This is a genomic window from Paraburkholderia sp. D1E, assembly GCF_052682275.1.
Genome location: NZ_JBQYMB010000001.1, coordinates 288,358 through 344,163 on the forward strand (window position 1 = coordinate 288,358; position 55,806 = coordinate 344,163).

Annotated in this window: 54 protein-coding genes and 7 pseudogenes (2 of these 61 cut by a window edge); 29 read left to right on the forward strand and 32 right to left on the reverse strand. The window is 59.3% G+C overall.

Features of this window, described 5'->3' with window-relative positions; translation table 11 throughout:
* A protein-coding gene (locus tag ACUN0E_RS01380) for a helix-turn-helix domain-containing protein (protein ID WP_445565374.1) crosses the window boundary here: on the forward strand, window positions 1-602 show its 3' portion. Its footprint begins 496 nt before the window's first position; only the last 602 of its 1,098 coding nucleotides appear in the window; its start codon lies off the left edge, out of view; the stop codon is at window positions 600-602.
* Between the two features lie 85 nt (window positions 603-687).
* Here the strand turns inward: ACUN0E_RS01380 and ACUN0E_RS01385 are convergent, their stop codons facing one another.
* The 6 genes from ACUN0E_RS01385 to ACUN0E_RS01410 form a co-directional block, all read right to left on the reverse strand.
* Window positions 688-1,791, reverse strand: coding sequence for a porin (locus ACUN0E_RS01385; protein ID WP_445565375.1), 1,104 nt, complete (start codon window positions 1,789-1,791; stop codon window positions 688-690).
* Between the two features lie 266 nt (window positions 1,792-2,057).
* Window positions 2,058-2,549 carry a hypothetical protein gene (locus tag ACUN0E_RS01390; RefSeq protein WP_445565376.1) on the reverse strand — a complete coding sequence of 164 codons (492 nt, stop codon included), beginning with the start codon at window positions 2,547-2,549 and terminating at the stop codon, window positions 2,058-2,060.
* Between the two features lie 14 nt (window positions 2,550-2,563).
* Entirely contained in the window at window positions 2,564-4,078 is a 1,515-nt protein-coding gene (gene tnpC, locus ACUN0E_RS01395) for an IS66 family transposase (RefSeq protein WP_445565377.1), read from the reverse strand.
* A 59-nt stretch (window positions 4,079-4,137) separates the two neighbouring features.
* Window positions 4,138-4,485: an IS66 family insertion sequence element accessory protein TnpB gene (tnpB, locus tag ACUN0E_RS01400; RefSeq protein WP_445565378.1), complete on the reverse strand. Its 348-nt coding sequence runs from the start codon at window positions 4,483-4,485 to the stop codon at window positions 4,138-4,140.
* Window positions 4,479-4,901, reverse strand: coding sequence for an IS66 family insertion sequence element accessory protein TnpA (gene tnpA, locus ACUN0E_RS01405; protein ID WP_445565379.1), 423 nt, complete (start codon window positions 4,899-4,901; stop codon window positions 4,479-4,481). The genes tnpB (ACUN0E_RS01400) and tnpA (ACUN0E_RS01405) overlap by 7 nt, the downstream gene beginning before the upstream one ends.
* 170 nt (window positions 4,902-5,071) lie before the next feature.
* Entirely contained in the window at window positions 5,072-5,788 is a 717-nt protein-coding gene (locus ACUN0E_RS01410; RefSeq protein ID WP_445565380.1) for a hypothetical protein, read from the reverse strand.
* Window positions 5,789-7,066: 1,278 nt separating this feature from the next.
* On the opposite strand from ACUN0E_RS01410, the pseudogene ACUN0E_RS01415 reads away from it, so the two are divergent.
* Window positions 7,067-7,189: pseudogene (locus ACUN0E_RS01415) on the forward strand (helix-turn-helix domain-containing protein); the annotation flags it as partial.
* 4 nt (window positions 7,190-7,193) lie between these two features.
* On the opposite strand, the pseudogene ACUN0E_RS01420 reads toward ACUN0E_RS01415, so the two are convergent.
* Together ACUN0E_RS01420 and ACUN0E_RS01425 are read right to left on the reverse strand one after the other, a co-directional pair.
* Window positions 7,194-7,554, reverse strand: a pseudogene (locus ACUN0E_RS01420) (transposase); the annotation flags it as partial.
* Between the two features lie 245 nt (window positions 7,555-7,799).
* Window positions 7,800-8,717: a LysR family transcriptional regulator gene (locus ACUN0E_RS01425; RefSeq protein ID WP_408238228.1), complete on the reverse strand. Its 918-nt coding sequence runs from the start codon at window positions 8,715-8,717 to the stop codon at window positions 7,800-7,802.
* Window positions 8,718-8,895: 178 nt separating this feature from the next.
* On the opposite strand from ACUN0E_RS01425, the gene tnpA (ACUN0E_RS01430) reads away from it, so the two are divergent.
* From tnpA (ACUN0E_RS01430) to ACUN0E_RS01485, 12 genes are all read left to right on the forward strand, one after another.
* Entirely contained in the window at window positions 8,896-9,318 is a 423-nt protein-coding gene (tnpA, locus tag ACUN0E_RS01430; protein WP_445565381.1) for an IS66 family insertion sequence element accessory protein TnpA, read from the forward strand.
* Window positions 9,312-9,659: an IS66 family insertion sequence element accessory protein TnpB gene (tnpB, locus tag ACUN0E_RS01435; protein ID WP_445565378.1), complete on the forward strand. Its 348-nt coding sequence runs from the start codon at window positions 9,312-9,314 to the stop codon at window positions 9,657-9,659. Before tnpA (ACUN0E_RS01430) ends, tnpB (ACUN0E_RS01435) begins: the two co-directional genes overlap by 7 nt.
* Before the next feature lie 59 nt (window positions 9,660-9,718).
* Window positions 9,719-11,233, forward strand: coding sequence for an IS66 family transposase (gene tnpC, locus ACUN0E_RS01440; protein WP_445565377.1), 1,515 nt, complete (start codon window positions 9,719-9,721; stop codon window positions 11,231-11,233).
* A gap of 14 nt (window positions 11,234-11,247) precedes the next feature.
* Window positions 11,248-11,739, forward strand: coding sequence for a hypothetical protein (locus ACUN0E_RS01445; RefSeq protein ID WP_445565376.1), 492 nt, complete (start codon window positions 11,248-11,250; stop codon window positions 11,737-11,739).
* A 92-nt stretch (window positions 11,740-11,831) separates the two neighbouring features.
* A complete protein-coding gene (locus ACUN0E_RS01450; protein WP_445565382.1) occupies window positions 11,832-12,680 on the forward strand; it encodes a transporter substrate-binding domain-containing protein in 849 nt (282 codons plus the stop codon).
* 7 nt (window positions 12,681-12,687) lie between these two features.
* Window positions 12,688-13,335, forward strand: coding sequence for an amino acid ABC transporter permease (locus tag ACUN0E_RS01455; protein ID WP_445565383.1), 648 nt, complete (start codon window positions 12,688-12,690; stop codon window positions 13,333-13,335).
* Window positions 13,332-13,988, forward strand: a complete 657-nt coding sequence (locus tag ACUN0E_RS01460) for an amino acid ABC transporter permease (RefSeq protein ID WP_408238219.1) — start codon at window positions 13,332-13,334, stop codon at window positions 13,986-13,988. The genes ACUN0E_RS01455 and ACUN0E_RS01460 overlap by 4 nt, the downstream gene beginning before the upstream one ends.
* Window positions 13,989-13,990: 2 nt before the next feature.
* Window positions 13,991-14,791, forward strand: a complete 801-nt coding sequence (locus tag ACUN0E_RS01465) for an amino acid ABC transporter ATP-binding protein (RefSeq protein WP_445565384.1) — start codon at window positions 13,991-13,993, stop codon at window positions 14,789-14,791.
* Window positions 14,792-14,880: 89 nt separating this feature from the next.
* Complete coding sequence (locus ACUN0E_RS01470) at window positions 14,881-15,711, forward strand: urea amidolyase associated protein UAAP1 (protein WP_445565385.1); 831 nt, start codon at window positions 14,881-14,883, stop codon at window positions 15,709-15,711.
* 14 nt (window positions 15,712-15,725) lie between these two features.
* Entirely contained in the window at window positions 15,726-16,349 is a 624-nt protein-coding gene (locus tag ACUN0E_RS01475; RefSeq protein WP_445565386.1) for an urea amidolyase associated protein UAAP2, read from the forward strand.
* 199 nt (window positions 16,350-16,548) lie between these two features.
* Window positions 16,549-17,847 (forward strand): amidase, encoded by a 1,299-nt coding sequence (locus tag ACUN0E_RS01480; RefSeq protein ID WP_408340458.1) that lies wholly within the window; start codon window positions 16,549-16,551, stop codon window positions 17,845-17,847.
* Between the two features lie 4 nt (window positions 17,848-17,851).
* Window positions 17,852-18,856: a D-2-hydroxyacid dehydrogenase gene (locus ACUN0E_RS01485; protein ID WP_445565387.1), complete on the forward strand. Its 1,005-nt coding sequence runs from the start codon at window positions 17,852-17,854 to the stop codon at window positions 18,854-18,856.
* 148 nt (window positions 18,857-19,004) lie between these two features.
* On the opposite strand, the gene ACUN0E_RS01490 is transcribed toward ACUN0E_RS01485, so the two are convergent.
* From ACUN0E_RS01490 to ACUN0E_RS01505, 4 genes and pseudogenes are all read right to left on the reverse strand, one after another.
* The gene (locus tag ACUN0E_RS01490) at window positions 19,005-19,739 is read right to left on the reverse strand and encodes an IS6 family transposase (RefSeq protein WP_445565388.1); all 735 of its coding nucleotides are present in this window, start codon (window positions 19,737-19,739) and stop codon (window positions 19,005-19,007) included.
* Between the two features lie 202 nt (window positions 19,740-19,941).
* A pseudogene (locus ACUN0E_RS01495) lies at window positions 19,942-20,673 on the reverse strand (IS6 family transposase).
* Between the two features lie 4 nt (window positions 20,674-20,677).
* The gene (locus ACUN0E_RS01500; RefSeq protein WP_445565389.1) at window positions 20,678-21,043 is read right to left on the reverse strand and encodes a hypothetical protein; all 366 of its coding nucleotides are present in this window, start codon (window positions 21,041-21,043) and stop codon (window positions 20,678-20,680) included.
* A 37-nt stretch (window positions 21,044-21,080) separates the two neighbouring features.
* Window positions 21,081-21,383 (reverse strand): putative quinol monooxygenase, encoded by a 303-nt coding sequence (locus tag ACUN0E_RS01505; protein ID WP_408238231.1) that lies wholly within the window; start codon window positions 21,381-21,383, stop codon window positions 21,081-21,083.
* Window positions 21,384-21,494: 111 nt separating this feature from the next.
* Here ACUN0E_RS01505 and ACUN0E_RS01510 point away from each other — a divergent pair, with 111 nt between their 5' ends.
* Entirely contained in the window at window positions 21,495-22,457 is a 963-nt protein-coding gene (locus tag ACUN0E_RS01510; protein WP_445565390.1) for a GlxA family transcriptional regulator, read from the forward strand.
* 96 nt (window positions 22,458-22,553) lie between these two features.
* On the opposite strand, the pseudogene ACUN0E_RS01515 reads toward ACUN0E_RS01510, so the two are convergent.
* A pseudogene (locus ACUN0E_RS01515) lies at window positions 22,554-23,287 on the reverse strand (IS6 family transposase).
* 446 nt (window positions 23,288-23,733) lie between these two features.
* On the opposite strand from ACUN0E_RS01515, the gene ACUN0E_RS01520 reads away from it, so the two are divergent.
* A complete protein-coding gene (locus ACUN0E_RS01520) occupies window positions 23,734-24,783 on the forward strand; it encodes a winged helix-turn-helix domain-containing protein (protein ID WP_445565391.1) in 1,050 nt (349 codons plus the stop codon).
* Between the two features lie 5 nt (window positions 24,784-24,788).
* Here ACUN0E_RS01520 and ACUN0E_RS01525 read toward each other — a convergent pair whose 3' ends face one another.
* Both ACUN0E_RS01525 and ACUN0E_RS01530 read right to left on the reverse strand, forming a co-directional pair.
* Window positions 24,789-25,073 carry a hypothetical protein gene (locus tag ACUN0E_RS01525; protein ID WP_445565392.1) on the reverse strand — a complete coding sequence of 95 codons (285 nt, stop codon included), beginning with the start codon at window positions 25,071-25,073 and terminating at the stop codon, window positions 24,789-24,791.
* 462 nt (window positions 25,074-25,535) lie between these two features.
* Window positions 25,536-25,775, reverse strand: coding sequence for a hypothetical protein (locus ACUN0E_RS01530; protein ID WP_445565393.1), 240 nt, complete (start codon window positions 25,773-25,775; stop codon window positions 25,536-25,538).
* Between the two features lie 552 nt (window positions 25,776-26,327).
* On the opposite strand from ACUN0E_RS01530, the pseudogene ACUN0E_RS01535 reads away from it, so the two are divergent.
* Window positions 26,328-26,531, forward strand: a pseudogene (locus tag ACUN0E_RS01535) (transposase domain-containing protein); the annotation flags it as partial.
* Between the two features lie 167 nt (window positions 26,532-26,698).
* On the opposite strand, the pseudogene ACUN0E_RS01540 reads toward ACUN0E_RS01535, so the two are convergent.
* Window positions 26,699-26,944, reverse strand: a pseudogene (locus ACUN0E_RS01540) (PAS domain-containing protein); the annotation flags it as partial.
* Between the two features lie 364 nt (window positions 26,945-27,308).
* Between ACUN0E_RS01540 and ACUN0E_RS01545 the strand changes: the two are divergent.
* Entirely contained in the window at window positions 27,309-27,494 is a 186-nt protein-coding gene (locus ACUN0E_RS01545) for a hypothetical protein (protein ID WP_445565394.1), read from the forward strand.
* On the opposite strand, the gene ACUN0E_RS01550 is transcribed toward ACUN0E_RS01545, so the two are convergent.
* The 4 genes from ACUN0E_RS01550 to ACUN0E_RS01565 form a co-directional block, all read right to left on the reverse strand.
* Window positions 27,487-29,088 carry a CheR family methyltransferase gene (locus ACUN0E_RS01550; protein ID WP_445565395.1) on the reverse strand — a complete coding sequence of 534 codons (1,602 nt, stop codon included), beginning with the start codon at window positions 29,086-29,088 and terminating at the stop codon, window positions 27,487-27,489. The two genes, ACUN0E_RS01545 and ACUN0E_RS01550, sit on opposite strands and share 8 nt — an antisense overlap.
* Before the next feature lie 249 nt (window positions 29,089-29,337).
* The gene (locus tag ACUN0E_RS01555) at window positions 29,338-29,697 is read right to left on the reverse strand and encodes a DUF3022 domain-containing protein (protein WP_445565396.1); all 360 of its coding nucleotides are present in this window, start codon (window positions 29,695-29,697) and stop codon (window positions 29,338-29,340) included.
* 266 nt (window positions 29,698-29,963) lie between these two features.
* Entirely contained in the window at window positions 29,964-30,239 is a 276-nt protein-coding gene (locus ACUN0E_RS01560; protein ID WP_445565397.1) for a hypothetical protein, read from the reverse strand.
* Window positions 30,240-30,246: 7 nt separating this feature from the next.
* Window positions 30,247-31,149 carry an SDR family oxidoreductase gene (locus ACUN0E_RS01565; RefSeq protein ID WP_445565398.1) on the reverse strand — a complete coding sequence of 301 codons (903 nt, stop codon included), beginning with the start codon at window positions 31,147-31,149 and terminating at the stop codon, window positions 30,247-30,249.
* A 351-nt stretch (window positions 31,150-31,500) separates the two neighbouring features.
* Between ACUN0E_RS01565 and ACUN0E_RS01570 the strand changes: the two genes are divergently transcribed.
* The 3 genes from ACUN0E_RS01570 (at window position 31,501) to ACUN0E_RS01580 (ending at window position 32,348) form a co-directional block, all read left to right on the forward strand.
* Window positions 31,501-31,653, forward strand: a complete 153-nt coding sequence (locus ACUN0E_RS01570) for a DUF6496 domain-containing protein (protein WP_445565399.1) — start codon at window positions 31,501-31,503, stop codon at window positions 31,651-31,653.
* Window positions 31,654-31,699: 46 nt separating this feature from the next.
* Complete coding sequence (locus ACUN0E_RS01575; RefSeq protein ID WP_445570347.1) at window positions 31,700-32,107, forward strand: GFA family protein; 408 nt, start codon at window positions 31,700-31,702, stop codon at window positions 32,105-32,107.
* A gap of 115 nt (window positions 32,108-32,222) precedes the next feature.
* Window positions 32,223-32,348, forward strand: coding sequence for a hypothetical protein (locus ACUN0E_RS01580; protein ID WP_445565400.1), 126 nt, complete (start codon window positions 32,223-32,225; stop codon window positions 32,346-32,348).
* 214 nt (window positions 32,349-32,562) lie between these two features.
* Here ACUN0E_RS01580 and ACUN0E_RS01585 read toward each other — a convergent pair whose 3' ends face one another.
* Genes ACUN0E_RS01585 through ACUN0E_RS01605 form a run of 5 tightly spaced genes read right to left on the reverse strand, consistent with a single transcriptional unit; the run spans window position 32,563 to window position 38,841 of the window.
* Window positions 32,563-34,206, reverse strand: a complete 1,644-nt coding sequence (locus ACUN0E_RS01585) for a GMC family oxidoreductase (RefSeq protein WP_445565401.1) — start codon at window positions 34,204-34,206, stop codon at window positions 32,563-32,565.
* Window positions 34,196-34,861, reverse strand: coding sequence for a gluconate 2-dehydrogenase subunit 3 family protein (locus ACUN0E_RS01590; RefSeq protein WP_445565402.1), 666 nt, complete (start codon window positions 34,859-34,861; stop codon window positions 34,196-34,198). The genes ACUN0E_RS01585 and ACUN0E_RS01590 overlap by 11 nt, the downstream gene beginning before the upstream one ends.
* Window positions 34,858-35,862, reverse strand: a complete 1,005-nt coding sequence (locus ACUN0E_RS01595; protein ID WP_445565403.1) for a hypothetical protein — start codon at window positions 35,860-35,862, stop codon at window positions 34,858-34,860. The genes ACUN0E_RS01590 and ACUN0E_RS01595 overlap by 4 nt, the downstream gene beginning before the upstream one ends.
* A 17-nt stretch (window positions 35,863-35,879) precedes the next feature.
* The gene (locus ACUN0E_RS01600; protein ID WP_445565404.1) at window positions 35,880-37,001 is read right to left on the reverse strand and encodes an enolase C-terminal domain-like protein; all 1,122 of its coding nucleotides are present in this window, start codon (window positions 36,999-37,001) and stop codon (window positions 35,880-35,882) included.
* Between the two features lie 7 nt (window positions 37,002-37,008).
* A complete protein-coding gene (locus tag ACUN0E_RS01605; protein WP_445565405.1) occupies window positions 37,009-38,841 on the reverse strand; it encodes a thiamine pyrophosphate-requiring protein in 1,833 nt (610 codons plus the stop codon).
* A 230-nt stretch (window positions 38,842-39,071) separates the two neighbouring features.
* Here ACUN0E_RS01605 and coxB point away from each other — a divergent pair, with 230 nt between their 5' ends.
* From coxB to ACUN0E_RS01630, 5 genes are read left to right on the forward strand one after another with little or no spacing between them, the layout of a single operon-like run.
* A complete protein-coding gene (gene coxB / locus ACUN0E_RS01610; RefSeq protein WP_445565406.1) occupies window positions 39,072-40,112 on the forward strand; it encodes a cytochrome c oxidase subunit II in 1,041 nt (346 codons plus the stop codon).
* A 30-nt stretch (window positions 40,113-40,142) separates the two neighbouring features.
* Window positions 40,143-42,182 carry a cytochrome c oxidase subunit I gene (ctaD, locus tag ACUN0E_RS01615; RefSeq protein WP_445565407.1) on the forward strand — a complete coding sequence of 680 codons (2,040 nt, stop codon included), beginning with the start codon at window positions 40,143-40,145 and terminating at the stop codon, window positions 42,180-42,182.
* A 1-nt stretch (window position 42,183) separates the two neighbouring features.
* Complete coding sequence (locus tag ACUN0E_RS01620) at window positions 42,184-42,825, forward strand: cytochrome c oxidase subunit 3 (protein ID WP_445565408.1); 642 nt, start codon at window positions 42,184-42,186, stop codon at window positions 42,823-42,825.
* The gene (locus ACUN0E_RS01625; protein ID WP_445565409.1) at window positions 42,822-43,274 is read left to right on the forward strand and encodes a hypothetical protein; all 453 of its coding nucleotides are present in this window, start codon (window positions 42,822-42,824) and stop codon (window positions 43,272-43,274) included. The genes ACUN0E_RS01620 and ACUN0E_RS01625 overlap by 4 nt, the downstream gene beginning before the upstream one ends.
* A 2-nt stretch (window positions 43,275-43,276) precedes the next feature.
* The gene (locus tag ACUN0E_RS01630) at window positions 43,277-44,707 is read left to right on the forward strand and encodes a c-type cytochrome (protein WP_445565410.1); all 1,431 of its coding nucleotides are present in this window, start codon (window positions 43,277-43,279) and stop codon (window positions 44,705-44,707) included.
* Window positions 44,708-44,834: 127 nt separating this feature from the next.
* On the opposite strand, the gene petA is transcribed toward ACUN0E_RS01630, so the two are convergent.
* The 5 genes from petA to tnpA (ACUN0E_RS01655) form a co-directional block, all read right to left on the reverse strand.
* On the reverse strand, window positions 44,835-45,455 hold the full coding sequence (gene petA / locus ACUN0E_RS01635; protein ID WP_445565411.1) for a ubiquinol-cytochrome c reductase iron-sulfur subunit: 621 nt from the start codon (window positions 45,453-45,455) through the stop codon (window positions 44,835-44,837).
* 460 nt (window positions 45,456-45,915) lie between these two features.
* Complete coding sequence (locus tag ACUN0E_RS01640) at window positions 45,916-46,407, reverse strand: hypothetical protein (RefSeq protein ID WP_445565412.1); 492 nt, start codon at window positions 46,405-46,407, stop codon at window positions 45,916-45,918.
* A gap of 14 nt (window positions 46,408-46,421) precedes the next feature.
* Entirely contained in the window at window positions 46,422-47,936 is a 1,515-nt protein-coding gene (gene tnpC / locus ACUN0E_RS01645) for an IS66 family transposase (RefSeq protein ID WP_445565413.1), read from the reverse strand.
* Window positions 47,937-47,995: 59 nt separating this feature from the next.
* On the reverse strand, window positions 47,996-48,343 hold the full coding sequence (gene tnpB, locus ACUN0E_RS01650) for an IS66 family insertion sequence element accessory protein TnpB (protein ID WP_445565378.1): 348 nt from the start codon (window positions 48,341-48,343) through the stop codon (window positions 47,996-47,998).
* Entirely contained in the window at window positions 48,337-48,759 is a 423-nt protein-coding gene (gene tnpA / locus ACUN0E_RS01655; protein WP_445565379.1) for an IS66 family insertion sequence element accessory protein TnpA, read from the reverse strand. The genes tnpB (ACUN0E_RS01650) and tnpA (ACUN0E_RS01655) overlap by 7 nt, the downstream gene beginning before the upstream one ends.
* Window positions 48,760-48,785: 26 nt before the next feature.
* Between tnpA (ACUN0E_RS01655) and ACUN0E_RS01660 the strand changes: the two genes are divergently transcribed.
* Window positions 48,786-50,144 carry an MFS transporter gene (locus ACUN0E_RS01660; protein ID WP_445570348.1) on the forward strand — a complete coding sequence of 453 codons (1,359 nt, stop codon included), beginning with the start codon at window positions 48,786-48,788 and terminating at the stop codon, window positions 50,142-50,144.
* 354 nt (window positions 50,145-50,498) lie between these two features.
* On the opposite strand, the pseudogene ACUN0E_RS01665 reads toward ACUN0E_RS01660, so the two are convergent.
* A pseudogene (locus tag ACUN0E_RS01665) lies at window positions 50,499-51,628 on the reverse strand (response regulator); the annotation flags it as partial.
* Window positions 51,629-51,861: 233 nt separating this feature from the next.
* Window positions 51,862-53,496, reverse strand: coding sequence for a PqiB family protein (locus tag ACUN0E_RS01670; RefSeq protein WP_445565414.1), 1,635 nt, complete (start codon window positions 53,494-53,496; stop codon window positions 51,862-51,864).
* Between the two features lie 321 nt (window positions 53,497-53,817).
* On the opposite strand from ACUN0E_RS01670, the gene ACUN0E_RS01675 reads away from it, so the two are divergent.
* Both ACUN0E_RS01675 and ACUN0E_RS01680 read left to right on the forward strand, forming a co-directional pair.
* The gene (locus ACUN0E_RS01675) at window positions 53,818-54,816 is read left to right on the forward strand and encodes an SDR family oxidoreductase (protein WP_445565415.1); all 999 of its coding nucleotides are present in this window, start codon (window positions 53,818-53,820) and stop codon (window positions 54,814-54,816) included.
* 100 nt (window positions 54,817-54,916) lie between these two features.
* Window positions 54,917-55,806, forward strand: the 5' end (the start) of a protein-coding gene (locus ACUN0E_RS01680) for a glycoside hydrolase family 15 protein (RefSeq protein ID WP_445565416.1). The gene runs 901 nt beyond the window's last position; the window shows 890 of its 1,791 coding nt (coding positions 1-890); it begins with the start codon at window positions 54,917-54,919; the stop codon falls past the right edge of the window.

Here is a 55,806-nt window from a genome sequence, read left to right on the forward strand (position 1 = left end):
GAGTCGACATAGATCGACTGGAGCGCATGTGTGCGGCTTGGCTGGGGTATCCACTTGAACGACCTATAGCGTTCGATCTTCAACCGCTACCGCACTCTTTGGAAGTGGTCTGGCAAGACGCCGTGCGACTGGTTTGCACGCTCGCGTCATCAGGCATGACATTGCCGAAATGCGCAGTCGAATCACTTGACGAGTTTCTATTGTCGACGATCCTGCATGCACAACGGCACAGTTATTCTGGGGAACTTGCGCGTCCGGTTGCTGCTGGCACACCTCGAATTGTCGCGTCGGCGAAGCAGATGTTTTCCGACCGCGCTGAAGAGGGCACTACAGTGGCGAAGGTGGCCAGGGAACTTGGCGTCAGCGTACGGACTCTTCAGGCGGGGTTTCAGAAATCGGATCAGACAACGCCTTCGGCATTTTTGCGCAAGGTTCGCCTTGAAGCAGCACATCGTATGCTCACCGCCGCTACCGCCGCGACGTCAGTGACGGATGTCGCGTTGCACCTCGGATTTACGCATGCGGGTCGCTTCAGTGCAGACTACAGAGCTGCGTTCGGCGAAGCTCCGATCGCTACTATGCGCCGCTGTCGCCAACGCTAAACTGATCCCGGGTGTGCATTGGCTCACACCGGGATCACGCCTGTTGGATTGAGACTTCTGCCGAATATCAACCGACGCTATTTGGTCAGAAAACGGTGAACATGCCGACTCTTCCGATCACCTGGTTGCCCGTGCTAGCTGCCTGAGGGATGCCGTTGATCCAGGCATCCGTTGATGTCGCGTCGCCATTTGCGTGCTCATAGATGCCCTCCACGTAGATCAACGTGCGTTTGGACAGGTGGTATTGAACTGCACCCATCACCTGCTGTGCTCGGGTGTTCTGCAGAGCGCTATTCCCTTTCATGTAGGTATAGTCAAGACCGACGCTCCATGGGCCAGAAACCGTCCAGTTGATGCCCGGCTTGATCACGTTCACCGTGGCATTTGACGCCGTGTTCTTCGTGTTTGTATAAAGAAGCATTGCGAGCACTGGGCCGAAATGATAGTTCACCCCCGCGCCTATGTTCCGGATGGCGCCGTGCCCATTGTCCAGTTGCACGTACTTGGCACTCGTATAGGCGAATCCAATACCGAGGGGACCGCTAGCATAGCTCCCGCCAACGCTGACCGTGGAATTGGCGGAGAAGTCGCCGGGTGTTCCGCCAAATCCGTAAAGAGCTCCAAACGAGAATCCATACACCGTCGGGCTTTTGTACTTCACGGAGTTCATTGCCGGGTTGCTACCTGCCATCCGGTCGAAGTCAAACGCACCGGTCGGATTATTTGGGATGCCCAACCCAGTGAATGGACCGCCGCGGAAGTCATAGATTCCGCCCATTAAAAATGCGTTGTCGAAGAGTCCCGCCGTGAGGGTCTCGAACATGAAATCGTATTGATTGCCGAAGGTCAGTTGGCCGTATCTGTCGTTGGATAGCCCGATATACGCGTCGCGCCCGAACATTTGCCCAGGCCCCGGAATCGTAGTGCCATTGGCCAGGTCGAACTGGGATGTCAAGACGAATAACGCTTTATTACCTCCGCCCAGATCCTCGTCACCCTTAAAAGTTAGTTGGTTCGGGGCGAGTATGCCGCTGTCAAACCGCGTTGCGGACCCGCCATGCTGATTATTGATGAAAGTGACGCCCGCATCGATATTTCCCTGAAGGACGACACTGCTTTGGGCATTTGCTTCTTGCTGGATACCGGATATCAACGCGCAGCAAGCTATTGCAGTAATCCGTTTTTTCATGACTTTTCTTCTCCTAGCCGTTCATCTCCAATCCGCATTTACCAGGTGGACCGAAGCACGCTCGTGGAGGTTTGGATCCCAACGCTTGAGTAGCGACATCGAGTGCTCTACGGTTTTCCTGCGATAGCAGCCGTGATCCCGCTCGTGAACGCGTACTCGGCCGTCGGTCCGAGAGGGGGCATCTTCTTTCGCTGCTACCACTGCCCACTGGCTGAGGTCGTTTGTATCGTATCCGTCAGCACAACCCGTTAGGGCAGTTTTCGCGGCTAAATGTCGACGATCTTTCGCAATAGAGAGTACGAAACGCGCCAGTGGCCATCGGTGTCATTGACGGCGACCGATGCGGTCTTGGCATTCAGCCTCACGACGACTCCGACGCGCTCGCTTAGGTGCTTGTCAGTGAAGCTAACTGTGTCACCGATGAAGAACTCTTCACGCTGCGTTCTCGGCGGCGGTGTCGGTTCAACCTGAGGCTGAACAGTCGAAGTTTCCGGGATGATCGCCGCATAGAGCACGCCCCAACGGCGTCGAGTTGTGCTGTCCTGAACCACTGCCTGTGTCTGGCGGAGTTCGACTATGGTGCCTTGCGCCGGCGGTCCAAGCGGGTTATCGCCGATGTAGTTAACGGCCATCCCCAGGTGCAGGCGTTGACGTATTTCGAGAATACGTCGGGGATCATCGAGCATTTTGCCGATAGCAAGATAGAGGCGATAAAGCTCGGCACTAGGCGCCTGCCGAAGCGAGTCGAGAATGTCCATGGTGTAGAGGTGTTTTAACGGGCGAGCGGCAAGAGCTCGTGCACGCGATTGACGGGATACGACGGCAGTTTCTCAAGTGTTCGTTCGAGCCACGCATAGGGTTCGATACCGTTAAGGCGAGCGGTCCCAAGGAGTGAATACATTGTTGCCGCCGCACGCGCACCTCGTGGAGACCCCGCGAACAGCCAGTTCGACCTTCCGAGGGCAATCGGTCTGATTTGGCGCTCAAGCGCATTGTTGTCTGGCAACAGGACGCCGTTCTCTGTATATCGGACAAGCGCCTCCCAATGTCGCAACGCATAACCGAAGGCCTTGCCGAGCGGGGCTTGCGCGGGCAAACCGATGCTGTTTGCCTCTAGCCATTGACGAAACTGTGCCAACACCGGCAACGTCTGCGCTTGCCGTGCTGCAAGTTTGATGTCCGGGGTTTGGTCTTTGACACGTGATTCAATCGCATATAGCTTGGCGATCCACTGCAGTGCCTGCGCCGCGAGGCCGGGGTCTTTCTGAGCCTTGGCAATTTCGAAGAACCGTCGACGGCAATGAGCCCAGCATCCGACCTCAATAATGTCACCTCGCGCGTAAAGCGCGCCATGACCGCTGTACGCGTCGGCTTGCAGATAGCCTTTGTATTTATTCAGGTACAGCAGCGGATGCGCGCCCGCGCGTGACTCAGCGAACTCGAACACGACCGCTGGCGGGTGGTCGACCCAGACGCCGTTCTCGTTGCGCTGGCCCGCGCCCAGATAACCCCATAATCGTGCTGTGCGCGTTGATGGGTGCCCTCGCTCAAGCAGAGGTAGCGTCGTGTCATCCACGTGCATGCGCGGCGCCTTCAACTGGTGAGCGCGCAAACCAGGCAGCAGTACCGAGAGCAGCTCAGCAGATGCCAGCTTCCATTCGCACAACGTAGCGCGTGGCAAGTACACACCACGGCGCGCGTAGCGCATTTCCTGTCGATTCAACGGCAGATGATCGACATAGGTATTGACCAGGACATTGGCGAGCAGGCTCGCGCTCGCATTGCTCTTTGGCAGCGGCGACGGCTGAGCGCTTGCGGTCACGATGGTCGATTCGCCATCCTTCTTCGCCACGTATTTGAAGCGGATGTGCTCAATGACGGTGAGCCTGGACGGCTCGTAATGCAGCGTCTCGCTGCGCTCTTCGCCGATCCGTTCAAGCGTATCGAACGCCATCTTCTGTTCGTCGCTCAGATCGTATTCGATGCGTGTGCGCGGCAGGTCCTTCGGTAGCGCCGGACGCCCTTTACGGGTGTGACTCCCTACGGGAATGGCGTCGACCGCCGGCGGTGCCGGGATATCGGTTGCGGCGTCGAACAGCTCGGCTTGGCCCGCCAGGCGCTCGGAGCTCACGCCAAAGCGCGCACGGTTCAACTGCGCGATCTGATACTGAAGGATTTCCAACTGCTCCCACAACACCCGTGCGAGCCGGTTCTGTTCAAGCGCGAATGCTTGCAGCGCATCGGGCTCGACGGGAAGATCCGCGACAGTGACGGCGTTGGGTGGCATGTGCTCCATGATGCCTAACTCAAGCCACGTTTACAAGCTCGGGGCCGCGCTGGAGCACCTCATGCCACGCGCGTCACTGCCACGGTGCGGTGTGGCTCTCGCGCCGGGATCTCGATGCCTTCGAGCCATGCGTTGAGTTCCGCGAGCGTGAAGCCGCGCTGAGCGAGTAATGAGGGTGACGGGAAACGGCCTCTTTCGAGACGCTTATACCAAAGCGCGAAACCGGTCCGGTCCCAATAAAGAATCTTCACTTTGGAGCGGTCTCGCGCCACGAAAACGAACAGGTTGCCCGATGCAGGCTTCTGAGCAAGTAGCGGCTCGACGAGATAAGACAGCCCATCGATCGCCTTGCGCATGTCGACCGGGTCGCGACAAATGTAAGCGCGAACGTCCGAGGTAATCAGCACCGACCACCTCCGAGCTGCCCGAGCACATATCGCACGATGCGCTCGGCGTGAACGCCGCTCAGTTCGATACGAACGCCAGCGAGCGAGAGCGTCACCCCGTCACGCGACGGCGATACATCCGCCGCCGGCGTTGCAACAAGCGGCCTTGAGGAAGCCAGTTCACCATCCAGATTGGAACCGATGAATGCGGCATCCGCAGTAACCGCGAGTGGCTGTTTAATCTCTCTGACCGGGCTTGAGAGCTTCTTGCGCCACAGGCTGAAGGTGCTTACCGCCAGACCCTGTTCTCGGCAAAACCGCCGAGCGCCGACACCGCTCGCTTTCCAGGTGGTGACCATTTCGCCCCAGAACGCTTCCCCTTGCCGTGGGCGACGCGTACCCATCGCCGTTGCAGCCTTAATGTTCTCGTCTTCCATCGCATTGCCCTCGTTCTCACGAAAGCATCACCTTCACATTCGGGAAGTCGCGATTCAAGACGGGATCCGCTGACGCTTACGTATCAGTCGCTCAGTTGCAGTCCGGTTCATCCTGTCCCGCCAGCGCGTGGCGACAGGATGTGTTCGCACCAAGCAGATACAAATATTGCTTAGCGATGACCCTCAAGGGTCCATTCTCGCTGTAGCTTGTCGTCGCGCAGGTAGTCGCGCGGCCGAGTCTCCTCCAATGCAACAAAAAGCTCGCTCGATATCTCGCCCAGACTTTGCAATGCTTGATAGTCGCTGGACACTTTCCAAGCGTTAAACAGATCGGCCGAAGACCAATGTGTAATCAGCGAATAGAACATTTTGTCAGCCGCCGGTGAAATCTCTACTGGCCCAACAAATTGGCAGGGTCGTAGTTCGAATTCGCCAGTCAGTGTCTCAAATTGAACAGCCCCGGCCGCATCTAACCCACCCAGAGCCTGCTGTACGAATTTCATTTGCTCTTCATCGAGTGGGGTATCGACGGAGAGCCGGGTTTCGGACATCAGCCGATCGCCTAGCGTCTCGCCGGGCGTTGGAGTGCGCCACTTCCTGATATACACACCGGTCCACCACTTCGCGTATGCTGACTTGTGTGCAGCTTGGTGCTGGGGATGCATATACCAAGCATTCATCTGCTCTTCGCTGTCAAACCGCACTCCGAAGTACACCCAGGTCGAGTCGAGAATCGGTCCGCCGTACACGGCTCCGAAGCCGCCCTGTTTCATAGCGACCGTCACCATCTTGTCCTGAAAATCCAGAAAATCTGCCTCTTTCCCTGGGATTATTTTGAAGCCCGCTTCGAGTACGATTGGGATACCTGTCGAGTTTTTCGATTTCATAATATGTTCTCCAACGGAGTCGTCTACACGCTGTTATGCGCGAAAAATGCATTGCAAGGGCGGGGTTGAGCATCGAAAGCGAAAATGCATTGCACGCATATCGAGCTGCTCTATTGGCGATACTGCGGTCGCCGATTTCCTAAAGAAATGACGGTTTGCGCATCGCTATCCATTTCGCGAAACGACATGACCCAGGGGTTTCCCCTGTAGCCTTTGAGGCTGGGTCGGACGACTTTGCTGGAATGGTTGCCGATGACTCGTCCCGGAAAGATTTAATTGCCTGATTTATATCTTCAGGTTGAAGATTACCGCAGAGCGGGCGCGAGTCAATGCGGTTGACGGTGGAACAGTTCAGTCGTACTGGATTACAGTGCGCGAAACTCTTAAGAGTGTGCTGATCACCGACGCAGGGATGCCGACATGAGTATCTGACCACGGTACGGACGGCATTCATTGCTGAAATGGCCCGTCTCTCGGATCACCGGGGATGCTTCAGAACCCAACGGGCGATTTATCTCGGTGCACCGAAGCCAAGGCGGCCAGCCTCGCGGAGACTGGCCGCCTTGATGGAACAGATACACGCGGCGGTCAGTCAATCCGCGAGTTCAACTTTTGACGGGAAGCGTTTAAAAGGATGGAAAGTTTGCTGCCAACGACAGAAACAGCGCTGATCGCGGAGCAAGGGAAAACTGGAGGTGCGCGAACTCATTGAGTTCTTGGTTTAAGAACGCAGCGCGAACTGGGACAAAGCAGTGCGCACGCAGTCGGGTCCGACGCATCTGCTGCCCTTGCATTTGAGGCGATCCGCGATGCGGTTGATCGTAGAGTCAACAAACCTGTAGATACTCGTCGTCAAGCTCACTGCCAGTTTCGACAGACGATCAGCGAGTGGAGATTTGCTTGCAGGTAGCAGAGAAGATCCATTCGCTTGTCACGAGCCGCTCGAACTCGCCTCCTCAACGCAGTTGGGTCACATTGTTCTCGGAAAGAAAGTGTTGCTGCGCGCATTTAGCCGGTCGTCGCAACACCCTGAAATCCGGGAGTCGCAATGGGAACAACAAAACATGGCCGCTGTCGGCGTGGAGCGCGCCCGGCGGTGGGTTCGCTCGGGCGACCCGGCGTCGGTCTGAGGGAAGACCGGCAGCGATTCTGGAAGGCCACTTCTCGAGGCTTACCAAGCGAGAGGGCGGCTGCGGTAGCCGCCGTGTCACCAGCGGTCGGCGTGCGCTGGCTAAGGTGGTGGCATGCCTAATATCATTCTAACCGCGTTTTCTCTCCTTCTCCGAGCGGGAGGAGATTGCGCTTCCGCGTTCGCAGGGTCACGGCGTTTGTGAAATCGCCGGACGGGTCGGTCGGCACGCTTCGGCGATTTCACGGGGCCGAGCTGCAAAGCCGCTGTGACGCATACATCGCTATCGCGGAAGCGCCCGTGGCGGTTCTTTGAGAACGTGGAGTGTTCTGGTACGGCGTCCTCCAGACCTAACCGGCAAAACCAACGATATGCGAGGTGCAGATGCACCTCTTCGCATAGACGTCGCTCGGACCGGATGCCGAAGCAGTAGCCTACGCATCAACATGCGAATCATGAGTTTTGGATCTATCGATGGACGACCCATCGGGCTGTAGAACGGCGCGAGGTGCTGACGTAGATCTCGCAGGTCAAGGAAGTGATCGATACCTCTCAACAGGTGCGAATGCGGGACGTGGTTATCGAGGTTGAACGAGCAGAAGAGCTTGTCCTGTCCGCTATCCAGTCGACCCATCATGACGATTCACTCCCATCGTTTGATGTCTTCCAGGATGCTCAACATTCCGCATCTACGGCGACTTTTTCAACAGAATCGGCCAATTGCGGTCATTCGCGGTAGGCCCGATGCAGACGTACGAGCGGCTCTTTTACTCAAACAACGGTCATTTCCGCATAACTCGAAACCGTCGCTTCATCGGCAGTGGTCGAGAGGACGCCACAAACCATCCGCGTCTTATGTTTCGCAAAATTTTTGCATGTCGTTTAAACAACCGGATCAAAGATCGGCGGCATGAAGTTGGGCGATTCTTTGATATGGATTACAAACCTATCAAAAATCGGCATGTTTTGCTTTAGCCATATCAGGCTTGTTTCGATCGGTACATTCATATCTTCCACCAGATGATAGACCACGCCCGGTCGCGGAAAGCGCGCGAACACCTGCGGCACCCAGGCTATGCCCATCCCCGCGGCCACCAGACTGACGATGGTTTGCATTTCGATAGCCTCTTGTGCAATCCGAGGGGTGACGCCGCTCAAATGGTAATACGAGAGCAATGCGTCGAATAACGACGGCACCACTGTGCGCGGGAAAATGACGATCGGATCCGCTGCGATGTCGGCAAAGCGCAATACGGATTTGGTCGCCGCGATATGGTTCGCGGGTAGTGCAACGAGAAAAGGTTCGACCAGCACCTGCAGCGCCGAGAAGCCAACGGGTACCGCACCCAGCGCATGCAGGATGAAACCGGCATCCACTTCATCTGCTTCCAGTGAGGCCAACTGCACATCGAGCGTTGCCTCATGCAGCTCCAATGAGACATCTGGATTGAGTTGTCGAAAGTGGCTCATCCAGCCAGGTACTCGACCGTAAGCCACGGTAGAGACGAAGGCAAGCCGTAGCCGGCCGGTCTGCCCATTCGCGGCCGCTTTCACCAGCCCGGGCAATTCGTCAGACGCACGCAATAGGCGCCGCGCATATTCGAGCAAGGCTTCTCCAGCTGGCGTCAGCGCAACCTTTTTCTTCGTGCGATCAAACAGTGGTATCTCGAGCGAGTACTCCAGGCCGCGCATGGCCTGCGTCAGCGGCGGCTGCGTCATGTGGAGGCGCGCTGCGGCACGCCGGAAATGCAATTCCTCCGCGACCACAACGAACTGACGTAACTGGCGTAGATCGGTCATTTGATACGTTCCGTGAATCAAAAGATGCTATTAAATATATTAGACCCATCAATTTTGATTCTAAATACTTTCTTCACGGACGTCGATACGCCCCCCATGTAAGCGTCAGCGGATCCCGTCTTGAATCGCGACTTCCCGAATGTGAAGGTGATGCTTTCGTGAGAACGAGGGCAATGCGATGGAAGACGAGAACATTAAGGCTGCAACGGCGATGGGTACGCGTCGCCCACGGCAAGGGGAAGCGTTCTGGGGCGAAATGGTCACCACCTGGAAAGCGAGCGGTGTCGGCGCTCGGCGGTTTTGCCGAGAACAGGATCTGGCGGTAAGCACCTTCAGCCTGTGGCGCAAGAAGCTCTCAAGCCCGGTCAGAGAGATTAAACAGCCACTCGCGGTTACTGCGGATGCCGCATTCATCGGTTCCAATCTGGATGGTGAACTGGCTTCCTCAAGGCCGCTTGTTGCAACGCCGGCGGCGGATGTATCGCCGTCGCGTGACGGGGTGACGCTCTCGCTCGCTGGCGTTCGTATCGAACTGAGCGGCGTTCACGCCGAGCGCATCGTGCGATATGTGCTCGGGCAGCTCGGAGGTGGTCGGTGCTGATTACCTCGGACGTTCGCGCTTACATTTGTCGCGACCCGGTCGACATGCGCAAGGCGATCGATGGGCTGTCTTATCTCGTCGAGCCGCTACTTGCTCAGAAGCCTGCATCGGGCAACCTGTTCGTTTTCGTGGCGCGAGACCGCTCCAAAGTGAAGATTCTTTATTGGGACCGGACCGGTTTCGCGCTTTGGTATAAGCGTCTCGAAAGAGGCCGTTTCCCGTCACCCTCATTACTCGCTCAGCGCGGCTTCACGCTCGCGGAACTCAACGCATGGCTCGAAGGCATCGAGATCCCGGCGCGAGAGCCACACCGCACCGTGGCAGTGACGCGCGTGGCATGAGGTGCTCCAGCGCGGCCCCGAGCTTGTAAACGTGGCTTGAGTTAGGCATCATGGAGCACATGCCACCCAACGCCGTCACTGTCGCGGATCTTCCCGTCGAGCCCGATGCGCTGCAAGCATTCGCGCTTGAACAGAACCGGCTCGCACGGGTGTTGTGGGAGCAGTTGGAAATCCTTCAGTATCAGATCGCGCAGTTGAACCGTGCGCGCTTTGGCGTGAGCTCCGAGCGCCTGGCGGGCCAAGCCGAGCTGTTCGACGCCGCAACCGATATCCCGGCACCGCCGGCGGTCGACGCCATTCCCGTAGGGAGTCACACCCGTAAAGGGCGTCCGGCGCTACCGAAGGACCTGCCGCGCACACGCATCGAATACGATCTGAGCGACGAACAGAAGATGGCGTTCGATACGCTTGAACGGATCGGCGAAGAGCGCAGCGAGACGCTGCATTACGAGCCGTCCAGGCTCACCGTCATTGAGCACATCCGCTTCAAATACGTGGCGAAGAAGGATGGCGAATCGACCATCGTGACCGCAAGCGCTCAGCCGTCGCCGCTGCCAAAGAGCAATGCGAGCGCGAGCCTGCTCGCCAATGTCCTGGTCAATACCTATGTCGATCATCTGCCGTTGAATCGACAGGAAATGCGCTACGCGCGCCGTGGTGTGTACTTGCCACGCGCTACGTTGTGCGAATGGAAGCTGGCATCTGCTGAGCTGCTCTCGGTACTGCTGCCTGGTTTGCGCGCTCACCAGTTGAAGGCGCCGCGCATGCACGTGGATGACACGACGCTACCTCTGCTTGAGCGAGGGCACCCATCAACGCGCACAGCACGATTATGGGGTTATCTGGGCGCGGGCCAGCGCAACGAGAACGGCGTCTGGGTCGACCACCCGCCAGCGGTCGTGTTCGAGTTCGCTGAGTCACGCGCGGGCGCGCATCCGCTGCTGTACCTGAATAAATACAAAGGCTATCTGCAAGCCGACGCGTACAGCGGTCATGGCGCGCTTTACGCGCGAGGTGACATTATTGAGGTCGGATGCTGGGCTCATTGCCGTCGACGGTTCTTCGAAATTGCCAAGGCTCAGAAAGACCCCGGCCTCGCGGCGCAGGCACTGCAGTGGATCGCCAAGCTATATGCGATTGAATCACGTGTCAAAGACCAAACCCCGGACATCAAACTTGCAGCACGGCAAGCGCAGACGTTGCCGGTGTTGGCACAGTTTCGTCAATGGCTAGAGGCAAACAGCATCGGTTTGCCCGCGCAAGCCCCGCTCGGCAAGGCCTTCGGTTATGCGTTGCGACATTGGGAGGCGCTTGTCCGATATACAGAGAACGGCGTCCTGTTGCCAGACAACAATGCGCTTGAGCGCCAAATCAGACCGATTGCCCTCGGAAGGTCGAACTGGCTGTTCGCGGGGTCTCCACGAGGTGCGCGTGCGGCGGCAACAATGTATTCACTCCTTGGGACCGCTCGCCTTAACGGTATCGAACCCTATGCGTGGCTCGAACGAACACTTGAGAAACTGCCGTCGTATCCCGTCAATCGCGTGCACGAGCTCTTGCCGCTCGCCCGTTAAAACACCTCTACACCATGGACATTCTCGACTCGCTTCGGCAGGCGCCTAGTGCCGAGCTTTATCGCCTCTATCTTGCTATCGGCAAAATGCTCGATGATCCCCGACGTATTCTCGAAATACGTCAACGCCTGCACCTGGGGATGGCCGTTAACTACATCGGCGATAACCCGCTTGGACCGCCGGCGCAAGGCACCATAGTCGAACTCCGCCAGACACAGGCAGTGGTTCAGGACAGCACAACTCGACGCCGTTGGGGCGTGCTCTATGCGGCGATCATCCCGGAAACTTCGACTGTTCAGCCTCAGGTTGAACCGACACCGCCGCCGAGAACGCAGCGTGAAGAGTTCTTCATCGGTGACACAGTTAGCTTCACTGACAAGCACCTAAGCGAGCGCGTCGGAGTCGTCGTGAGGCTGAATGCCAAGACCGCATCGGTCGCCGTCAATGACACCGATGGCCACTGGCGCGTTTCGTACTCTCTATTGCGAAAGATCGTCGACATTTAGCCGCGAAAACTGCCCTAACGGGTTGTGCTGACGGATACCCCCCCATATTCATCCGCAACTGCCACGTCCATCGCCTATTCAGGAGCCTCACGATGATCATGCTTTTCAAGGCGACACTATCCTGTCGCCGCGCCCTGGCCGCCGCCATACTGCCTTTTGCTCTTTGGGCATTGTTCAGCTCAGCTCACGCGGCAACGCTTGAAGAGATCAAGAAACGCGGCTACATCATTGTGGCCACGGAAGACGACTACCGGCCATTTGAATTTGTGAAAGACGGGAAGCCGACGGGTTTCGACAACGAAATGGTCGATGCATTGAAAAAGTACACACCCTTCCAGATTCATCACGAGATTCTGCCTTTTACCGGCATTCTCGCGGGTGTCGCCACGGGCAAATATGACATCGCGATTACCGCTGCAGTGATGACCAAAGATCGTATGCAATCGCTGGATTTCGCCAGTCCGATTGCGGATGCCACCGACTACTACGTGAAGCGCAAAGCGGACAACTCGATACAGACTATCAAGGATCTGAGTGGCAAGACCGTAGGCGTGCAGGCCGGAAGCGCCCAACTGGCTCACTTGTCTCAGTTGCAAGCAGAGATCGAGAAACAAGGCGGAAAGATGGGCAAGATCATCCAGTACACCTCCTATCCGGAAGCGTATCAAGATCTGGCTATCGGCCGCACCGACTATGTCGTCAACACCATCATTAACCTGACCACCCTGGTGAACGAAAAACCAGCCGTCTTTGCGCTGGGGCAACCGGTCGCTGCACAATCCGTTGCTGCCTGGTCGGTCAAGAAAGGCAACGCCGATTTGCTTGCTTTTATGAATGAATTCATCGCCAGGCAAAAGGCCAATGGTACGGTCAGTGCGTTGCAGAAAAAATGGTTTGGTCGGTCGTTCGATCTGCCTGTGACCTTCACGCCGGCCTACTAAAGCGCAGATGACTTACCTCGATGTCCTTTCGATCTTCAGCGGCGCACTCACCACGCTGCTGTTGTCCGCAGCCGGGATCATGCTGGGTCTGCCTATCGGGCTCGGCATGGCATTGGTGCGGTGGTTGCGTGTACCTGTTGTTGCCTCGCTCGTGGCTACGCTGGTGAGCCTGTTGCGGGCCGCGCCCCTGATCACGCTACTGTTACTGCTGTTTTATGGCTTGCCTAATCTGGGCATTGAGGTAGGTCCGGTATTTGCAGGCGTGCTTGCTATTACTTTGAATACGTCGGCGTTCAACTGCGAGATCTGGCGTGCAGCGCTGGTCACGTTCCCCAAGGATCAACTGGAGGCTGCGCAGTCGGTCGGGATGAGTCGGGGGCTCTGGTTACGGCGCATCGTGTTCCCGCAAATCGTGCACACCAGTCTGCCGGCGCTCGTCAATGAAATGTCCCAGCTGATCAAAGTCACACCGGTACTCGCCGTGGTCGGCATTGTCGATATCACGCGAGCCGCTGTGCGGATCGGCGCGGACACCTACGATCCGCTACCTCCCTTACTTGTAGCCGCAGCGATCTACATACCCATGGTATTCGCTTTGGTGAGCATGCAGCGCTGGGTGGAACGCCGGCAGATACGTCTGGAGACGAATCCATGATGCATGATTTCGGCATCGTCTGGGCTCATGCAGATCTGTTGGCCTCGGGTCTTCTTAATACGATACTTTTATCGGTGATGGCGGCCATCGCCGCGCTGGTATTGGGCGGCTTGCTCTCCACCGTTCTGGTGCTGCGCGCGCGACGGTTGACGAGCTTCTTGCGGGCTGCAATCGACGTTGCCCGCTGCACGCCGTTTTTGCTGGTGGCCTACATCATTTATTACGGCCTGCCGTCCTTGGGCTTACGCATGGATAGCTGGAGCGCAGGGCTGGTCGCGCTGGTGGTGTACCACACCGCCTATATGGCTGAAATTCTTGCCAGCGCATGGCTGGCTTTGCCGCGCGATCCGATCGAAGCAGGCTACGCGTACGGCTACAACGGGCTACATTTGTTCCGGCGCATCGTACTGCCGCCGCTGGCCTTGAATGCATCACCGGTGTTGGGGAATCAGACCATCCAGATCGTCAAGGATAGTGCTTTTCTGACGATTATTTCCATTCCTGAGCTCACGCATGCAGCCAGTGCAATTCAGTCCCAGTACTTTGTTCCATTTGCCGCCTTCATTACCGCCATGTTGCTGTATTGGGCAATCTGCCTGATTGTTGAAGCGGGCGTGTCCTATATAGCGCAGATCGCGGAGGCCCGCAGATAATCATGAACACTCTTTCCATGAAAACAGAATACAACCGGCCGGTGCTGAGTATCGCCGGGCTTTCGAAGAGTTTTGGCGCGTTGCCGGTCCTCAAGAACGTTAGCCTGAGTGTTGCTGCCGGCGAAACGGTGTGCCTGCTGGGCCCTTCGGGTTCCGGGAAATCAACCTTGTTGCGCTGTATCAACTGGCTTGAGCGTCCCGAACACGGCCGCATCCTGCTTAACGGTGAACAGATCGGTATCACCAATGGCGGCGTGGTGATGAGCGACCGCGAGTTAGCAAAAATCCGCATAAGCATCGGCATGGTGTTTCAGCACTTTGCCCTCTGGCCTCACTTGACCGTGCTGCAGAACGTGATGGAGGCGCCCGTGCATGTGCAACGCCGCCCACAAGACGAAGTTCGCATGGAAGCTGAAGCATTCCTGCGCCGCGTTGGAATGTACGAGAAGCGGGACGTCTTTCCGGCACGCCTGTCTGGTGGACAAAAGCAGCGCGTTGGCATTGCGCGAGCATTGGCCATGAAACCCGAGTTATTGCTGTTCGATGAGCCGACCAGCGCGCTCGATCCTGAACTGGTGGCCGAAGTCCTGGCTGTCATGCGCGACCTCGCGAGCGATGGCATGACGATGGTTGTGGTCACGCATGAAATGGCTTTTGCCAGGGAAGCGGCCACGCGTATCGCATTCATGGATCAAGGAAGCATCGTCGAGAGTGCTTCCCCCGACGCCTTCTTCTCCATGCCTACGACAGAACGGGCACGTCAATTCTTGCAGCGCTATTCAAGCCACACCGGTGGTGCTTAACCCTGCGGTTACACGGTTGTTTTATCCCCATCGTTTTGCAATCTCCCTCGGAACTGGATCATGAAATCAAAAGAGACACAGAGATGAATATGAATACTTCACCCCTCACGGCGGAACGTGACGCACATCGCGCCCGTTATGAAGCCTTGCGCGCGGAAGGTCAAGGCGCCACCGCGAAAGCGCTGCCCGCGCTTACGGACCGAAATCTTTCTGTCACCAAGGACGATGTGCTGCACCGCGAGCGTATCCCCGGTGGCTGGTACTGGAGCACACGCGTCGCACGTGGCGAAGCTCTGCGCATCGTGAACGTGTCGGGGCAATCGGCGGTGTCGCTGATCGCCTGGTGCGAGGCCGATATGTCGGAGCGGCTAAACACGGCCGATACAATGAAGGTGCAATGGAGTACCGGACTACGTAACGGTCGTGTCATTTATACAGAAATGGGGCGTGTCGCTTTTTCCATCATCGAAGATACCGTGGGTGCGCATGATCCGCTGATGGGACCCACCACGCGCGAATCGATGATCAAAACCCTTGGCCCGCAGGGCGCTCGCAATTCGCGCGACAACTTCTTTGCGGCTGCCGCAAAGTATGGTCTGACCCGTCGCGATGTCCCGGCCTGCATCAACTTCTTCGCACCGGTTTCGATCGACGGTGATGGCCGTTTTGTCTGGCGTGCCGGGCAACGTACGGCTGGCGACTTCGTCGACCTGCGCGCCGAAATGGATTTGCTGGTGGTGTTGTCCAATGCCGGCCACCCACTCGACCCGGCGCTGTCCCTCACGCCAGAGCCGGTGGAGGTGATCCAGTTCGTTGCGCCGTTGCCCGCCGCCGATGACCCTTGTCGCCATGCGTGCCGGGAAGTCGAGCGTGCCTTTGAATTCACCGAGCGGCATGTGCGCCGCGGGAGCCAACCATGATCAATATGCCAGCCTTGGGCGACATCGTGCTCGAGCTCGTGATTCCTCCCCGTACGCCTTGGTCGCACGTGGTGCGACGCGGACAAACCCTGCGCCTTATCGATGTGGCAGGGCAACAGGCTGTCGACGCGCTGTTCTACGGCGCCGCGGACTCCGCGCAGCGCTACAGCGCCCAAGACACCGTACGTGAGCAAGGCACAGCCTATGTACAGCTGGGTACCCGGCTGATGTCCAATCAAGGCCAGGTGATGGCACGCATCGTGGCCGATAGTTCCGGGCGGCACGACACCCTGGCCGGCTGCTGCGCGTGTGAAAGTAATGCCGTTCGGTTTGGCGAAGCCACACGATATCAGCACGCATGCAGAGAGAACTTTGTGCTCGAGATCGGCCGATATGGCATGGGCAAGCGGGACATCGTGCCTAACGTCAATTTCTTCATGAACGTGCCAATCGATGAAGCGGGCGATTTCGCCGTGCTGGATGGCATTTCACCTCCCGGCAGCTATATCGATCTGGTCGCAGAAATGGACTTGCTGTGCGTGTTTTCCAATTGCCCTCAGATCAACAACCCGTGCAACGATTTCGACCCGACACCGGTGCGGGTGTTGATCTCGGACACGCATCTCGCCACGTCGTAAAACGCCCCGCAGCGCTGGACATATCGCCGGCCTGTGGGCGGAAGCGGGACGATTTTCAATCGCACTAATTTTCTTCGTTCGACTTAGCCAACTGATGGAACGAGATGCATCGTAATAAAAATATCATCAATCCAGCCGTGCGAAGGTCCATGGGTTTAGCGGTGTCGTATGTAACCTTTATCAGCGGCGAGGGTGCAGCATGAACTCTGTCGACCTGAACACCTTGGAGGCATGGCAGGCAGCGCGTTTGTTGGCAAGAAGGGAGCTTCTCGCGGCGGACCTGGCACGCGCCTGTCTCGATCGTATTGTTCAACGCGATGGCGAAATCCATGCGTTCGCGCACCTCGATCCGGACCATGCCATGGCGCAGGCCCATGCGCTGGATCGGGGTGCCATACGGGGGCCGTTGCACGGCCTGCCTTTAGGAGTCAAGGACCTGTTCGATACAGTGGATTTTCCCACCACTTATGGTTCGCCCATTTATGAGGGCCATCGCCCCGATAGCGATGCGGCGGCTGTCGCGCTATGCCGCGAGGCCGGTGCACTGGTGATCGGCAAAACCGTGACGACTGAATTTGCTTTTTTTCATCCGGGGCCGACCTGCAATCCGCGCGATGTGCGACACACGCCAGGAGGGTCGTCGAGCGGCTCGGCGGCGGCGGTGGCCGACCATATGCTACCGCTCGCTTTGGGCACACAGACCTCGGGTTCAGTGATCAGGCCGGCGGCCTATTGCGGGGTGGTGGGCTACAAGGCCAGCTCCGGCCGGGTGCCGCGTGCCGGGGTAAAAAGCATCTCCGAAGCGCTCGACACGCTCGGTGGTTTTGGCCGCAGCGTGCGCGATGTGGCTTTGCTGGGTGCAGTACTGACCGGAGATCGGCGTTTAGAAGAAGGCTTGGACGATCCCAAGGCGCCCCGCATCGGCATGTGCCGGACCGCAGAATGGCCGCATGCCGATGCGGACACGCAGCAGGCCTGGGCAGAGGCATCGGCGGTGCTAATACGCCACGCGCCAGCTACGCAGGATGTTGCGCTGCCGGAGGATATGCCCGATCTGGTCGCGTTGCAAAAAGAGATCATGGCGTTCCAGATGTATCGGGCCTTGAGCTACGAGCGATTGTGCAGTCTCGATCAGTTCAGCTTGCAACTGCAAGCGCAAATGGATGATGGAGCGAAGATTTCCAGCGCTTCACATGCACATCATTTGTGGCAGGCACGCACAGCCAGGCGCCGCATCAATCTGGTATTCGAGCAGTTCGATGTACTTGTCGCGCCCAGCGCGGCGGGCGAAGCACCTATCGGTACGGATGCTACAGGCGACCCAGTATTTTGCCGCGGCTGGACATTGCTCGGCTTGCCTTGCGTGCACCTTCCGTTCGCCAGGGGGCGCCACGGCTTGCCGATCGGCGTGCAGCTGATCGGCCGCTGGGGCGATGACCATCGCTTGCTCGCTTTTGCCCAATGGGTACACGACAGGCTTATGTCTAAAGGAAGATAACTACGTGATACACGTCCATCTGGAAAATTCCACGGCGAAGGCTGAACCTTTCTGGCTGACTACCGCGCTGGTCGATACTGCGTGCGCGAGCTACGGCAATTTGCCGGGCGAGGCGCGCTTCACGGTAGGTAATGATCCCGCAGCGATCCATGCTTGCTTGTCTACGGCAGACGTTCTGGTCACATCCGCCGGTGTGATCGCCGATCCGCGTTTTCCGCGCGACGATCTTGTGCGGATTGCGCCGAAGTTGCAGTTTATCCACCTGATCGATGCAGGAGTAGAGGATGTCATGCCACTGACCTGGCTGCCCGCTCATGTGCAATTGATCAACAACAGCGGCGTGCATGTAGAGAAGGCACGCGAATTTCTGCTGATGACACTGCTGGCTTTGAATTCGCGATTGCCGCAGATCATGAACAATCAGTGGCACGCGCGCTGGGATGCCATATTTACATCGGCGATCAAGGACAAATGCTTGCTGGTGGTTGGTCTAGGCGATTTGGGCAAAGCGGCGGTCGCGGCGGGACTGACATTGAACATGCGCATTTTGGGCGTGCGTCGGTCTGCGCTTGCCGTGCCTGGCGTGGAGCGTGTGTACGGGCCCGATCGACTCAAGGAAGCCATGGCGCTCGCGGATTTCGTCGTGATCTGTACGCCGCTGACCTCTCAAACCCGCAATATGATCAGTCGCTCGGTGTTAGAAGCCGCTAAACCAGGCGCAGCGCTGGTGAACATCGGCCGGGCGGAGGTTCTGGACCATGACGCACTGGTTGAGTGTCTTGAGAACGGTCTGCTCAGCGGGGCGTTGCTAGATGTACTGCCGCAGGAACCGTTGCCGGCGTCGTCTGCACTTTGGTCTTGCCCCAATCTGATGATAAATCCGCACGTGGGCGCAGATGATCCGACCACCTACATGCGCGAAACGATGCGTTTGCTGTTTGACAATCTACGCGCGCACGGGCGCGGAGAATCTTTGAAGAATGTTGTCGATCGGATAAGGGAGTATTAAGCCCAATATCTTGAGTTTACCCCGGACTATGGTCGAGCTACCCATGCTAGCGTCTCTCGCAAATAGCAACGTTGTTATCCTGGAGCATTCAAAATGGCGTTGTCAAGTTGTCGAGACCACAGCCTAAAGGCGGCAGAAAGAGCATCCGTCAGAAAGCGTAAGACGGATCTTGGGCAAACTCAGTGAATTCGCGCCAAGCGACGAACCGGGCAGCGAGCTGTTTGCGATAGAGTGAAGCGCGCAGCAGATGCCGTTTGAGCGCGAAATGTTGCCGAATCGGCCCGAAGCACGAGAGAAATTTCTGTGTGCGTTTCGGGTCGCGAAAGCCACGCATGCGACGCTCGCGTTCGCGTGTAGGTTGGTGGCTGTTCTCGGCCCGATTGTTGAGCCGGGCTGCCGCTTTGACGAACACGTGCTTCACGTTTGCAAGCTCCGGGATCTCGGCTTTGGCCGCCGGGTAGCTGCGCAACTGATCGGTGACGATTTTGCGTGGCACCGGGCTTGAGCGAAGCACGCGCTTGAAGAAGCGCTTGGCGGCGGTCTTGTCACGCCGCTTTTGCACCAGGATGTCGAGTTCGGCGCCGTGCTCGTCGACCGCACGCCACAACAGGTACGGTTCGCCTCGCAGCGTGATGAACATCTCGTCGAGGTGCCACGTGCTACCGGGCTTGCGCCGCGCAGCTTTCACCCGATGAGCAAAGCCCTTACCGAACTTATCGCACCAACACCGGATCGTCTCGTATGTCACGATCACCCCGCGCTCGAAGAGTAGTTCTTCGATGTCGCGCAAGCTCAACTCAAAGCGAAAATACCAGCGTACGGCGCAACTGATGACCGCGGCTGGAAAACGGTGACCGTGATAAAGCGATTTCGATTTCTTCATCCCGCCATCTTACGTGACAGGCCCAATAACCTGACAATGCCTGCAAAGGCGCTACTTCGGTTCATTGTTGCTTCCGAGTCCAAAGCAGTGAAACTACGTCATGGTGTGACACCGGCCCAGCACGCCTAACGTATGCATGTCGAAGGCGTTGTCAAGTTACCGGTTGCCGGCCAGCTGTTCGACACAAGGGTAGTTATCCTTATCAAATAACTGTGTTGATTGCGGCTGAGACAGTCCAACTATGCCATGTGGCGAGGCGTTCTACTAGTATGGCGCGATGACATGTGGTGTTCATCTGATGTCTTGGAAGCACGAAGTGCTGACGGATCGGGCCGAAGCATGAAAGAAACGCCTGCGTGCGACGCGCATCGCGAAAGCCACACATCTGGCGTTCGCGCCTACGGGTTGGCTGGTGGCTGTTCTCCGCGCGATTGTTTACGCGTGCGGTCGCTTTGACGAAAACGTGCTTTACCTGAGCGAGTTCAGGAATATCAGCCTTCGCCGCCGGATAACTGCGCAACTGGTCGGTAACGATTTTGCGCGGCACCGGGTTTGAACGCAGCACCCGCCGAAAGAAGCGCTCTGCCGCGGCCTTGTCGCGACGCTTTTGCACCAGCATATCGAGTTCGGCGCCGTGCTCGTCGACCGCCCGCCACAGCAGGTACGGCTCACCGCGCAGCGTCACGAACATCTCGTCTAAATGCCAGATGCTGCCTGGCTTGCGCCGCACCGCCCTGGCGCACTGAGCGAATCCAGCGCCGAACTTCTCGCACCAGCGACGGATCGTTTCGTATGTGACCACGACCCCACGCTCGAGCAACAACTCCTCGATGTCGCGCAGGCTCAGGCTGAACCGGAAGTACTAGCGAACGGCGCAGCTGATGACGATAGCAGGGAATCGGTGGCCGTAATAAAGCGATTTCGTCTTCTTCATCAGTTCATTCTATCGCCACATCTCCAGCAACCTGGCAGTGCTTACGCTGGACATCGCTGTCGGGTTCGAGCACTCCATGTCCGGCGATCACCGCACGCGGGTTCAGCGCTTCGATTTTATCGAGTGCATCCAGCCAGTCGCGGCGGCCTTGCCTGTTCGACTCCGCCAGGTAGAGATGAGCACCGTTATAAACGGCATCCCAGGAAATGACCAGATCAATGGACGGAACATGCAGGCACGTTGAATGATCAGTATCGGTGTGCCCGATACCGCCGCTGACCGTTCGGGATCGCGTGCTGCCGATTGAGGCTGCGTAAGCAGACGCAGAGCGCATGAGACCGCGCTCATCCTGGTCCACGCCGACTTGCATCGTTCAGGCCTCGGCGTCGGCGTGGCGTCAAAGTCTCTTAACCAGGCAGCTTCGCCGCTAACAGATCGATTTTTTCAATGCTCGGTGGGGTGCTGAGCAAAGCGGCGGCGTTTGCCATCAAAGCCGCCGCGATTGGGCCGGCCAAGTGGGCCTGACGGCCTTCCTCGTCGGCAAACGTGTCGAAGACGCCAAACGTCGACGGGCCGAATCGCAACGCGAACCAAGTAGTAGTGCCCAACTCGGCATTGGCGAGCGGCAACGCGCCAGCGAGGAAAGCGGCAACCGCGTCCTCTTGGCCGGGCTTGGCTTCGAGACGGACGAACAGGGCGAATTTGGACATTGGGGTTCCTCGCTTGTTAAACAGGGTGAATGAATATGCGAGTCGCCAGTCTCTGCGCCAAAGAGCAAATCAGCCAGTGGCAAGAAGGCCAACATTGATATCATTGCTGCCATGCGCCTCCACATTCTCGTTCTCGATGGTGTGTTCGACCTGGGCCTTGCGGCCCTTACCGACACACTCAGCACGGCCAACCAACTGGCAGGGTCCCTCGCGCAGGCGCCAGCGCCTGTCGAAGTGGCGTTAGTCGGAATGCGGCGGCGCGTGCATACCGCGCAGGGGCTGACGGTGCCGGTGGTATCCGTCCATCGTGTGGCGAAGCCCGACGTGGTGCTCGTACCCGCGCTCGGTGCCAAGATGCCAGCCACACTGGCGGCGCGCCTTGCTCATGCAGACGTGGCCGACGCGGCCCTCGCATTGCAGCAATGGTGGCGCTCCGGTGCGGTCGCTGGTGCCGCATGTACCGGCACCTTCTTGCTGGCTGAAAGCGCGTTACTGGACGGTCAGCGTGCAACGACGTCCTGGTGGCTAGCGCCGATGTTTCGGCAGCGCTATCCGAGCGTGATGCTCGACGAGTCCCGCATGCTTGTGAACTCGGGCAGGTTAATCACGGCCGGCGCAGCCTTGGCTCATCTCGACCTTGCGCTGAGCGTTGTCCGCAGCCGAAGTCCAGCGCTGGCAGCGCTAGCGGCGCGCTATCTGCTCATCGAGGCGCGCGGCTCGCAAGCCGAGTTTGTCATCGCGGATCACCTCACCCACGCCGACCCCGTGGTTGAGCGCTTTGAGGGCTGGGCCCGGCAGCAACTCGCACAAGGGTTCTCGCTTGCTGCGGCGGCGATCGCAGTGGGCGTCAGCAAGCGTACGCTGGCGCGGCGCCTGCATAGCGTGTTGGGTAAGACGCCGCTGTCGTACTTTCAAGATCTACGTGTCGAGCGGGCAGTGCAACTTTTGCGCACAGGCAGCGAGAGCATCGACCAGATCGCCGAACAGATCGGGTACTCCGACGGGGTGACTTTGCGCCTCTTGTTGCGACGCAAGCTGGGCCGCGGAGTAAGGGAGTTGCGAGCGCGAGCCTGATGATTGTGTCCGGCTCGCATCCGCTCCGTTGTGCGTCTCCGGGCACTGTCACGTTAAATTGTTCGCGGCGCGATTACGGAGAGGACACACGCTTGCTCAGAAAACGGACGGATCTGGGGTGGCCTCAGTGAAACGATGCCAGGCGGCAAAGCGTGCGGCGAGATGTTTGCGATAGAGTGAGGCGCGTAGCAGATGTCGCTTGAGCGCGAAGTGCTGCCTGATCGGACCGAAGCTCGATAAGAACGCCTGCGTGCGTTCAGGGTCGCGGAAGCCACGCATGCGTCGCTCGCGTTCGCGCGTCGGCTGATGGCTGTTTTCCGCCCGGTTATTGACCCGCGCGCTGGCTTTGACGAAAACGTGCTTGACGTGAGCCAGTTCGGGAATCTCGGCTTTCGCCGCCGGATAGCTGCGTAGCTGGTCGGTCACGATCTTGCGCGGCGCTTCAGTACACGAGGCAAGCACGCGCTTGAAAAACCGCTTCGCTGCAGCCTTGTCGCGGCGCTTCTGTAGCAAGATATCGAGTTCGGCACCGTGTTGATCGACGGCGCGCCACAACAGGTAGGCTCTCCGCGCAACGTCACAAATACTTCGTCAAGGTGCCAGTTGGTGCCGGGCCTGCGACGCGCCACTTTCACACGGTGTGCGAAGCCCGCACCAAACTTATCGCACCAGCGTCGGACCGTTTCGTAGCTGACGATAATCCCGCGCCCGAACGGCAGTTCTTCGATATCACGCAGGCTGAGCTGAAACCTGAAATACCAGCGTACGGCGCAACTGATGACCGCCGCCGGAAAGCGATGACCGTGGTAAAGCGATTTTTCGTTCTTCATCACCCGATCTTACTCGACCATCTCTGCAACGTGACCGTGCCCACACGGCATCCAGCTTGCTCACGGCGGTTTCGCAGGGCTAACTCGAAGCGGCATCCATGATCGTCTCATTTCGTGAATTGGAGCGGACCTTCGTAATGGCTCTCCGTGAGGATTAGACGGGTCGAACCGGGTCGGTCATCATCGAGCAGAGTTCGGCCACGAACGGGCACCCGGCTAAAGACATCAAGCGACTGAAATCTTCCGGCTAATATCCATTCAAAAAGTCCGATGATGAGGCGGTTTTGCCGCGCAGTTGGCCCGATGTCGTCCTTTCCCGAAGCTTACGATTACATATCTGGTCGTGAGGCTTTTCGAGCCGCCTCGGCCCGAAATTTGTCTTGAATCGTGTATAAATACCGATCGCGCAGTGCGACATAGCAACCAATTGATTTTCCCTCGGGACGATGGGCAAACAGATAGACGATATTCCGCTCGCGCAACGCAGGGCTCTTGCCGCCAGGCTTCTGTTGAATGGCGAGGGTATTAGCGAAGTGTCCAGGAAGGCTCGACTCAGTCTTCCGACCGTGAGCAAATACAAGGACCTGATAGAAAGGGGGGGAGCTACCGCCCTTGCTCGCTTTCCCATCCAGGGGAGTACTCCCCGACTGGACGATGCTTCGGAAAGCTGGCTCGTTAGCGCCATCAAGCACTCACCTGGCCTTCACGGCTATCCAGGGCCGACGTGGACGATAAGCCAACTGCGCGAATTGATCTTTCGGCGTTTCGGAGTCCAGTTTTCAGCCTCGCATGTTGGCTACCTTGTTCGGGGTTACGGCCTCGCATACCGACTCACCTATTCAACTTCAGAAAAGGCGTCGGCTACTACCGCGCAGAAATCGCAAAGCGACGTCTATGCCGCGCGTCGAAAAATTGCTGCGAAAATGTTGCTGGATGGGGACAGTGTCGAGCGCGTCTCGAAAGCGCTCAACATCAGCGTGCGCACCATTACAAAATACAGATCAATGGTAGTTGCTGATGGGGTTGAGGCTGTTGAACAGATCAAGTCATCCGGGCGCAGTGCTACGCTTGGCCCCGAAGCCCTCGAGTGGCTAAGGGCGGCATTGGAAGGCAGTCCCATGGCCCACGGCCATGAAACCGAACTCTGGCGAAATGGGGATATTCAAAAGCTGATCAAGGAAAAGTTCGGCATTTATCATTCCAGTGGGCACGTGAGAACCGTCGTCGGGAAGCTTGGAATGGACCACCGGATGCGATCGCCGAAGCGGCGCACAGAGGAGGGGCGTTCCCCGATCAATGATGAAACGCTGGTATGGATTGCCGCGGCGCTCAGGCAGTCGCCGCGAGCACACGGCATAGAAGCTGATCACTGGACGAGCGCGCGTTTGCGCACCTTGCTTCATCAGCGGGTAGGCGTTAGTTATTCTCGCGGATATATCTGGGAAATCGCCGCCCGTGCCGGCGTGGCGGATCTGCTTACAAGACGCCGGGGCTGATGAGATCAGTCGGGCTCGTTAGCGATGAATTTGAAGCTGTCGGCTGCCACGGCCACGACCGCGTCCCATTTTCCTCGTCGCTGCAGGTCTTCGATAAGCAGTTTTTGAAACAGGACGAGTTCTCGTTCCCCATACAGTTCACGAAACTCGACCAGCACTTCGGCGATTGCCCGCTCGCGCGTGTCTGGAGTAAGCGTGCTGCCGATGTGTGAGCAACCCCGTGCCAGTTCGAGCACATAAGCGGCGCGAGCATTCACTATGGCGGAGTTACCTGTTTTTACCTGAGCCATCGGTCGCTCCCGGTTTCATTTCCCCTTAGACATCTGATGACTCTAAGTTGACGTGCCGAGCGAGTCTTCCATTTTCATCCAATTTACGTCAAGGTGCTGAAGGAAAGCTTAAGAGGAAGGGGAGTGCGAGGCGTCGCAATGTGGTACACGTCGCCGGGGCGTACGCGGCGAGAAAAAAAGCCGGCGCGAAGCCGGCTTGAAAGGATCTGGCATCCGGGTGAGCTAGAACCTGAGAGAAGGTGCAACTCTGAGCTTGCAGCGGGTCGGATCTGTCTGTGGTCTGATATGACAAGCGACGCGCGTGCTAATCGAAATCGCGTCAGACAGGCTTAAGGAAAGCTTAAGGGCCAATTGCAAGTGTCGGGCGAAGTGAAGACGGAATCTCTGCATTCGCTTCATAAAAGCTGCTGTAGACTGAAATGGTGAGCGACCCCTTTTCAGCGATATCAGGATCTCGGCGTCTTAGGCCCGCGAACTTTCGACGGTGCCGGCGTGCCCGCATATCCATGCATACGCCAAATCCTGGGCAACCTGGATCGCCTCCTCCTCTGTGTCGAAATAGGAAAGATCACGCTCGATGTGCACTTCACTGTTGGCTTCATCGTCAGTCGAAACGCGGACCAAACGCGCATGTGCAAAGAATTTCCCAAGGGAGAAATCGGGAGTCGCGTCGATGATCCATCCACGGTACCCACATTGCATGATTACCTCCGATACCCAGGCTAATCGAGAGTCGAAAAGACAAAGCATTGGTTCATCCGGTCGCAATCGCTAAACCTCCTTCCGAGTCAAAGTTCGTGGGCTTTCGCGCCGTCGGCATGGGACAGACGTCCACTTCGGACTGCTGATACAGTTATAGAGCAAAGAAAGTAACCATTCAAACGGGCGGCGACTGATCGCGACGAAAATGATGCGCCGTCGTTCGACCGTGGACTCTGCGCGGAAGTCTGAACATGGAGTAGCGAGAACTGGATAGCTTTGTGATCGTGACAGCAAAGGCGGGCTCACTGATCGGCTCACGCCGAAACGTCGTGAGCTACAAAAATCGATCGGAAGTGGTCGCGGTTGCATCGCGCTCGGCGACGCTGCTGGTGAGGTCGGACTGTGAACTTCCGCGTCCCATGCATGCATACTTGCCCATTGCGACCTAACCCAACGCCGTAGACTGTTGACTCTGCGTCCATTCAGATCGATACCAAACGAGAAATGAACGATTCAGGCAATCTTGACCACGAAGGTCGCGCTGAACTGCTGTTGTTCAGTGACACCGTCGCCGGGGCGAAGGCGAGCGCCATCATCTATAGCTTGATGCTCACGTGCCGCGCGTGCAACGTTGAACCGTACACCTATCTGCTTCGCGTGCTAACCGAACTACCGCAGCGTGCAGCGGATGCGGATATCAGCGATCTGTTGCCGTTCAACGTTGCCGAGCCGCTCGACGTATTAGTTCCTGCATGATCTAGCCCTACGCGCTGGCTCATTGCGGTGTGCGTTAATTCGCGCTTACGATCAACTGCGCGTAGAGGACGGCAAGGAGACCAGTCACGATGGCGCCCAGCCAGAACACACCGTAGTGCAGCCAGTTCCGGATAGTTCAGGCGATGCCGGAGGTCCAGCAACGGCCGCCCAATATCGGTCTCGATCAGGTTGAAGATATTCACTGCGGGCGCGGTAAAGCGCTTGATCCGCATCGCCCGATCCACGAAGATCGTTGCGATGCCGCTCGAAACGATGAGATTCTGAAGGTCGTCGTTTGCCCTCGCTTCGTCTTCGACCTTCGTTTGCAACTCGGCATTCACGGTGACCAATTCCTCATTGACCGACTGAAGCTCTTTCTTACTGGTTTCGAATTCTTCCGTTGCCGAGCGCATTTCCTCGTTGATTGCCTGTAATTCCTCGGTCGATGCTTTCAGTTCCTGGGTCGACAGGTTTGATTGTTCGACGTTGGACTGCAGAAGTTCTTTCGTTCGGATCAACTCGGTTTCGAGATGGGAGACGACCCGATCCTGACTGGCAGGGCGCGCCGGATCAGCTGAGCCGCTCTCTTCTGCTCCGTCAAACTCGTCGAAGAAGATGGCGACGACGTCGCCACCTGCTGCGTCGTCGTGAAATGGGTGCACAGAGAGTCTGACATAGGAGGATGCGTCGCCTCGTGAGAACCGTATGCGTTTAACCTCGACGCTTTTGCCATGCTGTAGCGCACTGATAAAGTGCCGTTCTCAGTTCCAGACGCAGATGAAGATTCACAACGGTGAGCAGATTGTGCGATGGCTCACCACCGACGTAACGCAAAAAGCGTCCAGCGTGTTCAGACATATGCAGGATTTCAGCGTCGCGGTCGACGAGGATGCTCGGCGGCGAGAAGTGTTCGATCACGCGCTGATGCAACGGCGCGAACGAAAAACTCGCAGGTCTAGGTAAAGTCCGTCCGACGTCGACCTGGGATGCGAGCGATGTTTTTCCGTCCAACGTTAGTTGGGGTGTCACTCGCGTTCTGTGAGCGACGGCATTTGCACGGTAGATGCGGTTTTTCTTGTCTATGGGCGCGAACAGGTCCTGAGCTATCTCGGCCGACTCGGAGCTTCCCAAGGAAAAGGAATCCGCCAGGCCGCAAGGCGAAATGAAAAGTCTGCAGGACCTGCCGCTGAACATCGCGGTCAAGATAAATGAGCAGATTGCGGCACGTCACCAGGTCGAGCTGCGAGAAGGGCGGGTCACGCAAGATGTTGTGTGCGGCAAAGAGAACCTTTTCCCGGAGCGCCTTGCTGACAACGTAAAATCCCCGCGTGTGTGTGAAGAACTGCCGCAGCCGCGAGGGCGGCACATCGGTCAGGATGGACTCCAGATAGCGGCCGGAACGCGCCGTCTCGATGGCGCGTTCGTCAATGTCGGTGGCGAATACCTGAATGGCTGGCCCGTGGTTTCCTTCGGCCAACCGTTCGCACAACAGCATGGCAAGCGAATAGGCTTCTTCACCCGTCGAGCAGCCTGCAACCCATGCGCGAGCTTGTTCTTCGTCAGTTTTACCTTCCAGGATTCTGGGTACGACCTCTCGTTCCAGCGCTTCGAATGCTTCACGATCGCGGAAAAAATTGGTTACGCCAATCAGCATGTCTCGAAGCAATGCCCTGTTTTCGTCGGGGTGCCGTTCCAAGAAAAGGAGGTACGAGGGCAGATCGGGAAGCGCATTGACCTGCAGGCGCCGTTCGATGCGCCGCAACACTGTTGCGCGCTTGTAGTGACGGAAGTCATGCCCCGTATGGACCCGCAACGTCTTGAGGATTTCCTGCAATGCGCTTTCCGCCGTTTCTGCAGCGTTTGCACTTGAGGGGGCCGCAGCTATCGGAGACTCACCGTCAACCGCCGGTAGCTGTATCACCTGTGCGTTACTCCACAGTTCGATCAGCTTTTGCGGAAGATCGACGACGGGCAGCGCCATGTCGATGAGTCCCGTTGCAATTGCGTTTTGCGGCATCTCGCCATACTCGGCGTCGTCTGGGCTCTGGGCGAGTGCAATGCCACCGCATTCCTTGATCCGGCCAATCCCGGCCGTACCATCACTACCTGTCCCTGAGAGGATCACGCTGATGGCGCGAATGCCATGTGCATTGGCGAGACTGCGGAAAAACCGCTCGATCGCCACCGGCCTGCCGGGCGGGCGCTCCGCCGGCGTCACGCGAAGGTAGCCATCAAACATGGATAGATCATTGGACGGTGAGATCAGATAGATACTGTTCTTCTCGATGTGTGTCGGCTCACGAACCTGCATGACCGGCATTGAGGTTGCCCGCTGCAGCACCTGGTCGGCGCAGCTTTCGTACTTTGGGGAAAGATGCAGTACGACGACAAACGCCATACCACTGTCCGCGGGCATTTGCTCAAAGAGACGAAGAAGCGCCTGGATCCCGCCGGCAGATGCGCCAATGCCAACCACGGGAAACGTTGGGGATCTAGACGAAGCAGGCGTCGCGCCGGATTGTCCAGGGCCCGGATCGGAGGATGTTGGCGTGGTCATCAGTAGGGGCGATGGGGCTGTAGACTGCCCCGGTTGGTTTGCTGTGGGACGGTAGCATGAGTCATCCAGCGTACACCGGACGATGTAAACAGAAAAGCAGAAGTCGCGCCGGGTTGGCCGCCACGGTCGAGCAGGCAAGCGTTACCGGGTCGAATTCCAGGTTGTGTACTTTTGGGCGCGGTTTCCAACACGTAGCCATGCGCTGCTGGCGGCAAGGTTGCTTCCCAATGCGAGGACCACGCCCGGTAGTCAGAGGATTTCGTCCGGCATAGCCAGTTCCACTGCGCAGTCTCCTTGCAATACCGGCGAATTCTGGCGCCTGGCAAACTCCTGGCGCACCCATTCGGCCAGGCGCGCCTGAAACGCCTTGCGTTGCGCGGTATCGAGCGACGCATAACGATCGAATTGTTCGCGCTCCAGGGAAAGGGTGATAACACACCGCGCGTCGAGCGTCGTATCGCGATGAGATTCGACAACCCATGATAACTGCAAGAATAGGCGAGCGCCTTCGTCATAACTGCTGACCGCTGGTGCTTTGGGCGATTCGAAGATAGCGGCAAGCGCCAGTTCTATTTCTTCGAGACGTTGGTCCATGTTCGCTTCATTCATCCGTACCTCCGGCAGGCCATCGTGTTGAACAGGTCGTCACGGCGCCATCCCCGCACGTGGGCCCGTGCGCCGTCGATTAGTCACAAGTGATCACCGGGAGGCGGAGCAATGCGCATTCCTTACGAAAGAGCGACCGTTTTGCCAGAGCCGCAATCGGGCATGACCAATGCTCGCTATTCGGTAGAAATTCGGCACGCAACCTGATGTTGCACAACATACCTTTGGAGGTACCAGGTCATGAAGCAGGCGATGACGAATCAGTTCATTTATGTCTCGATCGCCGCGCTGGTCGCGGTGGCCTCCGGATGCAAGCGGACGGACAACGGGAACCCAGGTGCGATGGACTCGGCAAGCAGCGGTGTGTTGAGCAATTCCGCCGGCCCGAGCGGCACGGCGGGCACCAGCAATGCCGCGAAGCGGGCGGATAGCGCTGCAGGCAGCGCGGCCAGTTCGACGGACGCGCCGGTTCGCGAAGCGCCCGTTGTAAGCACACCGGCAAGTGCGGCAAGCCAGTAGGTGCCGGTCGATCTGCCAGAGGACATGCGCCGATCACGTCAGGTGATTGCCGCCAGTCACGCCATACACTTCGCCCGTCACGAAGCTCGACTCCTGCGACGCCAGCAGCACATAGACCGGCGCAAGTTCGGCAGGTTGTCCCGGTCGCTTCATCGGAACCTCGGAACCGAATCTCTCGACCTTTTCCTGTGGTTGACCACCGCTCGGTTGCAGCGGCGTCCATACCGGCCCGGGCGCAACGGCATTCACACGGACACCCTTGCCTACGACCTGTTTTGCCAGTGCATGGGTGAAGGCCGTGATGGCAGCCTTGGTCGACGCATAATCGAGCAACCCGGGACTGGGCTGATAGCTCTGGATCGACGTCGTGTTGATGATGGTCGCGCCTGGCGGCAGATGTGGCAACGCAGCCTTGCACAGCCAGAACATGGCGAAGACGTTGGTGCGGAAGGTCGCTTCGAACTGTTCCGTCGAAAGCTCGGCGATGTCATCGACGTAAGTCTGCTTGCCCGCGACGTTCACCAGGATATCGAGGCCGCCGAGTTGCCCGATCGACTGATCGACAAGCTGCGTGCAAAACGCTTCGTCGCCGATATCGCCGGGCAGCGCGATAGCTTTGCGGCCGGCGGCCTCGACCATCTGGATGACTTCACGGCCGTCCGCTTCTTCGCTCGGCAGGTAATTCAGCGCGATGTCGGCGCCTTCGCGCGCAAAGGCGATCGCAACCGCACGGCCGATCCCGCTGTCCGCGCCCGTAATCAGCGCGCGTCGGCCTGCCAGTCTGCCGAAACCCTTGTAGCTGTTCTCGCCGTGATCGGGCTGCGGGTTCATCTGTTTCGCGAGGCCCGGGGGCGACTGCGGCTGGCGTTCGAAAGGCGGCTGGGCGTATTGCTTCGTGGGGTCCTGCATGGTGAACTGGTTTTTGGTGTCGGACATGTGCGCACTCCTTTGCGTCGGTCGGTGGCCGCAGCGGGCATCGCGTGACGCCTTCTGCGTGGGTTCAAGGATTGAGCAACGGGCATTCCCGGGTTAAGGGCCTGTACACCCGCACGGCGATGTCTTGCAGTTCGCCGCACGCAGCCAGCTCGACGATGCGATCGACGGTTCGGCACGCTATCGCCTGAATGGTCGGTGAAGGATTGACGCTGCCGACGGTCGGAAAAACCGAGCCTCATCGCTGCACGTCCGTCGCCAAAGTGGCACGCCGCATGCTGCGATTGCTCCACGTGTAGCCGCTCCGCCGGGCGGCTGCTTCCTCAGGACTATTTTGATCGACAGGAGAACATCATGCCGCTTCAGAGAGGGAAGTCGAAGGACACCGTGTCGCACAATGTCAAGATCGAAACAAAACACGGTAAGCCACACAAACAGGCTGTAGCAATTGCGTTGAACCAGGCGCGCAAGTCGGGTGCAAAGATTCCGAAGAAGAGCGAGAAGTAGAACCGGTGGCGCGCAGTCCAGACTGCGGGCGAAGGGGTACATCGTGGTGACGAACAGCGAACCAATCGAAGAAACCGGCGGGTGTGCGTGCGGAGCGGTGCGGTTCCGCGTGAGCGCGCGACCTAGGCGAGTGTCGATATGCCATTGCATGACGTGCGGGCGAATACAGGGCAACGTATTCGGCGGTTACGCGATGTTCGACCGTGGTGCTGTAGCGTTCTCCGGGCCGACGCAGGCTTGGCAGAGTTCGCCCGAAGTGCGAAGGCATTTTTGCCCGGTATGCGGATCGGTGGCATTCATGGAATACCTCGATGGCGAGGAGTTGGATCTTCCGCTGGGCGCTTTCGACCGTGTTGAGCTGTATGAGCCGAGTTACGAACTGTGGTGTTGTCACAAGGAGCCGTGGCTGCCCGCGGGCGTGCGCACCGAATATGACAAAGGGAGAATCGCGTAAGCCGCAGGATGAATGCGGCCCGCTTGGCTCTGCGGTTGCAAAGTCTGCGTCCGCAGCGGAACGCGGCTTGCTCTTTTTGTAAAAGCAGCCGGCGTATCCGGCAAGGAGTGTCGACATGAGTGATACGAAGCAATCGAATTCCCAACCCGCCGACCCGAAGGAAACAGGCAAACAGCAAGGCCAACAGCAGCAGAACCAGCAAAAGGCACCGCAGCACCAGGGTGGACAGCGACAGCCGTAATGGCATGGCGCTCGTCGCTGAACGGGCGTCCGCTCCGCTGGCGGACGCCCGTTCAGTCATAGCTCGCTTATGGGGGACATGCTGAGAGCTTTCGGCTTGGCAAACTCGCGCAGGATACGTTGGAGCGTTAACCTGACTTGAGGTCGATTTCATTAACCTCTCGCGACTGAAATCGGCTCGCGCTCTGCATATCCGGCCTGCAAGGGTGGGTGGCTTAAAGTTCGCCTTGCGCAGCCAGTTCGACGATGCGATCGGCGGTTCGGTACGCTATCGCCTGAATGGTTAGCGAAGGATTCACGCCACCGACAGTCGGAAACACCGAGCCATCGCATATCCATAGATTGCGGATATCCCAGCTCCGGCAATCGGCGTTGACCACGCTGACTGACGGATCATCCCCCATACGTGCTGTACCGTTCAGGTGGCACGTGTCGTCGTTTTCGCGCCAGATCTCTTTACCGCCGGCAGCACCTAGCGCCTGCTCCATGAAATCCAGCGAATGCGCGATCAGCCGCTTGTCGTTGTCGCACAACGAATACGTCACACGCGCGACGGGCAGCCCGTACTGGTCCTTTTCGTCGGCGAGCGTCACGCGGTTGCGTTCCTGCGGCAGCGTTTCGCCGACGATCTTCAGCCCGGCCTGATGGTTGTACTTGTGCATTTCGCCGGCCAGCGCATCGCCCCACAAGCCACGGCCGTTCTGCACGCTTGCCCAGCCGGCGGGCAACGGCCCCTGGCTCATATAGCAGTAGCCGCCGAAAAAATCCTTGCCGGTATCCTTATAATTCCAGTGTTCTGTAATCGCCAGCGAGGGCGGCCCCTTGTACCAGCGGATTTCTTCATCAAACGTTCCGTAGACCGCCTGGTTCGTCTGTGCCATCAGATTCTTGCCGACGAGACCTGAACTGTTCGCAAGGCCGTCCGGAAAACGCCCGTTTGCAGACATTAGCAGAAGACGCGGCGTTTCGATTGCATAGCCGGCCACCACGACGTTCTTCGCGCGCTGGAATTGCCAACGGCCTTCGCGCAGGTATTCGACACCGGTTGCAAGCCCGGCGTCGTTCGTGACGATGCGGCCGACCATCGCCAGATCGCGGACTTCGGCGCCGGCGCTCAGCGCGCGGGGAATCCACGTGACCAGTGCACTCTGTTTGGCGTTGGTCGCACACCCTGAGGTGCAGAAGCCGCGATACACGCACGGATGCGCTTTGCCGCGCGGTGCCGACAACGTCGCCAAAGGGGTGGCCGCCCAGTCGATGCCAAGCGCCTCCGCGCCGCGCGCGAGCACGAGCGCCGCCGCATTCAGTTCATGCGCCCGATACGGATAGCGAGCCCGCTTCGGCCCCCAGGGATAATTGACCGGACCCGAGATTTTCAACGCGTCCTCGACCTGCGCGTAGTAGCGCCACATCTCCCGCCAATCGAGCGGCCAGTCCGCAGCATAGCCGAGCACACTGCGCGATCTGAACCATTCCGGACGGAAGCGTAGCGACACCATCGCGAAGTGCACCGTGCTGCCGCCGACGGCCTTGCCGCTGTTGTTATTGCCGAGCTTGAGGGGGTTCTCGCCGTCGCAGATGCGCTCGTCGGTCCAGTAGAGTTTCGCCTGATGACTTTCGTCAGAGGCGAATTCTTCGAGAGGACGCCACCATGCGCCGGCATCGAATGCGACGACCTTGAAGCCCTGCTCCGCCAGCCGGCAGGCGAGCGTTCCGCCGCCAGCACCTGTACCGACGATCGCGAAGTCGACTTCCTCGTCATTCGGATACTCGCGCATCGGCACCCAGCCGCCACGTTCGAACACATCGGGCGCGCGTCCATTCTTGCCGCGCGGATGGTGCTGGGCTTCATCGAGCACGCTGGTTCTCCTTGCGGGCTTCGTCTTCGTCGCCGGGTTTCGCTTCAGCGGCCTCCCATGGGTCGCGCCGGTCGTAATACATGCGCACGTAGCCACGGGGATTGGCCGGCCCGCCAAAGCCGATCTCGCTCCACGAGTGCGGGTGCGAGTAGTACATGCTGCAGATGTCATGCAGCAGGCGTTCGGCGAAGAAAAGTCTGGCGGGCATGCCGTGCCATGCGTCGCTCGTCAGTTCGCCGCGTTGCATCGATTCGAGCAGCGCCACCTGGCTGGGCTTTTCAAGGCTGCTGAACGGCAACTCGTGACGCGCGCGGCTCTCGGCATCGAGCGCGGCAAGGCCGGTGTGCCATGCCTGCTGAAGCGGCGGCAGGCGGGCGTCGCGGTAGCCGTCGCCGGTATTTTTCACGAGCTTTGCATCGAGCAACTGCGCAAGCGGAACCACTGGCAGCGCATCTGCCTGCGGCACGATGCACGCGCACAGCGCGCGTACCGTCAGCCATTCGATCGCATTGAAGAAGTGTGGCTCGGCTGGCGTGGCGAGCCGTTGCGCGATCACGCTGCGGGTCGCTTCGTCCCATGACGGCGTGCTGCGTTTGTCGAGTACATCGTAGCCGGGGTAGCGGGTGGATCTGGTCGTGCGGTTCGGGTCGCTCATGTTTCGCTCTCTCTCAGACGCAGGGCCGCGAGGCCGGCCAGCGCCAGCGCAGAAAAGCCCGGTGGCGCTGGCAGGGGCGGCCCGTTGAACAGGTTCTGGCTCCAGTTGCGCCAGCCGCCCTGGCGACGCGCAATCCCGCGTGCGTGGAATCCCGCGCCGACAAAGCCGAGCGCCGTGGTGGCGCGCAGCCAGAGCCGCGTGAGCCAGCGCTCGCGTGGCGCGGCGAGGGCGGCTTGGGCGAGCAGCGCGGCGGCGAGCGGTGGTACGAGGATCGGCGCGTACATCGCGCGATGCTGGAACGCGCCGCGAAAATGCAGCAGCGCGACTTCGCCGACCGTGCCGATCAACCCCGCGCTCACCAGCAGCCCAAGTGCACGACCGGCCGGCATGCCGAACAATTGCGGGTCGTGCGCGGGCTCGTCGCGCAACTGTTCGGCGACGGCGCCAAGCGCGCCAGAGAGCAGCAGCGCCATCGGTGCACCGACCGGTGCCGCATGAAAGAGGTTGTTCCAGCTCCAGCCGCCGGGCCGTTTCGTGACGTTGTACAGGTGGAAACCCGTCCCCGCGACGCCCGCGACGGCCGCGCCGAGATAGATCGCGTGGCGCAGTTGATGAGTCTGCTGCCGGTGATCCCGCCCGCCATGCAGACCGGCCAGCAGCGAGAGCGTGGCAGAGACGAGCGGCGTATACATCGCCGGGTTGTCGAACGAGCCGCGATAGTGCTCCATCGCGCTGTCGGTGAGTACGGAGAGCGCGAGCAGCGCGGAACTGTGATTAAAGCGCCGGGCTGCTGCGATGTGAGTCTGGACGCCGGATGTTTGAGGCGCAGGCAACAGAGTCAATCGCGCGGGCGCGGCAAGGTTGCTCGCACCCAAGGCGCGCTCTATCGCGCTCGTCGTTTCGAGGCCCGCGCTTTCGCGCTTCGCCCGCAGCGCGAGTGCGGCCACGGCTGTCACGCCCGCCACAGCGCAAACCAGCCCTGAAACTCGTTGAGAACTCATGTAAGCGGGTCCCTTTGTTATTTGAGCTGATACGGCGCGGCGTCGGGAAACTTGAATTCAAGGCCGCAACCCGGGCGGGTCAGATCGGGCGCGATGGCCCCGTCTATCGCCCGCGGCGCGCCGTCGAACAGCATCGACTCGATCCGTACGTGATCGTGAAACCATTCCTGATGACGCAGGCGCGGCACGGCGCACGCAACATGCAGATGCAAGGCGGGCGCGCAGTGAGCCGACAGCGGCACGTGAAAGGCATCGCAGAGATCGGCGGCCTGCATGAAGCCGGTGATGCCGCCACAGCGGCTCACGTCGGCCTGCAGGACATCGACCGATTGCGCCGCCAGCAGTTGCCGGAAGTCGTCGAGCGTGTAGCCGTATTCGCCGGCGGCGATCTCCATGCCAGCGGGCGCGCGCTCACGCACGAAGCGCAAGCCCGCAGCATCGTCCGACGAGACCGGTTCCTCGAACCATTCAACCCGCTGCTCCGTGAAGCGCTGCGCCCAATGCAGCGCGGGCTTCGGCGTGAATGCACCATTGGCGTCGACAAAAAGTCCCGCATCGCCAATCGCTGCGCGCGCCGTTTCCATTCGCACGGGATCTTTCTCCGGCTCGGTTCCGATCTTGATCTTTACCCAGCGGCACCCATCTCGCTCGACCCAGCCGGCTAGCTGCTCGCGCATCTGTTTGTCGCTATAAGTCGTAAAGCCGCCGCTACCGTAGAGCGGCACCGACTCGCGCGCCGCGCCGAGCAACTGCACGAGCGGCAAGCCGAGCAGCTTCGCTTTCAGATCCCACAGCGCGCAATCAACCGCTGAGATCGCCGTGGCCGCCAGACCCGAACGCCCGAGATTGCGCACCTGACGCTGCATGCGCTGCCAGACCTCGCGAATGTTCCATACGTTGCTGTGCAACACGAATTCACCGAGCGTGTCATGAATCAATGCGACGACGCTTTTATCGCTATACGTGTAGCCGATTCCCGTCGCCCCGGCCGCGTCCACTTCGACAACGACCAGCGTAGTTGCCTCCCACGCGAATGTACCGTCCGCTTCCGGCGCGTCGGTCGGAATGCGGTAAGCACTGGCGCGTAAGGCGGTGACTGGCGCTTGCGAAGCGCCGTTCGTTGCGGTGCGATGCTTCATGGCGCGCTTACTTGTCGTGATGACCGGGGAGTACTGCGCCGAGCACCTGTTTGGCCGTTTCGACGATCACATTGCCTTCGTTTGGATCGCCCTTCATCAAGATCGACGCAAACGCCTTGGCCTGCGCGAGCGTGATATGCGGCGGCAACGGTGCAATATTCGGATCGGCTTTCACTTCGATGACGACCGGCCGATCCGACGCCAGTGCTTCGTCCCACGCGGCACCCATCCGTTCCTCGTTGTCGACGTAAATACCCTTCAGGCCGATCAGCTCCGCGAACTTGTGATACGGCACGGACGGAATATCCTGCGACGCCTCGAACTTCGGATCGCCTTCCATGGCGCGCTGCTCCCACGTGACCTGGTTCAGATCGCTGTTATTAAGCACCATGCAGATCCAGCGCGGATCGGCCCAGTCTTCCCAGTACTTCGACACGGTGATCAGTTCGGCCATGTTATTCATCTGCATTGCGCCGTCGCCGACCAGCGCGATCACGGGACGCTCGGGGAACGCAAACTTGGCAGCGATCGCGTAGGGGACCGCCGCGCCCATCGACGCCAGGCCTCCCGATAGCGAACACATCATGCCTCGCCGGACCTTCAGATCGCGCGCATACCAGTTCGCGCAGGAGCCGGAGTCGCTCGTGACGATCGCATTAACCGGAATGCGTTTGGATAGTTCCCAGACGGTGCGCTGTGGATTGACCGCGTCCTTGCCCGCTTCGTGCGCGCGCTTGTCGAGCGTTTTCCACCAGTCTTCAGTCCAGCCTTCGATTTTCTTGCGCCATGCGCGATCTTTTTTTTCCTCAAGGAGCGGCAGCAGTGCGCGCAGCGTCTCGACGCTATCGCCAACGAGATTCACTTCCATTGGATAGCGCAGGCTCAGCATGTCGGCTTTCAGGTCGATCTGTACGCCGCGCGCCGCACCTTCTTTCGGCAGAAATTCCGAGTAAGGGAAGCCGGAGCCGATCATGAGCAGGGTGTCGCATTCCATCATGAGGTCATAGCTCGGCTTGGTGCCGAGCAGGCCAATGGCGCCGGTCACCCATGGCAGGTCGTCCGGCAGGACCGCCTTGCCGAGGAGTGCTTTTGCAACGCCTGCACCGAGTTTTTCAGCCACGGCGATGACTTCGTCGGTCGCGTGCAGCGCGCCGGCGCCGACGAGGATCGCCACCTTCTTGCCCGCGTTGAGCACGTCGGCAGCTTGCTGCAGATCGTCGGGATAGGGCACGAGGCGCGGGGCGCGATAGCCCACGCCCGAATGGAGCGTGCCGTGTTTGCGGCCGGGGGCTTCGTAAGGCAGGTCCTGCAGGTCGTTCGGCAGGATGATCGCCGTGACCTTGCGCTCGGAGAGCGCGGTGCGCACGGCACGATCGACAAGATGGCGCACCTGCGCGGGCACCGAAGCCTGTTCGACGAAGGCGCCGGCGACGTCCTTGAACATCGAAGCGAGATCGAGTTCCTGCTGGTAGTGACCGCCCAGCGCCGCCCGGGCCTGCTGGCCCGCGATGGCGAGCACGGGCATGTGGTCCATTCTCGCATCGTAGAGGCCTGTGATCAGGTGCGACGCGCCAGGGCCTGAGGTTGCGATGCAAACGCCGAGTTCGCCGGTGAATTTTGCATGCGCGGAGGCCATGAAGGCGGCCATTTCTTCATGGCGAACCTGGACGAATTCGATCGGCGAGGTGGGATTGCCGGATCTGGACTTCTTCGCTGCAGATTGCGCGCGGTTGAGGGCACCGAATACGCCATTGATACCGTCGCCGGGATAGCCGTAGATACGCCGCACGCCCCATGCATGCAGCCGCTCGATAATGAAGTCACCAACGGTTTGGGACATGGACAGCTCCAGGCAGAAGGAATGGGATTGCCTATGTCTTCGCAAGCATTGTTCCGCGTTCTTTCAGAAGAGTAATGTCGGGCGACTCACTCCGGAAGAAATGAAAGCCGACGTCAAGGTGCTGTCGAGGATCGTTTTTTGCTACTGCTTTTTCCACCTTGTCCCGCTTGCAGACAGAGGGCACGCCTGCACGGCCGTGATTCCAGGGAGCGTGAATAGTGACCGCAGGGATGACAATCAAAACACGATATCCACGCGCATGGCTCGGAGGCGTTTCCTTGCTGGCCACGCTTGCGCCGTCACTGGTTCGCGCTGATTCGGCCGCTCCGCTGAACTACTTCCTTCACGCGGCTGGCCCTGCGGCCAGTCCGACGATGCGGCTTGGCTGGGTGCTAGCTACTATTGCGGTCCTGGTGACCCTGATCATCGCGGGGTTGCTGGTGGGGGCGATCACCCGCAAGCGCCCGACGGTCGCGGCCGGGGCGTTGCACGCCGAGGCCGGTGGGATGCGCTGGATTTACATTGGCACAGGTATGTCGGCGGTCGCGTTGCTGGCCATGCTCGTGTACATCCTGATGACGCTGGAGTCGGTTGCGTCGCCAGCCACGCATCCCCAATTGACGATCACCGTCACCGCATATGACTGGTGGTGGAAAGTCGATTACGCCGACGATCCCAATCCGGCACGTAATTTCAGCACGGCGAACGAAATCCATATTCCGGTTGGCGAGCCGGTCAAAGTGGAACTGAAAAGCGCGGATGTCGTGCACGCGTTCTGGGTCCCGCAACTCGCGGGGAAGACGCAGACCATTCCCGGACAAATCAACGAACAGTGGATTCAGGCGGACCGTCCGGGGGTCTACCGCGGGCAATGCTCGCAGTTTTGCGGCGCGCAACACGCGCATATGGCTTTCGAAGTGGTCGCGCAAAACGCCGTGGATTTCAATGCGTGGCGCGACGCGCAAGGGCAGAGCGTGACACCTGCCGGCAAGAGCACTGCGGTGCTGGCCGGACAGCATCTGTTCACGGAGCGCTGCGCGGGTTGTCACACGATTCGCGGCACCGATGCCCAAGGCCTGCAAGCGCCCGACCTCACGCATCTCGGCTCGCGCCGCACGATCGCGGCGGGCACGCTCACCAATACACCGGATCACCTGCTCGACTGGATCGAGCATGCGCAGCAGATCAAACCCGAAGCGTTGATGCCCGATATTGCGTTGACCACCGGCGATGCCGCCGCATTGTCGGCCTATCTGGCGACGCTGCATTGAAACCCTGCTGACATCACGGAGCGCCTTTCAATGCCCGATCATCCCTCGACTGCCGCAACACGTGACGCATCGCAACGCACTTTGCGCGGCGTTGCTGCCGGCTTGCCACTGGTCCGCACGCCCCAGCATGGGCGGGTGGCGCCGGGCAGTGTGGACGAGAAGCGCCTGCATGAGATATGGGAAGCACCGCCGGGCTGGCGAGGCTGGTTGTCCACGGTCGACCATAAAACTATCGGCCTGCGTTACCTCGTCACCGCCTTCGTCTTTCTGCTGATGGGTGGTATCGAAGCGCTGATCATGCGTATCCAGCTTGCGCGCCCGAATGCGACGGTGCTTACGCCTGAGCAATATAACCAGCTTTTCACGATGCATGGCGTGACGATGATTTTTCTCTACGCGCTGCCGGTGCTGTCCGGTTTCTCCAATTACTTGTGGCCGCTCGTGCTCGGTTCGCGCGACATGGCGTTTCCGCGCCTGAATGCGCTGTCTTACTGGTTGTTTCTATTCGCGGGGATTTTCCTTTACGCGAGTTTTCCGGCAGGACAGGCGCCGGACGCCGGATGGTTCAACTACGCGCCCCTCTCCGGACTTGAATACAGCACCGGGCCGAATATCGATGTCTACGCGCTCGGCATGGTGCTGCTCGGCATCTCGACGACCGTCGGTTCGATGAATTTTGTGGTCACGCTATTGCGTATGCGTGCGCCGGGCATGTCGCTCGACCGTATGCCGGTGCTGGTGTGGGGCACCTTGACTGCGTCGGGCGGCAATTTGCTGGCGGTGCCCTCGGTAAGCCTCGCGTTTTTTCTGCTGTGGATGGACCGGCGCATCGGCACGCACTTTTTTGATGTGCTCAACGGCGGCCGACCGCTGCTCTGGCAACACCTGTTCTGGATCTTCGCGCATCCGTGGGTCTACGCGGTCGTATTGCCGGCCATGGGTATCGTATCGGATGCTTTGCCTGTCTTCTGTCGGCGTCCGCTGGTCGGTTATGGCCCGGTTGCGCTTTCCACGGTCGCGACGATGGTGATCGGTTTCGTGGTCTGGATTCACCACATGTTCGCGACCGGCATTCCGGCGCTGGCATTGTCTTTTTTTGGCGCGGCAAGCATGGTGATCGCGATTCCCAGCGCAGTCGCCACATTCGCCTGGATCGCGACCATCTGGACGGGGCGGCCGGTATTCCGCGTGCCATTCCTGTTCTTCGCGGGCTTTGTGCTGCTGTTCGTGGTGGGCGGCGTGTCGGGGGTGATGACGGCAGCCGTGCCGTTCGACTGGCAACTCACCGATACTTACTTCGTGGTCGCGCATCTGCACTATGTGCTGCTCGGCATCAACGTTTTTCCAGTGATCGGGGGCATCTACTTCTGGTTTCCGAAATTCACCGGCAGGATGATGAGCGAGCGCCTCGGCAAGATCGGCTTCTGGGTGCTGTTCATCGGCTTTAACGTGACCTTCTTTCCAATGCATATCGCCGGACTGCTGGGCATGCCGCGGCGCATCTACACCTATCCCGCCGATATGGGATGGAATACGGTCAATCTTGTCACGTCGCTCGGCTCGTTTCTGTTCGCGGCGGGCGTGCTGATCTTTCTGGTCGATCTGCTAGTGAGCCTGAAGCACGGCAAACCAGCGGGCGACAATCCGTGGGACGCGCCCACCCTCGAATGGTCGGTGAGTTCTCCGCCGCCACCGTACAACTTCGCGGTCGTGCCAACACTCGCGAGTCGCCATCCATTGTGGGAAGGCCGGATCGACGAACCCGGCGTCGCCGTCCATACGCGCTCGCAACTCGACGAAGGCTATCTGCTCGCACAGGGACGCGAAGCGCTCGGCACGACCGCGCTCGAAGCGCTTCCCGATGTGATCCTGAAGATGCCCGGTGATTCGTATGCGCCGTTTTGGCTTGCGGTGTTCGCGACACTCGTGTTCGCGGGGCTCGCGCTCAGTGCGTGGATTTTCGCGGGCGCGATGCTGGCGGGCTGCGCGGTATCGGTCATCGTCTGGTTGTGGCCTGAACGTGCGTTGATCCAGCGTGAGCCGACAGCGGTTCACGACGCGGGAGGCTGACATGAGCGACGCTGTCGATCTGAATCAGCCGTTGTCTGAACCCGCCGGGCCCGCGCGTCCGTTGCCTATGGGCAGCGCAGGCGAGCGCTCTGGGGGATGGTGGGGTTGCCTCACGCTGATCGCCACCGAAGGCGCGTTGTTCGGCTATCTGATCTTTTCGTATCTGTATCTGGCTTCGCAAAGCTCGCAGCATTGGCCGCCTGAAGGGCTTCCCAAACTCGGGCTCGGCATCGCGAATACGGGCATTCTGCTTTCGAGCAGCGGGTTCGTCTGGCTATGCGAGCGCTGCGTGCGTCGCAGGCGTCTGCGTTGGGGCGTGATGTCAATGGCGCTCGCAGTCGTGCTCGGTTGCGTATTCATCGGCATTCAACTGGTCGAGTGGCACGATCACCCGTATGGCCTGACCACGCATCTTTACGGATCGCTGTACTTCACGATCACCGGTTTCCATATGACGCACGTCGCGGTCGGGATTGTTGTCCTGCTGTTTCTGCTGCTATGGACCGCGCTCGGCTACTTCGACGAAACGCGCTGCGCCACGTTGACGATCGGTGGTCTGTACTGGCATTTCGTCGATGTGGTCTGGCTCTTCATTTTCAGCACCCTCTATCTGACGCCTTACCTCTTTCGGGGGGCGACATGAGCGAGCACACGACGCCGCGCCCGGGTGGCGGAACGAATGGAATGCGCGAGGCCGCGCATCTATCGATGCGGCGGGCGCTGGTCGGCCTGCTGGTGCCGCCACTCGCATGGCTTCTGCAAATGGTGATAGCGGAAACCCTGGCCGCGCAAAGTTGCTATCCGTTCAACCATCCGTTATCTGCACCGATCGTGCCGTGGATGCAGCCCGCGCTCTTCACGATCAGTGGAGTATGTCTGGTCGGGGGTGCATTCGGCAGCCTGATCGCGTGGCGCAATGTGCGGAAGATTGGACCGAAGCAGTGGGGCGCGTTGAGCGGCGCGCGGCGCACCCGGGCTGAGCTGGAGTGGTTTCTGAGCTGCGTGGCGGCAATGTGCAGCGCGGTATTCCTGTTCGCACTGATCGCGACCGATGTCGCCTTGGCAATCGTGTCGCCTTGCAGGTGGTGGTGACGATGCGTACCTTCGACGATAACCCGGTTCCTCGATGTGCCCCGCAGCGCTTGCGGTTACAGAAGCGCGCGGCGTTCGGCGTGGTGGTGGCGTCGGCGCTTGCGTCAGGTATCACGGGAAGCATCGCGGCGTCGCCGGCGGCCGCACCAACGGCGAATGCGGCGATTGTCGCTGCGAGCGGGGCAGTCAACGGCACCGCCGACGCCGCTCAAATCGCACGCGGAGCCTACCTGGCTCAAGCGGCCGATTGTGCCGGCTGCCACACGGCCGCGCCACGCGTGACGCAACCAGGAATCAGGCCAATCCTGTCCCCGCCATTCGCGGGCGGCCTTGGCATGGCGTCGCCGTTCGGCACGATCTATTCGTCGAACATCACGCCCGATCTGCACGTAGGCATTGGCAGCTATAGCTACGACGATTTCGCGCGTGCGTTGCGCGACGGGGTCGCGCCTGGCGGCAAGCGGCTGTATCCGGCGATGCCATACCCTTCGTTCGCAAAGATCACAGACGACGACATGCACGCGCTCTACGCCTACTTCATGCATGGCGTGCAACCTGTCGCCGTAGCCGCGCCTGAGACCCGATTGCCGTTCCCGTTCAGCCAGCGCTGGGCACTCATGTTCTGGGACTGGGCGTTCGCACCGGGCGGCCCGTTCAAGCCAGAGCCCGGGCGCGACGCGCAATGGAATCGTGGCGGCTATCTGGTGCAATCGCTCGGCCATTGCGGCGCCTGCCACACGCCGCGCGGTCCCGCCTATGAGGAGCGCGGCTACAGCGAATCCAGCAGGCTCTATCTGACGGGCGGTACCAATGACCACTGGTTTGCGCCGAACCTCACCGCCGATCCCGGGTCGGGTCTCGGCCGAATTCCTGCCGCCGATCTCGCCGCGTTCCTGAAACATGGCCACGGCGGCGGATTGATCACGTTCGGGAGCATGGCGCAGGTCGTGGAGGACAGCACGCAATACATGAGCGAGGCGGACCTCAATGCAATTGCCGCTTATCTGAAGAGCCTGCCACCACGTGCGCAGAGTGGACTTTTCAATGGCCGTTCACGTGCAGCGCAGCAAACCGCGCAAGCGCTGAAGACAGGCGACGTCGAGCGGCCGGGTGCGGGGATCTACGCGAGTTATTGCGCGCGATGCCATCACTTGGACGGCGGGGGCGTAGCGCAGAAGTACCCGCGGCTCGCGGGTAATCCGGCGGTGCTGTCGGCTTCGACGACGTCGCTCGTGCGTCTGCTTGTCGAAGGCGGTGGCAGCCCGCATACCGAAGAAGGACCCGAGCCGAGCAAGATGCCGGCCTTCGCCGACAAGCTCGACGACAACGAAGTGGCTCATGTGCTGACTTTTATTCGCAACACGTGGGGCAACGCGGCGGCTCCGGTGACGACGCACGATGTGTCGGGCGTGCGCAGCGCATTGCACAAGTAGCGCGGAGTCCGGGTTTCAACGATTCGTTTCAGTTCGCTTACCTGAGGGGAAGACACCATGAGGAAGCTTGCGGTAGTGACCGGTGCTGACCGCCCTGATGCTGCCGCGTCGTTACCAGACGATCCCGTTACGCCTCTCCTCGTTCATTTTCACCAATCGTTACCGTTGTCGCCGACGCGAACCTGAATTGCGGTACGTCGAGATTTTCCGGCGCGGGCTTGTTTTTAAAGACTCGGCCGGCAAGATCATACGTCGACCCGTGGCAGGGGCACAGGAAGTCGCCGGGCCAGCTATCCGGCAGGTTTACCTGCGGACCTGGCTCAAAGCGTGGCCGTGGTGTACAGCCGAGATGCGTGCAAACGCCTACGACGACAAGAAGGTTCTGATGATCGGCGCGGGAGCGATATTCGTTTTTGCAATAGTCCGGCAGCGGCATCGAGAAGGGACGCTCCGTCGATGGGTCTGCGACCATGGAATTTGCGATGTTGACCGCTTGGAGCATCGCTGGTGCGCGATTGACGAGAAAAACAGGCACGCCGCGCCACGCGACCGTGATCATGGCACCTGGTGGCAGCCGACTGATGTCGACCGCGACGGGCGCACCGGCAGCTCTGCTTTTCTCCGACGGCGCCATCGAGGCAACGAAAGGGACCAGGGTTGCCACGCCGGCGATGCCGCCTGCGATTGATGGGGTGATCAGCCATTGGCGACGGCTGTTATCTTCATGCGGCGATTGAACAGTTTCCATTTTCTCGCTCCCGAATCCGGATCCTGAGTTGATGACTGTTTGATGTGCATGGGTTCGCCCAGCCCTGTTCACCTGCGCAATCTGGGCGTCTCACCCGACGTTCGAGCTATGAGAATTCAATCCGCGGAATGTTTCCGGGACCAACTGCAAAGAGACGCACGTTGGTACTGACACGTATTGCGATTACAGGTCAGTATGTGCGAAATTGGATTCGAGATCCGGTCGGATGAATCAGGCTGTGAAACCGCCGCTGCGGTATCCAGGGAGAAGGGCTGCGGTGCCGAGATCCCAAATGCTGCATCCTTCGAGATGAGAGGGCCTATGTCCCAGCAACAAGCTGCCGAAATAGCTGCACGACTTGACCGGCTGCCGCCGTCACGCACCGTGTGGACCATGGTGATCCTGATTTCGCTTGGTGGAGTGTATCCGTCAGCACAACCCGTTAGGGCAGTTTTCGCGGCTAAATGTCGACGATCTTTCGCAATAGAGAGTACGAAACGCGCCAGTGGCCATCGGTGTCATTGACGGCGACCGATGCGGTCTTGGCATTCAGCCTCACGACGATTCCGACGCGCTCGCTTAGGTGCTTGTCGGTGAAGCCGACTGTGTCGCCGATGAAGAATTCTTCACGCTGCGTTCTCGGCGGTGGTGTCGGTTCGACGTGAGGCTGAGCACTGGAAGTTTCTGGGATGATCGCTGCATAGTGCACGCCCCAACGGCGTCGAGTCGCGCTATCCTGAACTGCAGCCTGTGTTTGACGAAGTTCGACTATGGTGCCTTGCGCCGGTGGTCCAAGCGGGTTGTCGCCGATGTAGTTGACGGCCATCCCCAGGTGCAGGCGTTGACGTATTTCGAGAATACGTCGGGGGTCATCAAGCATTTTGCCGATAGCAAGATAGAGGCGATAGAGTTCGGCACTAGGCGCCTGCCGAAGCGAATCCAGAATGTCCATGATGTAGAGGTGTTTTAACGGGCGAGCGGCAAGAGCTCGTGCACGCGATTGACGGGATACGACGGCAGTTTCTCAAGTGTTCGTTCGAGCCACGCATAGGGTTCGATACCGTTAAGGCGAGCGGTCCCAAGGAGTGAATACATTGTTGCCGCCGCACGCGCACCTCGTGGAGACCCCGCGAACAGCCAGTTCGACCTTCCGAGGGCAATCGGTCTGATTTGGCGCTCAAGCGCATTGTTGTCTGGCAACAGGACGCCGTTCTCTGTATATCGGACAAGCGCCTCCCAATGTCGCAACGCATAACCGAAGGCCTTGCCGAGCGGGGCTTGCGCGGGCAAACCGATGCTGTTTGCCTCTAGCCATTGACGAAACTGTGCCAACACCGGCAACGTCTGCGCTTGCCGTGCTGCAAGTTTGATGTCCGGGGTTTGGTCTTTGACACGTGATTCAATCGCATATAGCTTGGCGATCCACTGCAGTGCCTGCGCCGCGAGGCCGGGGTCTTTCTGAGCCTTGGCAATTTCGAAGAACCGTCGACGGCAATGAGCCCAGCATCCGACCTCAATAATGTCACCTCGCGCGTAAAGCGCGCCATGACCGCTGTACGCGTCGGCTTGCAGATAGCCTTTGTATTTATTCAGGTACAGCAGCGGATGCGCGCCCGCGCGTGACTCAGCGAACTCGAACACGACCGCTGGCGGGTGGTCGACCCAGACGCCGTTCTCGTTGCGCTGGCCCGCGCCCAGATAACCCCATAATCGTGCTGTGCGCGTTGATGGGTGCCCTCGCTCAAGCAGAGGTAGCGTCGTGTCATCCACGTGCATGCGCGGCGCCTTCAACTGGTGAGCGCGCAAACCAGGCAGCAGTACCGAGAGCAGCTCAGCAGATGCCAGCTTCCATTCGCACAACGTAGCGCGTGGCAAGTACACACCACGGCGCGCGTAGCGCATTTCCTGTCGATTCAACGGCAGATGATCGACATAGGTATTGACCAGGACATTGGCGAGCAGGCTCGCGCTCGCATTGCTCTTTGGCAGCGGCGACGGCTGAGCGCTTGCGGTCACGATGGTCGATTCGCCATCCTTCTTCGCCACGTATTTGAAGCGGATGTGCTCAATGACGGTGAGCCTGGACGGCTCGTAATGCAGCGTCTCGCTGCGCTCTTCGCCGATCCGTGCAAGCGTATCGAACGCCATCTTCTGTTCGTCGCTCAGATCGTATTCGATGCGTGTGCGCGGCAGGTCCTTCGGTAGCGCCGGACGCCCTTTACGGGTGTGACTCCCTACGGGAATGGCGTCGACCGCCGGCGGTGCCGGGATATCGGTTGCGGCGTCGAACAGCTCGGCTTGGCCCGCCAGGCGCTCGGAGCTCACGCCAAAGCGCGCACGGTTCAACTGCGCGATCTGATACTGAAGGATTTCCAACTGCTCCCACAACACCCGTGCGAGCCGGTTCTGTTCAAGCGCGAATGCTTGCAGCGCATCGGGCTCGACGGGAAGATCCGCGACAGTGACGGCGTTGGGTGGCATGTGCTCCATGATGCCTAACTCAAGCCACGTTTACAAGCTCGGGGCCGCGCTGGAGCACCTCATGCCACGCGCGTCACTGCCACGGTGCGGTGTGGCTCTCGCGCCGGGATCTCGATGCCTTCGAGCCATGCGTTGAGTTCCGCGAGCGTGAAGCCGCGCTGAGCGAGTAATGAGGGTGACGGGAAACGGCCTCTTTCGAGACGCTTATACCAAAGCGCGAAACCGGTCCGGTCCCAATAAAGAATCTTCACTTTGGAGCGGTCTCGCGCCACGAAAACGAACAGGTTGCCCGATGCAGGCTTCTGAGCAAGTAGCGGCTCGACGAGATAAGACAGCCCATCGATCGCCTTGCGCATGTCGACCGGGTCGCGACAAATGTAAGCGCGAACGTCCGAGGTAATCAGCACCGACCACCTCCGAGCTGCCCGAGCACATATCGCACGATGCGCTCGGCGTGAACGCCGCTCAGTTCGATACGAACGCCAGCGAGCGAGAGCGTCACCCCGTCACGCGACGGCGATACATCCGCCGCCGGCGTTGCAACAAGCGGCCTTGAGGAAGCCAGTTCACCATCCAGATTGGAACCGATGAATGCGGCATCCGCAGTAACCGCGAGTGGCTGTTTAATCTCTCTGACCGGGCTTGAGAGCTTCTTGCGCCACAGGCTGAAGGTGCTTACCGCCAGACCCTGTTCTCGGCAAAACCGCCGAGCGCCGACACCGCTCGCTTTCCAGGTGGTGACCATTTCGCCCCAGAACGCTTCCCCTTGCCGTGGGCGACGCGTACCCATCGCCGTTGCAGCCTTAATGTTCTCGTCTTCCATCGCATTGCCCTCGTTCTCACGAAAGCATCACCTTCACATTCGGGAAGTCGCGATTCAAGACGGGATCCGCTGACGCTTACGGTGGAGTCTTTGAGTTTTACGATCTCTTCTTCACCGGTTATGTCGCCCCGGGTATGACCCAGTCGGGGCTTTTCAAGCCGGAATCGCTGGGGTTTCTCGCGTCGCTTCAGCCTCTTGCCGTTTCCGGCTTCGGCACCTTTGTGTTCGCCACGTTCGCTGGTCTTTGGGTGGGTACGCTAGCATTTGGCTATGTCGCCGACAGATTTGGCCGACGGCTGATCTTTACGTGGTCGCTGATCTGGTACATGGTGTGCACGATCATCATGGCTTTCCAGTCCTCGGGTTTAGGCCTGGATATCTGGCGCTTCATTGCCGGCATTGGCATTGGCGTCGAACTGGTAACGATCGACACGTATATTTCCGAACTGATTTCAAGCGGTCAACGGGGCCGAGCCTACGCTATCAATCAGTTCATCACGTTCTCAGTTGTACCTGTGGTAGCGTTTCTTGCGTTTGCATTGAAAGGCACACAGCCACTTGGTCTCGACTACTGGCGAGTCGTGATATTGATCGGCTCAGTGGGAGCGATCGTCGTCTGGATCCTGAGACGCCATATTCCCGAGAGCCCGCGTTGGCTGGCCCGTCACGGAAAGATTGACGAAGCCGAGCGTATCGTGGCGGACATCGAGCGCCGCGTGGTGTCGGAGAAGGGCGTCGCGCTGCCCGCGCCACAGACTGTCGCACCGGAAAGTCAGCGGGACGGCACACTCGGAGAAATTTTTGCGCCGCAGTATCGCCGTCGCACGATTATCCTGTCGGTATTCAACATGGCCCAGGTGATCGGGTTCTACGGGTTTGCAGCCTGGGTGCCAACGCTTCTGATTCACCGCGGCATCCATGTCACGGCGAGCCTGGGTTACGCGTTCGTCATCGCCATTGCGAATCCTTTCGGCCCGTTGATCGGCACATTCTTCGCAGATCGGGCGGAGCGCAAGGTTCAGATCGTTGGCGGGCTGGTGACCATGGCAGTTGTGATCGCAATCTTTTCGCAAGTCTCGGCACCGTGGCTGCTGATCGCGCTTGGCGTTCTGTTCACGCTGTCTTCGAACATCATGTCGTACGCCTATCACGGCTATCAGGCGGAGCTCTATCCAACCCGCGTTCGCGCAAGGGCGATCGGATTCGTATATTCGTGGAGCCGGATTTCAGCCGCCTTCGCTGGCCTTGCAATCGGGATATTGTTGCATGGCTACGGTGTGGCCGGCGTGGCGGTATTTATCGGTATTTCAATGCTTGTCGCTATCTGCATGATCCTGCTCGGACCGCCAACAAGAGGTCTGGCGCTGGAAGCAATCAGTCACTGATTTGCCAGGCCTTGCCACTCAGATAGAGCCGGATTTCCTGCGCTGTCACGCGACGCAAGCGAGGACGGTTGGCGGCATTGATCGGCAGCGCGGCCACGCAACAAAGCTGGCCTCGCTCCCGACGAGGGTTTGCACCAGAAATATCGAGGCCGTCGAGGTCGATTCCCGGGGCTAGTCGTCGTCGGTCGCCCGGGAGCAGGGCAAAATATCGCAGGGACCGTACAGCACGCTGAGATCTGGATGTGCGCGTGCGCAGGCCCGTAGACCCCATCTAAACCGGGGGTCCATGTTGAAACGGGTGACTGGATGCTCGTTTGCAGTTGCGTTTGTGGGTCTGCCGGATCCGGTCGTCCATTACCGTTGATGTAACCAGACTCTGCAAAGCGCGATCATTTTTTCAACGTCGATCGGTTTTGAAATGTAGTCATCCGCCCCTGCCTCAAGACAGCGCTGACGGTCGTCGGCCATTGCTTTGACGGTCAGGGCAATCACGCGAACCCGCCCAAAGCGATCGCTGCGTCTGATTTCACGTGTGGCGCTCAACCCGTCCATTTCCGGCATCATCACATCCATCAGCACGAGGTCGATTTTGGGTTCGCGCTCCAGCGTCTGGAGCGCTTCAAGACCGTTGCGCACAATTTTCAGGGTGGCGCCAAGTGGCTCGATCACGTGCGAAAGCGCGAAGATGTTGCGAACATCATCTTCGGCCAGCAGGATGGTTCGGCCCTCAAATTCACGATCGCGTTGCCGCGCCGCGCGGAGCATTCTTTGCTGCTCGGGTGCGAGTGAGGATTTCACACCGTGCAGAAATAGTGTGACCTCAGCGAACAGACGCTCAGGTGATCTCGCGCCTTTGATGATGATCGACCTTGAAAAGCGCCGCAGCCTATGCTCTTCGTCGTCGGCACGCGTCCGGTATAGACGATGACCGGCACTGCTGCCCGGGACGCGTCGGCTGCCAGTTGCTCGAGCAGGTCGTAGCCAGTGCCGTCCGGCAGCGCAAGATCGGTCACGATGCAGTCAAAGCTGGTCGTTGCCAGTTGCCGGAGCGCACCCGCAAGCGTAGCGGTCAGGACAACCTCTGTTTTGCTTGTTTGAAACAACTCGCGAATGCTTCCCCTCGTCACAGCATCATCTTCAAGCACCAGCACGCGACGCATCGGCTGTTCAAGCCGATTTTCGAGGCGCCGGATCGCTGCCTCGAGCGTTTCACGCGCGGCAGGTTTCAACGTATAGCCGATCGCACCCAGATACATGGCCTTCTCCGCATGATCGGTCGCGGAGACAGTATGAATAGGCAGATGGCGAGTGAGAGGATCCTGCTTGAGCTATTCGAGTACTGTAAGTCCTGACCGGTCGGGCAGTCCGATATCCAGCAACACACCGGCGCGCTGGATCTCCCGGGCAAGCGCAAGTCCGCTCGCTGCGTCCGTTGCATGGACAAGATCGAAATTCAGGTCGTGCGCCGGGCTGCGGAGAATATCCGGTTGTGCCGCAGCCTGCGCACTGTAGTTCACAGGACGACGAGTCGGCACAAGGCAATCTGTGCTTAATCGTGAGCGCGTGGGTTGGTGATTTCCGGGCCGTATGACGCCTCGTGTTTGCCGTTGTTCAGGGGATGTTCTGCGCTGCAGCGGGCTCGCGTCCGGTTGCTTCAACCGCTTCCGGCGGGGGCTGCGTCGGTCGTCCATCGATTCCAGAACGAGCCACGTGTTGATCAAGGCGCATCCTTATTCTTCCCTCGCACCAGCGATTCCGGATGGCGCTCCAGATAGTCAGCGAGTGCGTTGAGCGATTCAAGCGTGCGAGTCAACTCCTGCAGGGCCTGATGTACATCAGATTGCAGAGGTGAGCCCCGCCGTAGCGTTGCTTCGGCTGAGACGAAGCTCCCTTTTGCGGCAACTAGCGTATCGCGGGCTTGCGGGACCACGTCCGTCCCTAGCCGCCGAAACAGATGATCGGTGTCCTTCAGTGAACCGTTGAGATTTGGGCCGATCTGGTCGAGCGGGGCCTTGTCGAGTTTTCTCACGATGTCCGCAACCTGCGTCTGCAATTGGTCCAGCGTGTTTGGGACAGTCGGCAATCCGATCGGATCACTGGAAAGATCCAGTTTCGCAGCAGGCGCTCTGGGGAAAACGTCGAGCGCAACATAGAGTTGGCCGGTCAGGAGGTTCCCCGTGCGGAGCTGCCCGCGCAACCCGCGTTTAACGAGTTGTGTGAGTAATTCCTGATCGATAGGATTGCCTGGTGTGGGTACATTCTCCCTGAAACGGCTGCCGAGGCGTCCTGGATACAGACTCATCATTACCGGCATCGAAAAGTTGCGGGTGCGCGGGTCGTAGTCAATGCCGATATGCGTCACTTCGCCGACCACGATTCCGCGGAAATCTACAGGCGCGCCGATCGATAGTCCGCGCACGGTCCGGCTGAAGTTCATGACGATATGTAGGGGGACACCGTCCGGGTTGCGTATGGCGCGAGCTTCGTCTGAAGCCAGGCGGAAGGTCATGGTTCCGCGCACCTGCCGTCCGGCGGATTCGCCCGGGGGCGCCTGGAACGAGATACCTCCCACGAGGATGGTTGCCAGCGACTGGGTGCTGAGTTTGAAACCGCCTGAATCCAGTTGAAAGTGCACGCCACTCGCGTGCCACCAGCGCGAGTTGATTCCGACATACTGGTCGAATGGCGCCGCAATGAACACGCCGATCGTTACGCCGGCGCCGTCCTTGTCCAGCGAAAAACTCACTACCCGTCCCACCTGCACACGTCGGTAAAAAACGGGGGAGCCGATGTCGAGCGACCCAAGTGAGCCACCATGAAGCGTATATCGATGTCCTTTCTCGGCGCCTACGATGACGGGTGGTGTTTCAAGCCCAACAAAACTTTGCTCGGTATCGGTCGAGCGTCCCGCATCCGCACCGATATATGCGCCAGACAGAAGCGTACCCAGCCCTGAAACGCCGCCTGCTCCGATCCGCGGTCGCACTACCCAGAATCGCGTATCTTTGACCGCGAAGTCTCGCGCATCTCTGGTCAGTTCAACCCTGACAAGCACATGCGACAAATCTTTCGAAAGTTTGACGGATTTGACTGATCCGATGTCGACGTCCTTGTACTTGAGCTTTGTCTTGCCCGGCTCGAGACCTTCGGCACCAACAAAGCTGATCGTAATGATCGGGCCTCGGTCTGTTACGGCCTTGATCACAAGCCCGATACCAAATAAAGCCGCAATCAAGGGAATTAACCAGATCAGGGAGGGCAACCATCCATCGCGGGCCTCAATGTCCGGACTTGGATGCGGCGGCCGGGTGGACGTGTTCGGTTCACTACGCGGCGTGTCGGAAGCGGGCATAGATCGGTAAGAGTTTTTCGAACGGTGTGTCGGTTGTCGATGGGGAGATCTGTCTGGCTCTGCCGCTCAGCAAAGGGAAGGTTCGCATGGCGATTCTATCGGTTGACAAGCCGTTGGGATAGTTCGGTCGGGTCTCGCATCGTCATCCGTCGGACTGGTTATATGAACAGCAGCGGCGCCGATGCGAAATCCGACACGCAAACGAGTTAGGCACAGGAACGGAAACTGCTGAGCTGTCGCTGGGCGACGGCTTTGTTCTAGCCCGCCGTTCATACGAACTTGCTCGGTCGCATTCACCTTCACGATGAAAGGGATCACGCTATGGCCAAATTTGTGGTGGTGACCGGAGCTGGTGCTGGCGTTGGACGGGCGACCGTCGAAGAGTTCGCCAGGCGCGGATATGACGTCGCGTTGTTGTCGCGTGATGAAGCGCGTATCTGCCGAGCCGTGGCGGAGCTGCAATCGGCATACGGCATACGCGCCCTCGCTATCCCCACGGACGTTGCCGATGCCGAAGCGGTCGAGAGAGCGGCCTTGCTTGCTGAGCGGGAACTCGGGCCGATCGAGGTCTGGGTCAACGTTGCGATGGCGACCGTGTTTGCCCCGGTTTCGAAACTCACCGCGCAGGAGTTCGAGCGAGGGACCAAGGTGACTTACCTCGGACAGGTACACGGGACGATGGCGGCGCTTTCGCGTATGCGAAAGCGCAACCAGGGAACGATCGTCAACGTTGGGTCGGCATTGGGATACCGCTCGGTTCCGCTTCAGTCGATCTATTGCGGTGCGAAATTCGCGGTACGAGGCTTCACGGATGCATTGCGTTCTGAAATCATTCATGACGGGTTGAACGTTCATCTGACGATGGTGGACTTGCCCGCAGTCAACACCCCACAATTTGACTGGGCATTGAACAAGATGGGGAAAAAAGCTCGGCCGGTCGCTCCGATTTATGAACCTGAGGTGGCCGCGCGAGCCATTTTCTTTGCCGCCACACATCGTCGCCGTCAGGTATGGGTAGGTTTTCCCACTGTCAAGGCTATTCTCGCGAATCGGATCGCACCGGGGTTGATTGACAGGTACCTCGCTAAGGCCGGGTACGAAGGTCAACTTACTGACGAACCGCTTGAGCCCGATTCACCCGGTAACCTGTTCGAACCTGTTCAGGGCGACTATGGCGCGCACGGGCGATTTGACAGTCGATCGAGGTCGGGTAGCTGGGAGATGTTTACGGACAGGCATCGTAATGCATTCTGGGCGTTGACCGGCATCGCCATGTTGAGTGCGGCTGGCTTGCTGCTCGGCAGGACGCACCGGAGATAGCGCTTACAGTGCGTGCCGGGGCGGCCGTCAACGGAATGCCACAGAGCAGCATCCAGCAACCATTTTTCGAGCGGCCGGCGCATGGCAAGGGACGGAGACGGTGAGCAAGCTGATTGAAGACTACGCGCTGCTGGGCGACGGAGAGACTGCGGCGCTGCTGGGCAAGGACGGCTCCGTCGACTGGCTATGCTGGCCGCGATTCGACGACGACGCGTGTTTTGCCGCGTTACTTGGAACTGGTGATCACGGCCATTGGTCTATTGCTCCCGTCGACAGCGTTAGCACGCAAAGTCGTCGCTATCAGGACGATACGCTCGTCATGGAAACCGATTTCCAGACTGCGGAGGGTGAGGCGAGGGTCATCGACTTCATGCCTGTGCGCAGGACGTTTTCGTCGCTGGTACGCATCGTCGTGGGGCTGCAAGGAACCGTGAGAATGCGCAGCGGCCTGCGCCTGCGTTTCGACTATGGGGCTCTGCCTCCATGGAGCGTGGCCGAGGGCGACGGCATGATCGCGAAGGTGGGTCCGAATCTGGTCGTGTTGCGCGCGCCGTTAAATCTGTCCGTGAGCGCCGAGTCAACCGAAACCGAATTCGACGTGTCAGCCGGACAGCGAATCGCTTTCGTCATGAGTTACGGGAGTTCGCATGATGGGCCGCCAGCGTCGATAGATGCGGAGGCGGCGCTCGTTTCAACTCAACATTTCTGGCGGGACTGGATTGGCCGGTTCGATAACGCCTCGACGGAATGGCCGCTTCCGGTGCGCCGTTCGCTGATAACACTGAAGGCGCTGATACATCGGCGAAGTGGTGGCCTCGTTGCCGCACCGACCACCTCGCTTCCCGAGGCCCCCGGCGGCGACATGAACTGGGACTATCGCTATTGCTGGCTACGCGATGCGAGTTTCACCCTTACTGCATTACTGAATGCCGGCTACCACGAAGAGGCCGAGGGTTGGCGAAACTGGTTACTTCGTGCAATCGCCGGATC

Excerpts from the sequence above, each read along its gene's own strand:
- tnpC (WP_445565377.1), bottom strand. The coding sequence starts at position 4,078 with ATGCCACCCAACGCCGTCACTGTCGCGGATCTTCCCGTCGAGCCCGAT.
- ACUN0E_RS01595 (WP_445565403.1), bottom strand. The coding sequence starts at position 35,862 with ATGAGTTCTCAACGAGTTTCAGGGCTGGTTTGCGCTGTGGCGGGCGTG.
- petA (WP_445565411.1), bottom strand. The coding sequence starts at position 45,455 with ATGGAAACTGTTCAATCGCCGCATGAAGATAACAGCCGTCGCCAATGG.
- ACUN0E_RS01455 (WP_445565383.1), top strand. The coding sequence starts at position 12,688 with ATGACTTACCTCGATGTCCTTTCGATCTTCAGCGGCGCACTCACCACG.
- ctaD (WP_445565407.1), top strand. The coding sequence starts at position 40,143 with ATGCCCGATCATCCCTCGACTGCCGCAACACGTGACGCATCGCAACGC.
- ACUN0E_RS01560 (WP_445565397.1), bottom strand. The coding sequence starts at position 30,239 with ATGTCCTCTGGCAGATCGACCGGCACCTACTGGCTTGCCGCACTTGCC.
- ACUN0E_RS01600 (WP_445565404.1), bottom strand. The coding sequence starts at position 37,001 with ATGAAGCATCGCACCGCAACGAACGGCGCTTCGCAAGCGCCAGTCACC.
- ACUN0E_RS01530 (WP_445565393.1), bottom strand. The coding sequence starts at position 25,775 with ATGCAATGTGGGTACCGTGGATGGATCATCGACGCGACTCCCGATTTC.
- ACUN0E_RS01500 (WP_445565389.1), bottom strand. The coding sequence starts at position 21,043 with ATGCAAGTCGGCGTGGACCAGGATGAGCGCGGTCTCATGCGCTCTGCG.
- ACUN0E_RS01465 (WP_445565384.1), top strand. The coding sequence starts at position 13,991 with ATGAACACTCTTTCCATGAAAACAGAATACAACCGGCCGGTGCTGAGT.
- ACUN0E_RS01550 (WP_445565395.1), bottom strand. The coding sequence starts at position 29,088 with ATGACCACGCCAACATCCTCCGATCCGGGCCCTGGACAATCCGGCGCG.
- ACUN0E_RS01670 (WP_445565414.1), bottom strand. The coding sequence starts at position 53,496 with ATGCCCGCTTCCGACACGCCGCGTAGTGAACCGAACACGTCCACCCGG.
- ACUN0E_RS01640 (WP_445565412.1), bottom strand. The coding sequence starts at position 46,407 with ATGGACATTCTGGATTCGCTTCGGCAGGCGCCTAGTGCCGAACTCTAT.
- tnpA (WP_445565379.1), bottom strand. The coding sequence starts at position 48,759 with ATGGAAGACGAGAACATTAAGGCTGCAACGGCGATGGGTACGCGTCGC.
- ACUN0E_RS01445 (WP_445565376.1), top strand. The coding sequence starts at position 11,248 with ATGGACATTCTCGACTCGCTTCGGCAGGCGCCTAGTGCCGAGCTTTAT.
- tnpA (WP_445565379.1), bottom strand. The coding sequence starts at position 4,901 with ATGGAAGACGAGAACATTAAGGCTGCAACGGCGATGGGTACGCGTCGC.
- ACUN0E_RS01520 (WP_445565391.1), top strand. The coding sequence starts at position 23,734 with ATGGGCAAACAGATAGACGATATTCCGCTCGCGCAACGCAGGGCTCTT.
- ACUN0E_RS01545 (WP_445565394.1), top strand. The coding sequence starts at position 27,309 with ATGAAGATTCACAACGGTGAGCAGATTGTGCGATGGCTCACCACCGAC.
- tnpC (WP_445565377.1), top strand. The coding sequence starts at position 9,719 with ATGCCACCCAACGCCGTCACTGTCGCGGATCTTCCCGTCGAGCCCGAT.
- ACUN0E_RS01570 (WP_445565399.1), top strand. The coding sequence starts at position 31,501 with ATGCCGCTTCAGAGAGGGAAGTCGAAGGACACCGTGTCGCACAATGTC.
- ACUN0E_RS01525 (WP_445565392.1), bottom strand. The coding sequence starts at position 25,073 with ATGGCTCAGGTAAAAACAGGTAACTCCGCCATAGTGAATGCTCGCGCC.
- ACUN0E_RS01470 (WP_445565385.1), top strand. The coding sequence starts at position 14,881 with ATGAATACTTCACCCCTCACGGCGGAACGTGACGCACATCGCGCCCGT.
- ACUN0E_RS01510 (WP_445565390.1), top strand. The coding sequence starts at position 21,495 with ATGCGCCTCCACATTCTCGTTCTCGATGGTGTGTTCGACCTGGGCCTT.
- ACUN0E_RS01590 (WP_445565402.1), bottom strand. The coding sequence starts at position 34,861 with ATGAGCGACCCGAACCGCACGACCAGATCCACCCGCTACCCCGGCTAC.
- ACUN0E_RS01580 (WP_445565400.1), top strand. The coding sequence starts at position 32,223 with ATGAGTGATACGAAGCAATCGAATTCCCAACCCGCCGACCCGAAGGAA.
- ACUN0E_RS01555 (WP_445565396.1), bottom strand. The coding sequence starts at position 29,697 with ATGAATGAAGCGAACATGGACCAACGTCTCGAAGAAATAGAACTGGCG.
- ACUN0E_RS01390 (WP_445565376.1), bottom strand. The coding sequence starts at position 2,549 with ATGGACATTCTCGACTCGCTTCGGCAGGCGCCTAGTGCCGAGCTTTAT.
- tnpC (WP_445565413.1), bottom strand. The coding sequence starts at position 47,936 with ATGCCACCCAACGCCGTCACTGTCGCGGATCTTCCCGTCGAGCCCGAT.
- ACUN0E_RS01490 (WP_445565388.1), bottom strand. The coding sequence starts at position 19,739 with ATGAAGAAATCGAAATCGCTTTATCACGGTCACCGTTTTCCAGCCGCG.
- ACUN0E_RS01480 (WP_408340458.1), top strand. The coding sequence starts at position 16,549 with ATGAACTCTGTCGACCTGAACACCTTGGAGGCATGGCAGGCAGCGCGT.
- ACUN0E_RS01385 (WP_445565375.1), bottom strand. The coding sequence starts at position 1,791 with ATGAAAAAACGGATTACTGCAATAGCTTGCTGCGCGTTGATATCCGGT.
- ACUN0E_RS01630 (WP_445565410.1), top strand. The coding sequence starts at position 43,277 with ATGCGTACCTTCGACGATAACCCGGTTCCTCGATGTGCCCCGCAGCGC.
- ACUN0E_RS01410 (WP_445565380.1), bottom strand. The coding sequence starts at position 5,788 with ATGAAATCGAAAAACTCGACAGGTATCCCAATCGTACTCGAAGCGGGC.
- ACUN0E_RS01505 (WP_408238231.1), bottom strand. The coding sequence starts at position 21,383 with ATGTCCAAATTCGCCCTGTTCGTCCGTCTCGAAGCCAAGCCCGGCCAA.
- ACUN0E_RS01625 (WP_445565409.1), top strand. The coding sequence starts at position 42,822 with ATGAGCGAGCACACGACGCCGCGCCCGGGTGGCGGAACGAATGGAATG.
- tnpA (WP_445565381.1), top strand. The coding sequence starts at position 8,896 with ATGGAAGACGAGAACATTAAGGCTGCAACGGCGATGGGTACGCGTCGC.
- ACUN0E_RS01605 (WP_445565405.1), bottom strand. The coding sequence starts at position 38,841 with ATGTCCCAAACCGTTGGTGACTTCATTATCGAGCGGCTGCATGCATGG.
- ACUN0E_RS01620 (WP_445565408.1), top strand. The coding sequence starts at position 42,184 with ATGAGCGACGCTGTCGATCTGAATCAGCCGTTGTCTGAACCCGCCGGG.
- ACUN0E_RS01460 (WP_408238219.1), top strand. The coding sequence starts at position 13,332 with ATGATGCATGATTTCGGCATCGTCTGGGCTCATGCAGATCTGTTGGCC.
- ACUN0E_RS01675 (WP_445565415.1), top strand. The coding sequence starts at position 53,818 with ATGGCCAAATTTGTGGTGGTGACCGGAGCTGGTGCTGGCGTTGGACGG.
- coxB (WP_445565406.1), top strand. The coding sequence starts at position 39,072 with ATGACAATCAAAACACGATATCCACGCGCATGGCTCGGAGGCGTTTCC.
- ACUN0E_RS01565 (WP_445565398.1), bottom strand. The coding sequence starts at position 31,149 with ATGTCCGACACCAAAAACCAGTTCACCATGCAGGACCCCACGAAGCAA.
- ACUN0E_RS01425 (WP_408238228.1), bottom strand. The coding sequence starts at position 8,717 with ATGACCGATCTACGCCAGTTACGTCAGTTCGTTGTGGTCGCGGAGGAA.
- ACUN0E_RS01450 (WP_445565382.1), top strand. The coding sequence starts at position 11,832 with ATGATCATGCTTTTCAAGGCGACACTATCCTGTCGCCGCGCCCTGGCC.